36 protein-coding genes and 3 pseudogenes are annotated in these 41,041 nt (G+C 67.9%); 30 read left to right on the top strand and 9 right to left on the bottom strand.

Translation table 11 applies throughout. The features are described 5' to 3' along the window. Positions 1-233 (top strand): annotated as a pseudogene (locus BYZ73_RS18400) (IS5/IS1182 family transposase); the annotation flags it as partial. Positions 234-350: 117 nt separating this feature from the next. Continuing rightward, on the top strand, positions 351-845 hold the full coding sequence (locus BYZ73_RS18395; protein WP_220086859.1) for a hypothetical protein: 495 nt from the start codon (positions 351-353) through the stop codon (positions 843-845). Positions 846-1,123: 278 nt separating this feature from the next. On the opposite strand, the gene BYZ73_RS22450 is transcribed toward BYZ73_RS18395, so the two are convergent. Next, complete coding sequence (locus tag BYZ73_RS22450; RefSeq protein ID WP_146176321.1) at positions 1,124-1,372, bottom strand: hypothetical protein; 249 nt, start codon at positions 1,370-1,372, stop codon at positions 1,124-1,126. Between the two features lie 539 nt (positions 1,373-1,911). After that, entirely contained in the window at positions 1,912-2,223 is a 312-nt protein-coding gene (locus tag BYZ73_RS18390; RefSeq protein WP_108028792.1) for an ETC complex I subunit, read from the bottom strand. Between the two features lie 156 nt (positions 2,224-2,379). On the opposite strand from BYZ73_RS18390, the gene uvrB reads away from it, so the two are divergent. Beyond that, positions 2,380-4,569: an excinuclease ABC subunit UvrB gene (uvrB, locus tag BYZ73_RS18385; RefSeq protein ID WP_112317196.1), complete on the top strand. Its 2,190-nt coding sequence runs from the start codon at positions 2,380-2,382 to the stop codon at positions 4,567-4,569. On the opposite strand, the gene gghA is transcribed toward uvrB, so the two are convergent. Then, positions 4,566-7,007, bottom strand: coding sequence for a glucosylglycerol hydrolase (gene gghA / locus BYZ73_RS18380; RefSeq protein WP_112317195.1), 2,442 nt, complete (start codon positions 7,005-7,007; stop codon positions 4,566-4,568). The two genes, uvrB and gghA, sit on opposite strands and share 4 nt — an antisense overlap. Further along, a complete protein-coding gene (gene glgB / locus BYZ73_RS18375) occupies positions 7,004-9,214 on the bottom strand; it encodes a 1,4-alpha-glucan branching protein GlgB (protein WP_112317194.1) in 2,211 nt (736 codons plus the stop codon). The genes gghA and glgB overlap by 4 nt, the downstream gene beginning before the upstream one ends. Positions 9,215-9,494: 280 nt before the next feature. On the opposite strand from glgB, the gene BYZ73_RS18370 reads away from it, so the two are divergent. The 16 genes from BYZ73_RS18370 to BYZ73_RS18295 all read left to right on the top strand — a co-directional run bounded on the left by BYZ73_RS18370 (position 9,495) and on the right by BYZ73_RS18295 (position 26,271). Next, positions 9,495-11,048, top strand: a complete 1,554-nt coding sequence (locus tag BYZ73_RS18370) for an acyl-CoA carboxylase subunit beta (protein ID WP_112317193.1) — start codon at positions 9,495-9,497, stop codon at positions 11,046-11,048. Positions 11,049-11,056: 8 nt separating this feature from the next. After that, positions 11,057-11,443 (top strand): OadG family transporter subunit, encoded by a 387-nt coding sequence (locus tag BYZ73_RS18365; RefSeq protein ID WP_108028787.1) that lies wholly within the window; start codon positions 11,057-11,059, stop codon positions 11,441-11,443. After that, on the top strand, positions 11,440-11,829 hold the full coding sequence (locus BYZ73_RS18360) for a biotin/lipoyl-containing protein (protein ID WP_108028786.1): 390 nt from the start codon (positions 11,440-11,442) through the stop codon (positions 11,827-11,829). Before BYZ73_RS18365 ends, BYZ73_RS18360 begins: the two co-directional genes overlap by 4 nt. Positions 11,830-11,842: 13 nt before the next feature. Then, complete coding sequence (locus tag BYZ73_RS18355) at positions 11,843-12,991, top strand: sodium ion-translocating decarboxylase subunit beta (RefSeq protein ID WP_215731181.1); 1,149 nt, start codon at positions 11,843-11,845, stop codon at positions 12,989-12,991. 218 nt (positions 12,992-13,209) lie between these two features. After that, complete coding sequence (locus BYZ73_RS18350) at positions 13,210-14,805, top strand: ABC transporter substrate-binding protein (protein ID WP_108028785.1); 1,596 nt, start codon at positions 13,210-13,212, stop codon at positions 14,803-14,805. 102 nt (positions 14,806-14,907) lie between these two features. Beyond that, the gene (locus tag BYZ73_RS18345) at positions 14,908-15,915 is read left to right on the top strand and encodes an ABC transporter permease subunit (protein WP_108028784.1); all 1,008 of its coding nucleotides are present in this window, start codon (positions 14,908-14,910) and stop codon (positions 15,913-15,915) included. Between the two features lies 1 nt (position 15,916). Further along, the gene (locus BYZ73_RS18340) at positions 15,917-16,822 is read left to right on the top strand and encodes an ABC transporter permease subunit (RefSeq protein WP_112317192.1); all 906 of its coding nucleotides are present in this window, start codon (positions 15,917-15,919) and stop codon (positions 16,820-16,822) included. A 4-nt stretch (positions 16,823-16,826) separates the two neighbouring features. Then, positions 16,827-17,807, top strand: a complete 981-nt coding sequence (locus BYZ73_RS18335; protein ID WP_112317191.1) for an ABC transporter ATP-binding protein — start codon at positions 16,827-16,829, stop codon at positions 17,805-17,807. Next, positions 17,804-18,763 (top strand): ABC transporter ATP-binding protein, encoded by a 960-nt coding sequence (locus BYZ73_RS18330; RefSeq protein ID WP_108028781.1) that lies wholly within the window; start codon positions 17,804-17,806, stop codon positions 18,761-18,763. Before BYZ73_RS18335 ends, BYZ73_RS18330 begins: the two co-directional genes overlap by 4 nt. A 237-nt stretch (positions 18,764-19,000) precedes the next feature. Continuing rightward, positions 19,001-20,197 (top strand): Tm-1-like ATP-binding domain-containing protein, encoded by a 1,197-nt coding sequence (locus BYZ73_RS18325; RefSeq protein WP_245943224.1) that lies wholly within the window; start codon positions 19,001-19,003, stop codon positions 20,195-20,197. Next, complete coding sequence (locus tag BYZ73_RS18320) at positions 20,197-21,030, top strand: phosphoenolpyruvate hydrolase family protein (protein ID WP_112317189.1); 834 nt, start codon at positions 20,197-20,199, stop codon at positions 21,028-21,030. The genes BYZ73_RS18325 and BYZ73_RS18320 overlap by 1 nt, the downstream gene beginning before the upstream one ends. Positions 21,031-21,044: 14 nt before the next feature. Continuing rightward, positions 21,045-21,482, top strand: coding sequence for an SRPBCC family protein (locus BYZ73_RS18315; RefSeq protein ID WP_112317188.1), 438 nt, complete (start codon positions 21,045-21,047; stop codon positions 21,480-21,482). A 428-nt stretch (positions 21,483-21,910) separates the two neighbouring features. Then, positions 21,911-23,665, top strand: a complete 1,755-nt coding sequence (locus tag BYZ73_RS18310; protein WP_112317187.1) for an alkaline phosphatase — start codon at positions 21,911-21,913, stop codon at positions 23,663-23,665. Positions 23,666-23,740: 75 nt separating this feature from the next. After that, a complete protein-coding gene (locus tag BYZ73_RS18305) occupies positions 23,741-24,220 on the top strand; it encodes a hypothetical protein (protein ID WP_112317186.1) in 480 nt (159 codons plus the stop codon). A gap of 6 nt (positions 24,221-24,226) precedes the next feature. Next, positions 24,227-24,916, top strand: coding sequence for an ABC transporter ATP-binding protein (locus tag BYZ73_RS18300; RefSeq protein WP_108028775.1), 690 nt, complete (start codon positions 24,227-24,229; stop codon positions 24,914-24,916). Further along, positions 24,913-26,271, top strand: a complete 1,359-nt coding sequence (locus BYZ73_RS18295) for an ABC transporter permease (protein ID WP_112317185.1) — start codon at positions 24,913-24,915, stop codon at positions 26,269-26,271. Before BYZ73_RS18300 ends, BYZ73_RS18295 begins: the two co-directional genes overlap by 4 nt. 58 nt (positions 26,272-26,329) lie before the next feature. Here the strand turns inward: BYZ73_RS18295 and BYZ73_RS18290 are convergent, their stop codons facing one another. Next, positions 26,330-26,665: a hypothetical protein gene (locus tag BYZ73_RS18290; RefSeq protein ID WP_112317184.1), complete on the bottom strand. Its 336-nt coding sequence runs from the start codon at positions 26,663-26,665 to the stop codon at positions 26,330-26,332. A 291-nt stretch (positions 26,666-26,956) separates the two neighbouring features. On the opposite strand from BYZ73_RS18290, the gene BYZ73_RS18285 reads away from it, so the two are divergent. The 4 genes from BYZ73_RS18285 (at position 26,957) to BYZ73_RS18270 (ending at position 31,122) form a co-directional block, all read left to right on the top strand. Beyond that, positions 26,957-28,309 carry a Hint domain-containing protein gene (locus BYZ73_RS18285; protein WP_181498101.1) on the top strand — a complete coding sequence of 451 codons (1,353 nt, stop codon included), beginning with the start codon at positions 26,957-26,959 and terminating at the stop codon, positions 28,307-28,309. A 545-nt stretch (positions 28,310-28,854) separates the two neighbouring features. Then, positions 28,855-29,676, top strand: coding sequence for a cyclase family protein (locus tag BYZ73_RS18280; protein WP_112317182.1), 822 nt, complete (start codon positions 28,855-28,857; stop codon positions 29,674-29,676). A 66-nt stretch (positions 29,677-29,742) separates the two neighbouring features. Further along, positions 29,743-30,147 carry a carboxymuconolactone decarboxylase family protein gene (locus BYZ73_RS18275; RefSeq protein WP_112317181.1) on the top strand — a complete coding sequence of 135 codons (405 nt, stop codon included), beginning with the start codon at positions 29,743-29,745 and terminating at the stop codon, positions 30,145-30,147. Positions 30,148-30,150: 3 nt separating this feature from the next. Then, on the top strand, positions 30,151-31,122 hold the full coding sequence (locus tag BYZ73_RS18270) for a quinone oxidoreductase family protein (protein WP_112317180.1): 972 nt from the start codon (positions 30,151-30,153) through the stop codon (positions 31,120-31,122). Positions 31,123-31,144: 22 nt separating this feature from the next. Here BYZ73_RS18270 and BYZ73_RS18265 read toward each other — a convergent pair whose 3' ends face one another. The 3 genes from BYZ73_RS18265 to BYZ73_RS18255 form a co-directional block, all read right to left on the bottom strand. Then, positions 31,145-31,852: an RlmE family RNA methyltransferase gene (locus BYZ73_RS18265; RefSeq protein ID WP_112317179.1), complete on the bottom strand. Its 708-nt coding sequence runs from the start codon at positions 31,850-31,852 to the stop codon at positions 31,145-31,147. A gap of 79 nt (positions 31,853-31,931) precedes the next feature. Continuing rightward, positions 31,932-33,044, bottom strand: coding sequence for a Ppx/GppA phosphatase family protein (locus BYZ73_RS18260; RefSeq protein ID WP_108028767.1), 1,113 nt, complete (start codon positions 33,042-33,044; stop codon positions 31,932-31,934). A gap of 156 nt (positions 33,045-33,200) precedes the next feature. Next, a complete protein-coding gene (locus tag BYZ73_RS18255) occupies positions 33,201-33,875 on the bottom strand; it encodes a hypothetical protein (RefSeq protein WP_112317178.1) in 675 nt (224 codons plus the stop codon). A 502-nt stretch (positions 33,876-34,377) separates the two neighbouring features. On the opposite strand from BYZ73_RS18255, the gene BYZ73_RS18250 reads away from it, so the two are divergent. From BYZ73_RS18250 to BYZ73_RS18230, 5 genes are all read left to right on the top strand, one after another. Next, positions 34,378-34,680, top strand: coding sequence for a virulence factor (locus BYZ73_RS18250; RefSeq protein WP_112317177.1), 303 nt, complete (start codon positions 34,378-34,380; stop codon positions 34,678-34,680). 20 nt (positions 34,681-34,700) lie between these two features. Next, entirely contained in the window at positions 34,701-35,630 is a 930-nt protein-coding gene (locus tag BYZ73_RS18245) for a methylenetetrahydrofolate reductase (RefSeq protein ID WP_245943223.1), read from the top strand. Between the two features lie 8 nt (positions 35,631-35,638). Beyond that, on the top strand, positions 35,639-36,589 hold the full coding sequence (locus BYZ73_RS18240; RefSeq protein WP_112317175.1) for a methyltetrahydrofolate cobalamin methyltransferase: 951 nt from the start codon (positions 35,639-35,641) through the stop codon (positions 36,587-36,589). 63 nt (positions 36,590-36,652) lie between these two features. After that, positions 36,653-36,883, top strand: a complete 231-nt coding sequence (locus BYZ73_RS18235; protein ID WP_108028762.1) for an N-(5'-phosphoribosyl)anthranilate isomerase — start codon at positions 36,653-36,655, stop codon at positions 36,881-36,883. A 60-nt stretch (positions 36,884-36,943) separates the two neighbouring features. After that, entirely contained in the window at positions 36,944-38,986 is a 2,043-nt protein-coding gene (locus BYZ73_RS18230) for an ASKHA domain-containing protein (RefSeq protein WP_112317174.1), read from the top strand. A 63-nt stretch (positions 38,987-39,049) separates the two neighbouring features. On the opposite strand, the gene BYZ73_RS24030 is transcribed toward BYZ73_RS18230, so the two are convergent. Next, positions 39,050-39,181 carry a hypothetical protein gene (locus BYZ73_RS24030; RefSeq protein ID WP_281269498.1) on the bottom strand — a complete coding sequence of 44 codons (132 nt, stop codon included), beginning with the start codon at positions 39,179-39,181 and terminating at the stop codon, positions 39,050-39,052. 38 nt (positions 39,182-39,219) lie between these two features. On the opposite strand from BYZ73_RS24030, the pseudogene BYZ73_RS18225 reads away from it, so the two are divergent. Continuing rightward, positions 39,220-39,414, top strand: a pseudogene (locus tag BYZ73_RS18225) (transposase); the annotation flags it as partial. 170 nt (positions 39,415-39,584) lie between these two features. Continuing rightward, positions 39,585-40,347, top strand: a pseudogene (locus BYZ73_RS18220) (IS91 family transposase); the annotation flags it as partial. Positions 40,348-41,041 lie beyond the last annotated feature (694 nt).

The following is a 41,041-nucleotide window of genomic DNA, read 5'->3' as shown; positions in this document are numbered from 1 at the left end:
CACGAAACGAGATCCTGCGAGCATCGAAGCCCCTCGGCCGGGCACTCTGGCGGAACTGGAGCGGGTCCCACCGCCGGAGCAGGGTCGAAACGAAAACGAACTGCGTGAAACTGCTCGGCCAGAGGCTGATGTCACGGGACTTCGACCGCCAGGTTGCCGAAGTCCAGATCCGGGCGGCGGTCCTCAACCGCTTCACGGCGCTCGGCATCCCGCTCACCGTGGCCATGGGATAAGTGTGTCCGGGGAAAGGGGAACTGCGGTCGTCAGCTGATTTGCGCAACAGCGCCCCGGCAACCAACGCCCAACTCTTCTCTGTTGCCGTGCACCGGCTAATCGATATCCGCGCTTGGTTGGAGGATAGCGATGACAGCCCTTATCAGACATGGCGGCGCGCGGAAGCGGAAACGGAGGTGAGAAACCTCATCACCGGTCGCCTGAACGACTTGGCGAATGGGCGCTACACGTGTGCACAGGAGAACGAGATGCCAAACGCCCAGCGGCCCGATATTTGGGTCCAAGCGCCGGGCGTCACTCCCGTTCCGATTGAACTGAAGCTACTGGACAACGGTTGGGCGGGGCCGGATTTGTGTGAGCGGCTCCGAAATCAACTCGCTGGAGACTATCTCCGCGCTGAGGCAGGTGGCCGGGGTATCATGCTCCTCGTATGGCAGGGGCGGGTGGCCGATCGAAAGTGGCAAATTGGCGGCCACCGAGTTGATCTGAATGATCTGGAGTCCGCCTTGCAGGACTACTGGCATTCAATTGCTCGCGATCGGCCGGACATCGACGAGGTCACGGTCATCGCAATCGATCTCACTCGCCGCGGCCTGCGGTCGGATACCTGAGACGCTATGAAGCGCACTTAAGGAGCAACGCTCCGGCGGGGGCCGTCTGACGGGGCATTACGTGTTGAAGGTCCGCATTCGCGGAATAACCCAATTCGCGCTGCGACGCGGCGAATTCACACTTCCCGCCCTTCGAGCCAGGGCAGATCATCATGCAGCGCCGGGCGTGAGCGGTGACTATGGCCCTTGTAGCAAACCATTCGCTCCCAAGAGCGATGACGCTTCGTGTATTCGTAACTGGTGTTGAGCCCAGCACCCCAGGAAGCCCTCGGGAGGCGTCACTCAGGTCTGATCTCGCGCTGATGGCGAGCAAGTGGCGTGACCAGTCTTCGGCCGGAAATGACCTTCTGGCGCTTGAGGTGGATGAGGCCCCTTTCACCCGAGTCGAGGTCGACGTCGCCTCTACAGACGCGAGCAATGGCGTCGGCGTAGGCATCTGTTGCTGTGACGGGCACCTGACGATTTCTCCAACGCTGATATCGGTTCAGTATCGTAGCGACAGCTTGCGTTGACTTCTTGGTCTTCATCGGAGTTCCCACCGCATCCAAGCGACCTCTTGTCCAGGGGCTCACCATCGCAAGCCAGCCCCACTGCGCCATGCTCAGGCTCATACGGGGAGAGCACAACGGCACTCCGCTGGATCCGTGGCCCCACGCGACGAACCGCCGAATCCTCTCCATACGCGAAAGGCGCCGGAGCATAAGCGCCAGCGCCCCCATCACCGTCTTTCAGAGAGCAGCCCAGAGAAACCAGGCGGTACGTGTCGCCCCTGACACCCCTTGCGCAGACTTATGCTTCGGTTTGCGCATTCATCTGCTTTCTCTGACTACGCCTCGCCGAAGCGATCGGCCTCTCATTTCAGTGGCTTCAACAAGCGCAGCATGCGCACCTTCCACGCCAATCCATGCGAGAGCCGATGGTCGGTCGAAGCGTTTCACTGGACCAGATGCCGAAAGGAATAACCGCGAAGCCGAATGAAAGCGGGTACATCCACGCCCTTCAAAATAGACCTCGGCCGGATCATGTGGCCCATTCGGCCGCAACTTGATCCCGATTTACAGCGGTCTCAGTGGGTCCAGGCGCCGCGGCGGTTGACCGCGAAATTCTCGGAATAGCCCATCGGCCGGACGTTCGGCGCGCGCTTCTTCGGGCGCAGCACCACCGCGTCGATGCCATGGCGGCGGGCGTAATCCTCGGCCGCCTCGCGGGTTTCGAAGCGCAGGCGCACCTGCGACTGGGTGTCGTCCGAGCTGGTCCAGCCCATCAGCGGATCGAGTTCGCGCGGGCTTTGCGGGCCGAAATCCAGCACCCAGTGATGGGTCTTGGCCTGACCCGACTGCATCGCGGTCTTGGCGGGCTGATAGATGCGGGCACGCATGGGCATGTCTCCCTTCCGGGTTCTCTCTTCGTTGCTGTTATGGGGGCTCGGACGGCGCCTTGCAAGAGCCTGCATACCGCAGGATACCGCCCTACCCCCTTGAACCCCGCCCGGCCCGGGACAAATCTGGAGAGCCAGATCCCGGGAATCGCCACCATGCCTTCTTCGACCGAGCCCCATGCGCTTGACGCCCCCACCGTCGAGACCCGCCCCCGCGAAAAGCTGGAAGGCGGCAAGCGCTTCGTGATGCATTCGGACTTCGCGCCCGCTGGCGATCAGCCGACCGCCATCGCCGAACTGGTCGCGGGCATCACGCAAGGGGACCACGATCAGGTGCTGTTGGGCGCGACCGGCACCGGCAAGACCTTCACCATGGCCAAGGTGATCGAGGAAACCCAGCGCCCGGCGATCATCCTCGCCCCGAACAAGACCCTCGCGGCCCAGCTTTACGGCGAGTTCAAGGGCTTCTTCCCCGAGAATGCCGTCGAGTATTTCGTCAGCTATTACGACTACTACCAGCCCGAGGCCTATGTGCCGCGCTCGGATACCTATATCGAGAAGGAAAGCCAGATCAACGAGCAGATCGACCGGATGCGCCACTCGGCCACCCGGGCGCTGCTGGAGCGCGACGACGTCATCATCGTGGCCTCGGTCTCCTGCATCTACGGTCTCGGCTCGCCCGAGCTCTACATGGCCATGACCCTCGATCTGGAGGCGGGCAAGCTCTATGACCAGCGCGAGATCATTGCCGATCTGGTGCAGCAGCAATACCGCCGCAACGATGCCGCCTTCGACCGCGGGTCGTTCCGGGTGCGGGGCGACAGCCTTGAAATCTGGCCCGCCCACCTTGAGGATCGCGCCTGGAAGCTGTCGTTCTTCGGCGAGGAGCTGGAAAGCATCACCGAATTCGACCCGCTGACCGGCAAGAAGACCGACAGCTTCGACAAGGTCCGGGTCTACGCCAATTCCCACTATGTCACGCCCAAGCCGACGATCCGGCAGGCCATCACCGGGATCAGGAAAGAGCTGAAGCAGCGGCTGGCCCAGCTCACCGACGAGGGCAAGCTGCTCGAGGCCCAGCGGCTGGAACAGCGTACGCAGTTCGATCTCGAGATGCTCGAGGCCTCGGGCTTCTGCAACGGGATCGAGAACTATTCGCGGTACCTCACGGGGCGCGCCCCGGGCGAGCCGCCGCCGACGCTGTTTGAGTTCATTCCCGACAATGCCATCGTCTTCGCCGATGAATCCCACGTCTCGGTGCCGCAGATCGGCGGCATGTACCGGGGCGACTACCGGCGCAAGTTCACACTGGCCGAACATGGCTTCCGGCTGCCCTCCTGCATGGACAACCGCCCGCTGAAATTCGAGGAATGGGACGCGATGCGGCCGCAATCGGTCTTCGTCTCGGCCACGCCCAGCGCCTGGGAGCTGGACCAGACCGGCGGGGTCTTCACCGAACAGGTGATCCGGCCGACCGGGCTTCTGGACCCCGTGGTCGAGATCCGGCCCGTCGAGATGCAGGTGGACGACCTGCTGGACGAGGTCCGCAAGGTCGCGGCGAAAGGCTTCCGGACGCTCTGCACCACGCTGACCAAGCGGATGGCCGAGGATCTGACCGAATACCTGCACGAACAGGGCATCCGGGTGCGCTACATGCATTCCGACATCGACACCATCGAACGCATCGAGATCCTGCGCGACCTGCGCCTTGGCGCCTTCGACGTGCTGGTCGGCATCAACCTTCTGCGCGAGGGGCTGGACATTCCCGAATGCGGCCTCGTCGCGATCCTCGATGCCGACAAGGAAGGGTTCCTGCGCTCGGAAACCTCGCTGATCCAGACCATCGGCCGGGCGGCGCGGAATGCCGAAGGGCGGGTCATCATGTATGCCGACCGCATCACCGGGTCGATGGAACGCGCGCTGCGCGAGACCGAGCGGCGACGCGAGAAGCAGATCGCCTATAACGAGGAACACGGCATCACGCCCGAGACGGTGAAGAAGAATGTCGAAGACATTCTGGCCGGGCTTTATCAGGGCGATACCGACATGTCCCGCGTCACCGCGACGGTCGACAAGCCGATGCATGGCGGCAATCTCGAGGCCCATCTGGACGGGCTTCGGACCAGCATGCGCAAGGCCGCCGAGAACCTCGAATTCGAAGAGGCCGCCCGGCTGCGCGACGAGATCAAGCGGCTCGAGGCGGTCGATCTGGCCATCGCCGACGATCCGCTGGCGCGGCAATCGGCTGTCGAAGAGGCGGTCGAGGCCTCGACCCGGGCCAAAGGCCGCTCGACCGCCGGGCGCCCCGGGCAACGCGGCGGCGTCGCCCGACGGCGGGGCCGCTAGCCCGGCTCCCGCCGCGAGAAGACCAGCGCCATGGAATCCGTCAGAGTGATCGGCCCGCCCAGATAATCGGCCCCGATCGAGGGGGTGCGCAGCGCGATCTCCCAGCCGCCGCCCTCGATCCCCGGCACCGGCAGGCTCAGCGGGTCGATCTCGGCCGTGGGCTTGCCCTCCATATGCGTGACCGCGAAGATCTGTTCGCCCTCCGGCCCGTGCCGGAGCGCGGTGAAGAGCGTCCGCCCGGCAATCGGGCGCTGATAGTCGAACCGGTCGCGGGACCCGTAATTCGCGGCCAGCCAGGGCCGCTTGCGGCGGAACCCGCGCAGCGACAGACAGAACGCCGCCTGATCGGCATCGAGCGTCGGCAGCGAGTTCGACACGTTGCAATACTCGTGCATGTCGTCCATCCAGGCCCGCGCCATGTGCTTGAGCGCGGCCACCGTATAGACCTCGGGGCCGGCCAGCGGCGGTTCCGCCTTGTTCAGAAGCCGAGCGATTTCATCGAGATCGTATTCGGTCACCTCGACCAGCGCGGGCAGGAATTCGAAGAACCGCACCAGATCGGCCCGGGTCTCGAAGCCCATCTCTTTCAGACGGCGGAAATTGGCAGGCACCGAATAACTGTATTCGTCGACCTGCCATTTCAGGCTGATCGCCTCTTCGGCCACGACCTTCACGCCATAGCGGTCGTCCTGGTTGCGGATGAAGCCCCAGGAGGCCCGCGCCATGGCATTGAGGAAATCCATCGGCACGCCCGGCAAGGCGACATAGGTCAGCACATGGTTCGCCGGGTTGTCATAGGCCTTGTCGAGGATCTCCATCCGGGTGCGGCCCAGCCGGGTATTGACGTTCAGCTTGGGGCTGACCTGGGTGCCGCGCCTCAGCGTGTCGTGGTTCGAGGTGCCGGAAATCCAGTTGGCGCCGACCTCGAGGATCTCGCGGATGCGCCAGTACTTCGACATCCAGAAGGTGTAGAGGAAGGGCGTGTTATGGGCGAAGGTCAGGGGCCCCCACTGGAACACGTCGTCATCGGTCTGCGCCTCGATCACCGCGCGGTAATCCGAGGACAGTTCCCAGTCTTCCTCGGGCCAGGGGCGCCCGTCCTCGAAGATGAACCAGGGCCGGTAGCGGGTGCCCGCGGCCTCCTGCACCAGATCGGCCATGGATTGCAGATAGTCGTCGTCATGGCGCATGGTCTGGGTCGCGGTATCCCACCACTTGAAGTCCTGCGCCCCGTCGACCCGCACCCCGTCGGCGCCGAAATTCACCTTGCGCCGCTGCATTTCCAGCAAGATCGCCCGCACCGCCGGGTTCGGATAATCGAGGTTCTGGCCATACATGTTCGGCCCGGCGAAGAAATGGCTGTTCAGCGCCAGCAGCCCCTGATTGTCGGCATGGCCGAAGACGACATCGAGGATCAGCTTTTTCGGGGTGCCGGGGAAGTTGTGCAGCTCGGCCGCGAAATCGACCAGCTCGTCGGGGCGGCCGGTTTCCAGCAGCACCGGATTGACCGTGGCCATGCCGGAAATGACGATGTCATAGCCCCAGTTCGTCGTATCGGGGCGCAGCAGCGAAACCGTCACGCCGTCTTCGTCGCCATCGACCTCCTGCCAGAAATCGGGCCCCGCCTCATGCACGGTCGTCGGTTCCACCGGCAGAAGCTGCACGGCGTCATAGCCAAGGAAGAGCTTGTCGGCGGGTTCCAGCGGCAGCTCGCGCGCGACGCGTTCGGCCAAGCGGTGGTAATGGCGGGTGAGGCTCGCCAGCGTGCCCCCTGCCGTCGCGGTCGGCACATGGACCTGCAGGATGTTCGCGGGCGGGCCGAACTTGTGCGGCGCCTCGCCCGCGAAGGCCCGGAAATAGTCAGCATCGCCGCGTGCCGCCAGCATCGCCTCGACATCGTACAACTCGGCCGGGGCCATCGCGCCGAAGGGCAGCGACATCGCCAGCGGGTCGAGAATGCGGTGCCAGCCGCCCTCGGCATCGCGCCAGGCCAGCGCATAGAAATCGCCCAAAACCTCGCGCGTGCCCGCGCGCATGCCGGTGACGGCGGTGAAGCAATGCGCATCCTCGCGGATGACCGGCACCCAGGCCCGCTCGAAGCGCACATCCTGATGCGCGCGGGTCAGGTCCAGCGGCTCGACAGGGGTCAGCACCTCGAGGAAGATGTCGCCCGAGGGCACCCGCGCATCCTGCAATTCAGGCGTCCAGAAGCCGAAACAGGCGCGCCCTTCCTCGACCCGGCCGCCCAGCCTGCGGGCGATCCGGCATTGCGCCTCGAAGGCGGTCTCGGCGGTGGTCAGCGCATGGGTCGCGGCCTCGGCTTCCGCCCGGGCGGCGGCCTCGTCGAATTCGATCCGGTCCCTCAGGGCCACGTGGTCGTCCTTTCCATCGAAGGGGCTGTCGGGCGCACCGTCGCGGTCTGTCGCATCGTCCCTCATGCGCCGGGCTCATGCACGAGGATGACGGTCGAAAGCGGCGGCAGGAAAAGCCGGGCCGAGGCCGCCTGACCCTGGCACGGCCGGGCCTCGGCGGTGACGCCGCCCATGTTGCCGCGCCCCTGCCCGCCATAGATCCCGGCATCGGTGTTCAGCGCCTCGCGCCAGCGTCCGGGCGCAGGCAGGCCCAGCCGGTAGGCCGGTTGCTCGACCGGCGAGAAGTTGCAGACAACGACCGCGTTGGGGTCCTGAGGCCCACCGCGCCGGAGCCAGGCATAGACCGACCGGTCGGCATCGTCGGCCTCGATCCACTGGAACCCCTCGGGGCTGAAATCCAGCGCATGCAGCGCGGGCGTGCCCCGGTAAAGCGTGTTCAGATCGCGCACCAGCCGCTGCATCCCGGCATGTTCCGGCCTGTCCAGCGCCGCCCAGTCGAGGCTGCCCGCATAGGCCCATTCGGCCTCCTGCGCGAAGTCCTGCCCCATGAACAGAAGCTTCTTGCCCGGCTGGGCCCACATGAACCCGTAGAAGGCGCGCAAATTGGCGAATTGTTCCGCGCGCTCGCCGGGCATCTTGGTCAGCATCGAGCCCTTGCCGTAGACCACCTCGTCATGGCTGATCGGCAGGATGAAATTCTCGGAAAACGCGTAGGTCAGCCCGAAGGTCATCTTGTTGTGGTGATGGCGCCGATGCACCGGGTCTTCGGCCATGTAGCCCAGCGTGTCGTGCATCCAGCCCATGTTCCACTTGTAGCCAAAGCCCAGGCCCCCCTGATCGACAGGCCGGGTCACGCCGGGATAGGCCGTGCTTTCCTCGGCCGCGGTCAGCGTGCCGGGATGGGTGCCATAGGCCAGCGTGTTCATCTGCTGCAACAGCGCGATGGCCTCGTAATTCTCGCGCCCGCCATCCTTGTTCGGGACCCATTCGCCATCTTTCCGCGAATAGTCGCGATACAGCATCGAGGCGACCGCATCGGCCCGAAGCCCGTCGATATGGTATTCCTCCAGCCAGTACAGCGCGTTGGCCGTCAGGAAATTCGCGACCTCGGTCCGGCCGAAATTGTAGATCAGCGTGTTCCAGTCCTGATGGAAGCCCTCGCGCGGGTCGGCATATTCGTAAAGCGCGGTGCCGTCGAACTGGCCCAGCCCATGCGCATCGACCGGGAAATGCGCGGCGACCCAGTCGAGGATCACGCCCAGCCCCTTCCTGTGCGCCGCATCGACCAGATCGCGGAATTCATGCGGCGGCCCGTGGCGCACCGTGGGCGCATAAAGCCCGACCGGCTGATAGCCCCAGGACCCGTCGAACGGGTATTCGCTGACCGGCATCAGCTCGATATGGGTGAACCCCATCGCGGCGACGTAGTCGACCAGTTCCTCGGCCGCCTCGACATAGGAAATCGCCCGCCCGTCGGCGCGGCGCTTCCACGAGGCCAGATGCACCTCGTAGATCGAGATCGGGGCGCTCCGGGCATTGCGGCCAGCGCGGTCCTGCATCCAGGCGTCGTCCGACCAGCCATAGCCGCGCAGATCGTGCACGACCGAGGCATTGGCGGGCGGATGTTCGGACCCGAATCCCACGGGGTCGGCCTTCAGCGGCTGCAGCGCCCCGTCCGGCCCCAGAATTTCGTACTTGTAGCTGGCGTTCTCCCCGATGCCCGGCAGGAAGATTTCCCAGACACCGCTGACCCCGCGGCGCCGCATCACATGGCGCCGCCCGTCCCACTGGTTGAACGGCCCCACCACCGAGACGCGGCTGGCATTGGGCGCCCAGACCGCGAAATGGGTGCCCGCGACGCCCTCATGGGTCATCGCATGGGCGCCGAGCGCCTCCCACAACCGGTGATGGTCGCCCCGCCCGATCAGATGCTCGTCGAGCTCGCCCAGAACCGGGCCGAAACGGTAGGGATCGTCGGTCTCCCAGACCGTGCCCTTGGCAGCGGCGCGCAACCGGTAGGCGCCCTCGCCCGGCACCGGCCCCGAGAAAAGGCCTGCGCAGCCCGGCACCGGGGACAGCCGGTGGACGCCACCCGGGTCGGCCAGCGCGTCGACGGTTTCGGCCCCGGGCATCAGGGCGGTGACATGGCGGACGTCGGCAACGGCATGCGGACCCAGCACGGCGAACGGATCGCCATGGGTGCCCGACGCGATCCGGTGCAGGACGTCCTGCGGGGCGACGGGCCCCGTTCGGGATTGGATATCGGAAAGCATGTCCTAAACCCTAGGGACGCTCGGCCATTCTTCAACCGCCGGGGCGAAATCCCGCCGCCAAAGCGGGGGTCGGCGCCCAATGCGGGGGCATCTGCCCCGATTTTGGGCTTTTATCCGGGGGTTCGGGGGCGACTCTACGCCGCCCGCCCCGCGCCCGCCTTCCGTCCGGTCGCCTGTGGCGTGCCGGAAGACCTTCCGGTATACCCGGCAGGAGGGCCGGGCCGCGGTCCTGAAACAGGCCGCGCCGGTCCCCGGCACGGCCCCGAAGCGGAAGGGTGCCATGGCGATTTCCCGATCCCTTGCGGATGAACTGGACAAGCGGCGCGCGGCCGCTCTTGAGGGCGGCGGCCCGGCCAAGGCCGAGGATCGCCACGCCAAGGGACGGCTGACCGCGCGCGAACGGATCGATACGTTGTTCTCGGCCGGGACGTTCCAGGAAACCGGGCTGCACGCCCAGCACGCCACCCGCCATTTCGGGATGGAGAAGAAGTCGATCCCGGCCGATGGCGTCATCACCGGCACGGGATTTGTCGACGGTCGCCCGGTCGCGGCCTTCAGCCAGGATTTCGGCGTCGTGGGCGGGACGCTGGGCGAGATGCATTCGCGCAAGATCTGCCTCGTTCTGGACCATGCGCTGAAAGCGGGCGTGCCGGTCGTGGGCTTCAACGATTCCGGCGGGGCGCGGATCCAGGAAGGCGTCGGTGCGCTTTCGGCCTATGGCCAGGTCTTCTACCGCAACGTGCAGCTGTCGGGCGTGGTGCCGCAGATCTCGGTCATTGCCGGGCCCTGCGCGGGCGGCGCGGCCTACAGCCCCGCCCTGACCGATTTCGTCATCATGACGCGCGAACATGCCCAGATGTTCATCTGCGGCCCCGAGGTGATCCGCGCGGTCACCGGACAGGCCACGACGATGGACGAGATCGGCTCGGCCGAGGCCCATGCCTCGGTCGCGGGCAACATCCATTTCATCGCCGAGGACGACGCCCATGCGGTCGCGCTGGTCCACCGGCTCTTGTCCTTCCTGCCCTCCAACAACATGATGGACCCGCCGCACCGGATCGAGCCCGACCTGACGGTCGAGGACGACCCCGAGCTTGACGCGCTGATCCCCGAAGACCCGAAATCGGCCTATGACGTGCGCGAGGTGATCGCCCGGCTCGCCGACGAGGGCGATTTCCTCGAGGTGATGGCAGGCTTTGCCGCCAATATCGTGGTGGGCTTCGGCCGGCTCGGCGGCGTGGTGACGGGCTTCGTCGCCAACCAGCCGATGGTCAAGGCGGGCGCGCTTGACATCGACGCCTCGGACAAGGGCGCGCGCTTCGTGCGGCTTTGCAACGTCTTCAACATCCCGCTGGTGACGCTGGTCGACGTGCCGGGCTTTCTGCCGGGCGTGGCCGAGGAACGGCGCGGCATCATCCGGCATGGCGCCAAGATGCTGTTCGCCTATGCCTCGGCGACGGTGCCGAAGATCACCGTCATCATGCGCAAGGCCTATGGCGGCGCCTATCTGGCGATGTGCAGCCAGGACATGGGCGCCGACCGGGTGATCGCCTGGCCCACCGCCGAGATCGCGGTGATGGGGGCCGAGGGCGCGGTGAACATCCTCTACCGCAAGGATCTGGCCGAGGCCGAGGACCGCGCCGCGCGCGCCCGCGAGCTGGCCGCCGAATACCGCGCCGAATTCGCCTCGCCCTATCTGTCGGCCGGGCGGCTCTTCGTGTCGGACATCGTCCAGCCGCGCCAGACCCGCAGCGCCATCGCGCTGACCCTACGCGGGCTTCTGTCGAAACGCGAGACGCGCCCGCCGAAGAAACACGGCAACATCCCGCTTTAGGTCCGATCATGCTGGAAAACCTGTCCCTGATCGGAACCGGCTTTGCGGTGGTGCTGCTGGTCCTTGCGGCCCTCTGGGGCGCCTGCGCGCTGATCGGCCGGGCCTTCATCCGGGCCGCGCGCAAGGCCGAGAGGCCCGTCGTGGCGCCAGAGCCGCCAATCGCGCCGGGCGTGCCCCCCCATCACCTCGCGGCCATCGCGGCGGCGGTGGCCGAGACGCTCGGGCCCGGCCATCGCATCACCCGCGTCGCCGCCCCCGCCCATCGTGTCGACGGCTGGCCGCTTGAAGGCCGGATCGAGACCTTCGCCGCCCATCGCATCCGCACCGGATGGGGCCCGACCCGGCCCCGGCTGGGCGGCGAGACCCCGGACATCATGAGAGGACCGAAGCCATGAAGCGCCTGCGGATCACCGTGGACGGCACCGCCTATGACGTGACGGTGGAAGAGATCGAAACCGGCGCGCCCGAGACCCCGGCGGCCCCTGCCCGTCCGGCCACGGCCCCCGCAGCCGCCCCGCGCGCGACCGCCCCGGCCGTCGCCGCGGCCGCCCCGGCAGCCCCCGCCGAGCCCGGCGCGGTGCTGAGCCCGCTTGCGGGCACCACGGTCAGCGTCGCGGTCGCCGTCGGCCAAAACGTCGCCGCGGGCGATCCGCTGCTGGTGCTCGAGGCGATGAAGATGAACACCGATATCCGCGCGCCCCAGGCCGGGACCGTCAGCGCGCTTCACGTGGCCCCCGGCGCGACCGTGACCGAGGGGCAGGTCCTTCTGGTCCTGTCCTGAGGAGGCGCGTCCGATGCAGCCCGAACCGCTGAGCGCCCGGCTCGAACGCCTTTTCGACATGACCGCCCTGCCCGATGTCACCTGGCAGATGGCGGCGATGTGGCTGATCGTGGCGGGGCTGTTCTACCTCGCCATCTTCCGCAAGTTCGAACCGCTTCTGCTGGTGCCCATCGCCTTCGGCGCGCTGCTGGCCAACCTGCCGACCGAGGGGCTGGTGAACCCGCCCGCCGACGGCGTGGCGGGGGGGCTGTTCCATTACATCTCGCTCGGCGTCGATCTGGAACTGTTTCCGCCCCTGATCTTTCTGGGCGTGGGTGCGCTGACCGATTTCGGGCCGCTGATCGCCAATCCGCGCACCCTGCTTCTGGGCGGGGCGGCGCAATTCGGGGTCTTCGCGACCTTCCTTGGCGCCACGCTGATCGGCTTCACGCCGATGGAGGCCGGCGCCATCGGCATCATCGGCGGCGCCGACGGGCCGACCTCGATCTTTCTGGCCAACAAGATGGCGCCGCATCTGCTGGCGCCCATCGCCGTCGCGGCCTACAGCTACATGGCACTGGTGCCGCTGATCCAGCCGCCGATCATGCGCGCGCTGACGACCGAGGCCGAACGCAGGATCCGGATGCAGTCGCTGCGCCCGGTCTCGCGGCTGGAAAAGCTGATCTTCGCGGGGCTGGTGACGGTCGTGGTGATCCTCTTGGTGCCCGCGGCCTCGGCGCTGATCGGGATGCTGATGCTGGGCAATGTGCTGCGCGAAAGCCTCGTGACCGAGCGGCTGGCCAAGGCCGCACAGAACGAGGTGATCAACGTCGTGACGATCCTGCTGGGCACCTCGGTCGGGATAACCATGACGGGCGAGCGGTTCCTCAATGCCGACACGCTGAAGATCCTCGGGCTCGGGGTGATCGCCTTCGGGATCGCCACCGCCGCGGGTGTGCTGATGGCCAAGGCGATGAACCTGGTCAGTCGCACCAAGATCAACCCGCTGATCGGGTCGGCCGGGGTCTCGGCGGTGCCGATGGCCGCCCGCGTCAGCCAGATCGAGGGCCAGCGCGCCGATCCGGGGAACTACCTGCTGATGCATGCCATGGGCCCGAACGTGGCGGGCGTGATCGGGACGGCGGTGGTCGCGGGCTATTTCATCGCCCAGTACGCCGGTTGAAGCAGAGGCCTCTTGTCGCAGGCGGGGCGCTGTCGCCCCGCCGTTTTCACTGGACCTTTGCCAACCGGCGGGCAATGGGGCCTGCCTTCGCGTCCGGCCCGGCAAGTTGCCGTTGACCGCCCGGCCGCAACCGGATTTGCTGTCCGGGCCTTCGACAACGCACAGATCACCGGCATGACCGATGGGACAGGGTGCCGGGATCCCATGAAAGGTACAAAATGACCCTACACACGTTTCTGACAACTTCGGCGCTTGCGCTGACCATGGCCACGGCCGCCGCCGCGCAACAGACGCTGGTCTATTGCTCGGAGGGCTCGCCCGAAGGGTTCGACCCGGCGCTCTATACCTCGGGCACGACCTTCGACGCCGCCGGACAGGCCGTCTATGCCCGCCTCGTCGAGTTCAAGACCGGCACCACCGAAGTGGTCCCGGGGCTTGCCGAAAGCTACGACATCTCCGAGGACGGCAAGACCTACACCTTCCATCTGCGGCCCGGCATCAAGTTCCAGACCACCGATTTCTTCACGCCGACGCGCGACATGACCGCCGATGACGTGATCTTCAGCTTCATGCGCCAGCTCGACCCCGAGAACCCCTTCCACAACGCCTCGGGCGGCACCTTCGAATATTTCAACGCGATGTCGATGCCCGAGCTGATCGAGAGCATCGAGAAGGTCGACGACCTGACCGTCACCTTCCATCTGACACGGCCCGAGGCCCCCTTCATTGCCAACCTGGCGATGGATTTCGCCTCGATCATGTCCAAGGAATATGCCGATCAGCTGCTGGACGCGGGCAGGCCCGACATGCTGAACCAGCAGCCGCTGGGCGCGGGTCCCTTCGCTTTCGTCGCCTACCAGAAGGACGCGGTGATCCGGTACCGCAAGCATGAGGGCTTCTACCGCGAGGGGCTGCCGAAGCTCGACAACCTGATCTTCGCGATCACCCCCGACGCCTCGGTCCGCTACCAGAAGCTGAAGGCGGGCGAATGCCATGTGATGCCCTTCCCGAACCCGGCCGATATCGAGGAGATGAAGTCCGAGGACGGCATCACCGTGCAGGAGCAGGAAGGCCTGAACGTGGGCTACATGGCCTACAACACCCAGCAGCCGCCCTTCGACAATCCGAAGGTCCGCAAGGCGCTGAACATGGCGATGGACAAGCAGGCCATCATCGACGTGGTGTTCCAGGGCTCGGGCGAGATCGCCAAGAACCCGATCCCGCCGACCATGTGGAGCTATAACGACGCGGTCGAGGACGATCCCTACGATCCCGAAGCCGCCAAGGCGATGCTGGAAGCGGAAGGCGTCACCGATCTGTCGATGAAGATCTGGGCGATGCCGGTGCAGCGGCCCTACAACCCGAACGCCCGGCGCATGGCCGAATTGCTGCAGGCCGATTTCGAGAAGGTCGGGGTCAAGGCCGAGATCGTCTCGTATGAGTGGGGCGAATATCTCGACCGCTCGAAGGACGTGGACCGCGACGGTGCGGTGCTGCTGGGCTGGACCGGCGACAATGGCGACCCGGACAACTTCCTGGCCACCCTGCTCAGCTGTGACGGCGTCGGCGGGGCGAACCGGTCGCAATGGTGCTATCAGCCCTTCGAGGACCTGATCCAGAAGGCCAAGACCCTGCCGACCCAGGCCGACCGCGCCAAGCTTTACGAAGAGGCCCAGGTCATCTTCAAGGAGCAGGCCCCCTGGGCCACGATCGCCCATTCGAAGGTGTTCATGCCGATGCGCGACGAGGTGCAGGGCTACAAGGTCCACCCGCTCGGGCTGCACATTTTCACCGAGGTCAGCCTCGACAAGTGATCAAGAAATGGGCGGCGGGGCTTTACAAGCCCCGCCGTTAGGGGCATTGGGCGCGGCCATGACACCAGTACGCCCCCAGTCCACGGACACGGCCGCAAGAAAATGTTCAGATTTTTCCTAACAAGACTGCTGACCTTCGTGCCGACCTTCATCGGCGTGACGCTGATCTCGTTCGCCTTCATCCGGGTGCTGCCCGGCGATCCGATCATCGTCATGGCCGGCGAACGCGGCCTGTCCGAGGCCCGCTATCAGGAGCTGCGCGAACAGTTCGGCTTCGACCAGCCGCTGATCGTCCAGTTCTGGGACTACCTGACCGGTATCCTGCACGGCAATCTCGGCATGAGCTACGTCACCAAGAAGCCGGTCTGGGACGAGTTCTTCGCCCTCTTCCCCGCAACCGTCGAGCTGTCGCTCTGCGCCATCGTCATCGCCATCTGCCTCGGCATCCCCGCGGGCGTCATTGCCGCGGTGAACCGGGGCAAGTTCTTCGACCGGGCGCTGATGTCGACGGCGCTTGTGGGCTATTCGATGCCGATCTTCTGGTGGGCGCTGCTCTTGATCATCGTCTTCTCGGGCAACCTGGGCTGGACCCCGGTCTCGGGCCGGATCGACCTTCTGTACTACTTCCCCGACGCGACCGGCTTCATGCTGATCGACTCGCTTCTGTCGGGCCAGAAGGGCGCCTTCGCCTCGGCTGTCGAGCACCTCATTCTGCCCTCGATCGTGCTGGCCACGATCCCGCTCGCGGTGATCGCGCGGCAGACCCGGTCGGCCATGCTGGAAGTGCTGGGCGAGGACTATATCCGCACCGCCCGCGCCAAGGGCCTGGCCCCGATCCGGGTCAGCGGGCTCCATGCGCTGCGCAACGCGCTGATCCCGGTCGTGACGGTGATCGGGCTGTCGGTCGGCGTGCTGCTGGCGGGCGCGATCCTGACCGAGACGATCTTTTCCTGGCCCGGCATCGGCAAGTGGATGGTCGACAGCATCTACCGGCGCGACTACCCCGTCGTGCAGGGCGGCCTGCTGCTGATCGCGGGCATGGTGATGATCGTGAACCTGATCGTCGACCTGCTGTATGGCGTCATCAACCCCAAGATCCGGAAACGCTGACATGGCCGACGCGACCGCAGACGCGACCCGCCCCGCCCCCGAACGCCCCGGCCGCCTGCAGGAGTTCTGGCGCTATTTCCGCGAGAACCGCGGCGCCGTCATCGGGCTTTACGTCTTCGCCTTCTTCGTGCTGCTGGCCATCGGCGCCAATGTCATTGCGCCGCACGACCCGACCCAGCAGTTCCGCGACCACACGCTGCTGCCGCCGTTCTGGACCGCCGAGGGCAGCTGGCGCTTTCCGCTGGGCACCGACCCGCTGGGGCGCGACATCCTCTCGCGGCTGCTTTACGGGGCGCGCTATTCCTTCTTCGTGGGCCTCGTCGTCGTGGTGCTGGCCGCCTCGACCGGCATCCTGATCGGGCTTATCGCGGGCTTCGCGCCGAAATGGCTCGACACCGTCATCATGCGGCTGATGGACATCATCCTGTCCTTCCCCTCGCTGCTGCTGGCGCTGGTGCTGGTGGCGATCCTCGGACCCACGCTTCTGAACGCGATGATCGCCATCGCCGTCGTGCTGCAACCCCACTATGTGCGCCTGACCCGCGCCGCGGTGATGAGCGAGCGGACCCGCGACTATGTCACCTCGGCCAAGGTCGCGGGCGCGGGGCTGGGGCGGCTGATGTTCATCACCGTGCTGCCCAATTGCCTTGCACCGATCATCGTCCAGATGGCGCTGAGCTTCTCGAACGCGATCCTCGACGTGGCGGCCCTGGGCTTTCTGGGCATGGGTGCGCAGCCGCCGACGCCCGAATGGGGCACGATGCTGGCCGAGGCCCGCGAATTCATCCTGCGCGCCTGGTGGGTCGTGACCTTCCCCGGCCTCGCGATCCTGATCACGGTGCTGTCGATCAACCTGATGGGCGACGGGCTGCGCGACGCGCTCGACCCCAAACTGAAGCGGAGCTGATCCCATGGCGCTCCTGTCCATCCGCAACCTTTCCGTGGAGTTCTCGACCGCGGGCGGCCCCTTCCGAGCCGTCGACGGGGTCGATGTGACCGTCGACAAGGGCGACATCCTCGCCATCGTCGGCGAAAGCGGGTCCGGCAAGTCGGTCTCGATGATGGCGCTGATGGGGCTTCTGCCCTGGACCGCCCGGATCACCGCCGACGAGATGAGCTTCGACGGCACCGACCTGCGCAGCCTCACCGCCCGCCAGCGCCGCCAGGTCATCGGCCGCGACATCTCGATGATCTTCCAGGAGCCGATGACCTCGCTGAACCCGTGCTTCACCGCCGGGTTCCAGATCAAGGAGACGCTGCGCCAGCACCTCAAGCTTGACCGCCGCGCGCGCCATGCCCGCGCCATCGAGCTGATGGAGATGGTCGGCATCCCCGATCCCGCGCGGCGGCTGAACGCCTTTCCGCACCAGTTGTCGGGCGGCATGAGCCAGCGGGTGATGATCGCCATGGCGCTGGCCTGCCAGCCGCGCCTGCTGATCGCGGACGAACCCACCACCGCGCTGGACGTCACGATCCAGGCGCAGATCCTCGACCTGCTGCAGGATCTTCAGAAAAGCACCGGCATGGCGCTGATCCTGATCACCCATGACATGGGCGTCGTCGCCGAGACCGCCCAGCGGGTGCAGGTGCAATATGCCGGCCAGAAGGTCGAGGAACAGCCCGTCCGGGCGCTTTTCGAGACCCCGCACCACCCCTATACCGCGGCCCTTCTGGCCGCCCTGCCCGAACGCGCGACCGAGCGGCGTCTGCCGACCATCCCGGGCGTCGTGCCGGGGCAGTTCGACCGGCCCGAGGGCTGTCTCTTCTCGCCGCGCTGCCGCTTCGCCGACGACATCTGCCGCCACCGCGCGCCCCCGGTGCAGCCGCCCGCGCTGGGCATCGCCCGCTGTCACTATCCGCTCGACACCGCCGCCACGGAGGCTGCCCGATGACCGCTCCTGTCGTCGTCGCCGATCACCTCGCCCGCCATTACGAGGTCGGCGGCGGGCTGTTCTCGAAACCGGCCACCGTCAAGGCCCTGTCCGAGGCCACATTCTCGATCGCGGCCGGCAAGACGCTGGCGGTCGTGGGCGAATCCGGTTGCGGCAAGTCCACGTTGGCGCGTCTGGTGACGCTGATCGAGGAACCCACCGGCGGTGCGCTGACGCTCGACGGCTTGGCCGCCACGCCCGACAACTGGCGCCGTCTGCGCTCGACCGTGCAGATCGTGTTCCAGGACCCCTATGGCTCGCTGAACCTGCGCCACCGGATCGGCACGATCCTCGAGGAACCGCTGAAGATCAATCGCCCCGAAATGAGCGCGCAGGAGCGCTCGGACAAGGCCCGCGAGATGATGCGGCTGGTCGGGCTGCGCCCCGAGCATTACGACCGCTTCCCGCACATGTTCTCGGGCGGGCAGCGACAGCGGATCGCGGTCGCCCGCGCGCTGATGCTGGAACCCAAGCTGCTGGTGCTGGACGAACCCGTCTCGGCGCTGGATCTGTCGATCCAGAGCCAGGTGCTGAACCTGCTGCTCGATCTGCAGGAACGCATGGATCTGGCCTATCTCTTCATCTCGCACGACCTGTCGGTGGTCCGCCACGTGGCCGACGAGGTGATGGTGATGTATCTCGGCCGCCCGGTCGAGTTCGGCACCAAGGAAGATGTCTTCGCCGCTCCGCGCCACCCCTATACCAAGGCGCTGCTGTCGGCGACGCCCTCGACCGAGCCCGACCCGGCGCGGCAACGGATCAAGCTACAGGGCGAGCTGCCCTCGCCGCTGGCGATCCCGGCGGGCTGCCCGTTCGCGCCGCGCTGCTGGAAGGCGCAGGACCGGTGCCGCGAGGCCCGGCCCGAGCTGACCGGCGCGCCCCATGCCGCGGCCTGCTTCTTCCCCGAAGGCCTCTGACCCGACAAGACAGCGATGCGGTTCGAAGGTGGGCGCCCCCGGGCGCCCGCCCCCTCATGCCCTCTCGGCCCCCTCCCGAATTGCACCTCGCGCGACATTTTCGACCGGCGCCCGCTGCGCGGCCCCGGCGCGACCGGCTTTGCTTGGAACGTCCGGTGGGCTGTGTTAACCATTTGGCATTCCAAACGGATGAAGCCCGGAGGTGGGACGGCCTCCCGGCATGAAGGGGAGAACGAGGTGACGAAAAAAGTGTTCGTCGTCGGGACTTTCGATACCAAGGGCCGCGAGCTTGTGCATGTCGCCGGGCTGCTGGCCGATGAGGGTCTGGAGGTGGTCCAGGTCGACCTCTCGACCTCGCCCGGGCACCGCAGCGGCGCCGATGTGACCCCGGCCGAGGTGGCCGCCTGCCATCCCGAGGGGACGGGCGCGGTCATGACCGGGGATCGCGGCACCGCCGTCGCCGGAATGGCCCGGGCCTTCGAGGCCTTCGTCGCGACCCGCGCCGATATCGGCGCGATGATCTCGCTGGGCGGATCGGGCGGCACGGCGCTGGTGGCGCCCGGCATGCGCGCCCTGCCCGTGGGCGTGCCGAAGCTGATCGTCTCGACGCTGGCCTCGGGCAATGTGGCGCCCTATGTCGGCCCCTCGGACATCACCATGATGCACTCGGTGACCGACGTCGCCGGGCTGAACCGGATCTCTAGGGTGATCCTCGGCAATGCCGCCCGCGCCATCGCGGGCATGGCGAAGGCCGCGCCCGAGGCGACCGGCGACGACCGCCCCGCCGTCGGGCTGACGATGTTCGGCGTCACCACGCCCTGCGTCACCCGTCTGGCCGCCCGGCTCGAGGCCCATGCCGATCCGATCGTCTTCCACGCCACGGGAACCGGCGGGCAGGCGATGGAGAAGCTGGTCGATTCCGGCATGATCTCGTCGGTGATCGACACCACGACCACCGAGATCTGCGATCTGCTGTTCGGCGGCATCCTCGCCGCGACCGAGGACCGGCTGGGCGCCATCGCCCGCACCGGCATTCCCTATGTCGGGTCCTGCGGCGCGCTTGACATGGTCAATTTCGGCCCCCGATCCTCGGTCCCCGACCGCTATGCCCACCGGCAGTTCTATCAGCACAATCCGCAGATCACCCTGATGCGGACCACGCCCGACGAATGCCGCCAGATGGGCGAATGGATCGGCGCCCGTCTGAATGCCTGCACGGGGCCGGTGCGCTTCCTGCTGCCCGAGGGCGGGGTGTCGATGCTGGACGCGCCGGGCATGCCCTTCGAGCTGATCGACGCCCGCAGCGCGCTGTTCGCGGCCCTTGAGGCCACGGTCGAGCAGACGCCCGACCGCCGCCTGATCCGCCTGCCCCACAACATCAATGACGAGGCGTTCTCGGACGCGCTTTACACCCACTGGAAGGAGATCGCCTGATGGCCCGGTTCGAACGCAAGGATCTGCTGGAGAAATTCCGCGGCATGATCGCCGAGGGCCGCCCGATCATCGGCGGCGGCGCGGGCACCGGCCTGTCGGCCAAATGCGAGGAAGCGGGCGGCATCGACCTGATCGTGATCTACAATTCGGGCCGCTACCGGATGGCGGGCCGGGGCTCGCTGGCCGGACTTCTGGCCTATGGCAATGCCAACGAGATCGTCGTCGAGATGGCCCGCGAGGTGCTGCCGGTGACGAAAAACACGCCGGTTCTGGCGGGCGTGAACGGCACCGACCCGTTCTGCAACTTCGACCCGTTCCTCGACCAGCTGAAGGCCATCGGCTTTTCGGGCATCCAGAACTTCCCGACCGTGGGGCTGATCGACGGCACCTTCCGCCAGAACCTGGAAGAAACCGGCATGGGCTACGGGCTCGAGGTCGATCTGGTGGCGCTGGCGCGCGCGAAGGACATGCTGACCACGCCCTATGTCTTCGACACCGATCAGGCCAGGGCCATGGCCGAGGCGGGCGCCGATATCGTGGTGGCGCATATGGGCCTGACCACGGGCGGCGCCATCGGGGCCGATACCGCGATCTCGCTGGAAGACAGCGCGCTCAAGGTCCAGTCCATCGCCGAGGCCGCGCTGAGCGTGCGCAAGGACATCATCGTGCTGTGCCATGGCGGGCCGATCTCGATGCCCGAGGACGCGACCTATGTGCTGTCGAACGCGCCCGACTGTCACGGCTTCTACGGCGCCTCCAGCATGGAGCGGCTGCCGACCGAAACCGCGCTGATCGACCAGACGCGGAAGTTCAAGACCATCACCCGGGGCTGACAAGGGAGGATCTTATGGCCAGGGCCTATGCCAGCGCGGTGATCCCCGCGCCCATCGAGAAGGTCTGGGAAATCCTGCGCGACTTCAACGGGCTGCCCAGCTGGCACCCGGCGATCGAGCGCAGCGAGATCGAGGACGGCCGCAGCGCCGATGCGGTCGGCGCGGTGCGGTCCTTCCATCTGGCGGGCGGCGGCGGGCATGTGCGCGAAAAGCTGCTGTCGCTCGACGACAGCGCCTTCACGCTCAGCTACAGCTTCGTCAAGCCGGCCTTTCCGGTCGAGAATTACATCGCCCGGATCGCGCTTTTCCCGGTCTCCGAGACCGGCGAGACCTTCGCCCTTTGGGAAGCGGAGTTCGACGAGGCGCCGGAGGACCGGGGCAAATACGGCCCGGTGATTTCCGAAGGCGTCTTCGCCGCAGGCTGGGCCGCGCTGAAACGCCACCTCGCCTGATCGCCCTTGCGGTCGGCGGCCCGCGCCGCCGACCCGCCCCGCCGACCCGTCCCCTTGCCGGGCCGCTCCCGCCCCGGTCGGACCCGATCCCCCAATTCCGCCGGACCGCCCCCGGACCCGATCCCGCCCCCTCCGGCTGGACCGGGCGCAAAGGTGCGGCCGATGCCCCCGCCCGCCTGCGGTCCCGCGTCCCGTGGCCGTCCCGGCCCGGACCTGCGCTGACCGCGGCCCGGCCGCCCGACGAAAAGCGGCGGGACCTTCCCCTTGGGGAAGGTCATGGCTCGTAGCGTCATCGTGGCGGGATGCCGCCTCTGCCCAAACAGGCCGCGACAGCGCGCACCCGCCGGTTTGTCACATGACCGATACATGCAATCGTTAACCGGACCGCGAGGGACCACCCCCTTCTTCCTTCCACAGCAGAGGTACCCATGCGAACTCTTCTTACAGCGCTCGCCGCCAGCACGATTCTCGCCGGTGCGGCGCAGGCCACGGCGGTCTATCCGCTCGACCGGGCGACGATCCTCGTCTCCTCGCCCTTCGACTTCAAGGTCGAGCTGGACGCGGTGCATCCCGAGGCCGACATTTCCGTGACCGTGAACGGCAAGCCCTATGCCGAAACCTTCGGCGCCGCCGCCGAGTATGTCGCCGAAGAAAAGGGCGCCGATGACGCCGTGCTGGGCTCGGCGCTGATCCTGCGCGATCTGGCCCTGGCCGAGCCGGGCAGCTACACCGTCGAGGTCAAGGCCGGGGACGAGACCAGGACCGTGACCTGGGAGGTCTACGCCACCCCCGAGACGCCCAAGGCCAAGAACATCATTTTCTTCCTCGGCGACGGGCTGTCGGTCGCGCACCGGACCGCGGCGCGGATCATGTCGAAGGGCATGACCGAGGGCAAGGCGGACGGCCGTCTGGCGATGGACGATCTCGACCACATGGCCTTCATCGGCACCTCGTCGACCCATTCCATCGCGACCGACTCGGCCAACACGATGTCGGCCTACATGACCGGCCACAAGTCGCGGGTGAACGCGCTGGGCGTCTATGCCGACCGCACCGCGCCGACCCAGGACGACCCCAGGGTCGAAACCATCGCCGAGGCCCTGCGCCGCACCACCGGAAAATCCATCGGCGTCGTCACCACCTCGGAACTGGAAGACGCGACGCCTGCGGCCGTCGTCTCGCACACCCGCAAGCGCAGCGACAAGGCCGATATCGTGGGCATGTTCTACGACATCCAGCCCGAGGTGATGCTGGGCGGCGGCTCGGCCTATTTCCTCAAGTCCGACATCCCCGGCTCGAAGCGGAAGGACGACAAGGACTATGTCGCGATGTTCCGCGAGGCGGGCTATACGCTGGCGACCAGCGCGGCCGAGCTTGACGCGGCGCAGGGCTCGAACAGCGGCAAGCTGCTGGGCCTCTTCCATACCGGCAACATGGACACCAAGCTCGACCGCAGCTTCCTGCATCAGGGCACGGTCGGCAAGTTCCCCGACCAGCCGGGCCTGGTCGAGATGACCCGGACCGCGCTCGATCAGCTGTCGAAGAACGACGAGGGCTTCTTCCTGATGGTCGAGGGCGCCTCGATCGACAAGATGTCCCACCCGATGGACTGGGACCGCGCCGTCATCGACACCATCGAGTTCGATCAGGCCGTGGCCGCCGCGCGCGCCTTCGCCGAGACCCATCCCGACACGCTGATCGTCGTCACCGGCGACCATACCCATGGCGTTTCGGTGATCGGCACCATCGACGACGACAAGCCCGGCGACGAGATGCGCGAGAAGGTCGGCACCTATGACGATGCCGGCTTCCCGAACTACACCGACGCCGACGGCGACGGCTATCCCGACAAGATCGACGTGTCGCGGCGGCTGGCGATCTTCTCGAGCAACTTCCCCGACTATTACGAAACCTGGGCGCCGAAGATGGACGGCCCGTTCGAACCCTCGGTGAAGAACGAAAACGACGAATACGTCGCCAACGAGGCCTACAAGGACCTGCCCGGCGCCGTGCTGCGGATCGGCAACCTGCCGAAATCGGCCGATACCGCGGTCCATGCGGTCGATGACGTGGTGCTGCAGGCCACCGGCCCCGGCGCCGAAGAGTTCAAGGGCTACATGGAACAGTCGGACGTCTACAAGGTTCTGGCCGACGCCTTCGCGCTGGGCACCGTCCAGAAGTGACCTGAACCGGGGCCTGTCCGGGCGGTGCGCCGTCCGGGCAGGCCCCCTTCCTTTCCCCTGCCCCGGAAGACCGCCATGACCGACCCCGCCGCCCCCGCCCCGGCCCACCACCGTACCCGCAGGCTGTGCCTCGCCGCCCTGCCCGGCCTGCTGTTTCTGACCGCTCCCCGCCCGGCCGCCGCCGAAACCCCGCTGATCGGTTTCGACGAGCTTTACAGTGCCTTCAGCCCGCTGGGCCTGACCTTTTCCGACAAGGTGATCGCGCTGACCGGCCAGAGGGTGCGCATCCGGGGCTTCATGGCGCCGCCGCTGAAGGCGGAGTCGAATTTCTTCGTGCTGACCGCGATCCCGATGGCGCTGTGCCCGTTCTGTTCGACCGATACCGACTGGCCCGACAACATCGTCGTGGTCTATCTCGACCGCAGCCAGACCTTCGTGCAGCCGAACCAGACCATCGAGGTCACCGGGCAGCTCGACCGCGGGTCCTGGGTCGATCCCGAGACCGGTTTCGTCAGCCAGCTGCGCCTGCGCGACGCGCGCTATTCCGCGGTCTGAGCCGCCATGCTGGGTCTTCATCTGTCTGCGGTCGAGGTCGCCTATCCCGGCCTCTCCGCCCCGGTGCTGCGCATCCCCGAGCTCGACATTCCCGCAGGCAGCCGCGTCGCGGTGACCGGGCCGTCGGGGTCGGGCAAGTCGACGCTTGTGAACATCGTCACCGGGCTCGCCCCGCCCGGCACTGGCCGCGTGCTCTGGGACGGCACCGACATCGCAGAGCTGCCCGAGGGCAGGCGCGACCGCTGGCGCGGCGCCAATATCGGCCTCGTGATGCAGGATTTTCACCTCTTCCCGGGGCTTTCGGCGCTTGAGAACGTGCTGTTGCCCGCGCGGCTGTCCCGCGTCGCCGATGCGGCGATGGAAGCCCGCGCCCGGACGCTGCTGGCCGAGGTCGGCCTTGCCCGTCCCGGCCAGCCGGTCGAGACCATGTCGCGCGGCGAGATGCAGCGCGTGGCGGTGGCGCGGGCGCTGTTGCGCGCGCCGGGGGTGATCGTCGCCGACGAGCCCACCGCCAGCCTCGATCCGGAAAACGGCGCGGCCATCGGCGCGCTGCTGATCGAGCTTGCCGAACGGTCGGGCGCCACGCTGATCGTGGTTTCGCATGACAGCCGCCTGACCGCGCGGCTCGACCGGGTGCTGACGCTCGCCGGCGGCGAGATCCTGTCCGACTGCGGCCGCGAAGGAGCCCGGCAATGATCCATTTCGTTCTGGCCGACCTGAAACGGTTTCGTCTGGGCTCGGCGGTGATCGTCCTGCTGATCGCGCTGGCGGTGGCGCTGGGCACCACCGTCACCCTGCAGGAACGCGCCCTGCGCCTGGGCAGCGCGCGCGCGTCCGAGAAATTCGATCTGATCGTCGGCGCGCCCGGCAGCGCCACGCAGCTGGTGCTGTCTTCGGTCTTCCTGCAGCCCGCGGCGCTGCCGCTGATGCCGGGCGACACGCTGGTCGCGCTGACCGAAGATCCGCGCGTGGCCTGGGCCGCGCCGATCGGCTTTGGCGATTTCGTGGCGGGGTATCCGGTGATCGGCACCACCACCACGCTGATCGGGAACACGACGACCGGGTTTGCCGAAGGTCGCGCCTTCGCCGCCGAAGGCGAGGCGGTGATCGGCTCGGCGGTCGATCTGGCCCTGGGCGACACGCTGGTTCCGACCCATGGCAAGCAGGTCGAGGGCGGCCATGCCCATGCCGGTATCGCCTATCGCGTGACGGGGCGGCTCGACCCCACCGGCACCCCCTGGGACCGCGCCGTTCTGGTGCCGATCCAGGCGGTCTGGCACGTCCACGGGCTTGGGCACGATGCCCATGACGCGCACGACCACGACGCCGGGGGGCATGACGCGGAGGCGCATGACGAGGAAGACCCTGACCACGCCCATGCCGCCAGCGAAGACCACACCGAAGACCACGCCGAAAACCATGGCGAGGCCGATCACGACGATCACGACGGCCATGACGGCGCTGCCTTCGACCCCGATGCACCGCTCGACGAGACCTGGGCGGCTGGCGTGCCGCCCGGCCTGCCCGCGATCCTGGTCAAGCCGCGCAGCATTGCCGATGCCTACCGCCTGCGGCAGGACTACCGCGCGACCGGCGACACGCTGGCGGTCTTTCCGGCCGAGGTCCTGACCGGGCTTTACGCCATGCTGGGCGATGCCAAACGCGTGCTGGTCGCGGTCGCAGTCGGGGCGCAGACGCTGGTCGCCGCGGCACTGTTGCTGGTGACGGTGATCCAGGTCGGCCAGCGGCGGCGCCAGATCGGGGCGCTCCGGGCCTTCGGGGCCCCGCGCGGCGCGGTCTTCGGCATCGTCTGGCTGGAACTGGCGCTTCTGTTCGGGACCGGCATCCTGCTGGGATTCGGTCTGGGCTTTGGAGCGACCGAGGTCCTGTCGCGCGCCTTCACCGCAGACCGCGGCTTCCCGCTGCCGGTGGCCTTCGCGCCCGGCGATCTTATGGGCTTCGGGGGCCTGATCCTGGCGGCGGCGGTGCTGTCGGCTGTGCCAGCCTGGCTGGCCTATCGCCAACCTCCGGCCGCCGCCTTGCGCGACTGACCGGTCGAGACCACGGTCGCGCCTAGCGTCGGACCTGGCTCGGGACGCCGCAAGGCGATCAATGGGAATCGCAGCCTTCGCGTATCCGGTGCGGCGCGGCGTCCGGGTCCGCCTCGACCGGTTCGACCCTGCCAACGGTCATTGCGCGCTCCGGCCGGGTCCGGGCGGCGTTTTCGGCCCGGACATCATCGGGCGGGATCTCGACGAAGGGCTCGGCGTCGTCTTCCGGCTCGGCCCGCAGCGCCACAACGGTGACGGCGGTGCCGCCGCCGACCATGCCGCCCAGCCAGTAGGACAGCAGGACGGTCACCCATCCGCCGTCCAGCAGCAAGGCACCCGCCAAGGCGGAAATGGTTCCCCCGGTAATCGAGGCGAGTGTGAAAAGTACAAGCATTGCCGAATGCATCTCCTTCGCGCACCGAGCGAAGCGGACCCCGGAGCAGGTGCGGTAGCTATGAATCGTAGGACAAATGATTAACTCCCGCAAAAGGCGATTGGTTTCAATGTATTCGCGAAAGACGCTCAGGCGGATTCTTGCCGGGGACCGCGCGGCCGCGGCAAGGCTCCGCCGTCCGGAATGGTGACCGACGCGGGGAACGAAGGAAACATTCCGCGAACAAATCAAACCCGTCTTAACACGCCCGCCCCTATAGAGGACGCCGGGGGGCCAGCAGAGGACGGACGCGTGGCGACACTCGAAGGCGACTGGACCGACAACAGCCTGACAGGCAGCGACGAGCCCGATCAGATCGAGGGGCACGAGGGCCAGAACACGATCGATGGCGGCGGCGGCGGCGACAGCATCGACGGCGGGTCCGGCGATGACACGATCTCGGGCGGCGCGGGCAATGACTGCATTCTTGGCGGCGCGGGCGAGGACGTGGTCTATGCCGGACCGGGCGACGACTCCATCGACGGCGGCTCGCAGGACGACACGATCTTCGGCGGCGACGGCAACGACGTGCTGCTGGGCGGGTCCGGCGACGACCAGCTGTTCGGCGGGGCCGGCGACGACTCCATCGATTCAACCTACGACAACGCCACGATCTTCGGCGGCGTCGGCAACGACACCATTCGCACCCAGTACGGCACCGCCTATGTCGATGGCGGCGCGGGCGACGACCAGATCTGGCTGGACGGCTATTCGGGCGGGGCCAAATACGTGGCCTTCGGCAAGGGCGCGGGCAGCGACTATGTGCACGACTTCAACCCCGAGATCGATTTCGTCCATATCGGCGACCTCAGCCCGGACGCCATCGTCATCACCCCGACCGAGGACAGCCGGATCTGGACGCTGAGCCTCGCGGGCGGGGACCCCGACGACAAGATGGTGCTGGACTGGTCCTTTTCCTGGAACGATGCCGTCACCGAAGACCAGATCCGGGCGCGGCTGGTCGGGTCGGACACCTATGCGCCGCCCCCCGATCTCAGCCTGCCCTGCTTTGCCGCCGGATCGCGCATCGCCACGCCCGACGGCCCGCGCCGGATCGAGCGGCTGAGGCCCGGCGATCTGGTCGAGACGCGCGACAACGGCCCGCGTCCGGTCAAAAGCCTGCTGCGCAGCCGCGTCGCCCCGCGCGAGATGGTGGCCAATGCCGCGCTCTGCCCGGTGCGGATCGCGGCGGGCGCGCTGGGGCCGGGGCAACCGGATCGGGCCATGCTGCTGTCGCGTCAGCACGGGGTGCTGATGCAGGCGCCGGACGGGCACGAGGTGATGGTGCGCGCCCGCCATCTGGCCGAGGAACTGGGTCTGGCCCGCCTGCAGCCCGCCCGGCGCAGCAACCCGCTTTTGTACCTGCATCTCTTCCTCGGCACGCATGAGCTTGTCTGCGTCGACGGGGTCTGGAGCGAGACACTTTTCATCGGTCCCGAACTGCGGCGGAGCGCCGGGCCGCTTCGCCGTCTGTTCGGCGCCACGCCCCTGCCCGCGACGGCCCGCCGGGTGCGCCCGCTGCTGACCCGCGCCCAGATCCGCGCCCAGATCCGCGCTGCGGCCGGACCGCTGCGGCCGCCGGAAAACCGCGCGCCTCCTGTCTGACGGCGGGATCGTCGCTCGCAAGCCCCGCATCGACCGGAGGCACCATGGCCTCGCCCCGCGCCCTCTGCGGATGATCGGACAAGACCGGGCGGGCCTGTCTGACGGCAGGATCGTTGCTCGCAAGCCGAGCATTTACCGAGGGGGTCCGGGGCCTCGCCACGCGCCGTCCGCGGGTCGTCGGACAAGACCGGGCCGGTGCCCCCGGGGCTGAACGCGCGCCGGCCGGTCCGCCCGGCGCGCGGCCCAGAATGTGGCCCGACCCAAGGACCGACCCAAGGCCTGCGCCCTGGCCTGCCCCGACGCCTCACCCATCACCCGACCCGTCCCGTCGCGCCGGAAGGTGGCGGATCGCGCCCGGGCCGTTCGGCCCCGCCGCACGCCGGACAAAGGCGCCGTCTCCTCCGCCGCGAGCCGTCCCGCCAGCGGAACGAACCCGTCGAGACACCCCGGCAGAGCAGCGTGTTTGACAGATTTGCCAGCAGCTTACTAAGCTCTGCACGAGGGTCGGCGGGACGGCTGGCCCCGGGAACAGGGAGATTTCCAACATGTGCGATATCTGCGTGATGACGGCGGTCAAGGACCGCATGCTGTCGCGGCGCGGCTTCTTCGCCGGGGCGGCGGGGGCCGGTCTGGCGGCGGCCGCCGGACTGACCGCCTCGGCGCCCAGGGCGCTGGCGCAGGGCCATACGGCCGTGACCGACATGACCCATGAGCTGTCCTCCGACTTCCCCACCTTCTTCGGCGAACAGCAGTTCTTCTGGGACCAGAAGTTCAATTTCGCGGACCACGGCTTCAACCTCGCCGAATACCGGGTGAACGAACATACCGGCACCCATATCGACGCGCCGCTGCATTTCTCGGCCAACGGCGCGGCGGTGAACGAGATCGCGGTCGAAAACCTGGTGGCGCCGCTTTGCGTGATCGACATCGCCGCCCGCGCCGCCGAGGATGCCGACACCACCCTGACCCCCGACGATATCCGCGCCTGGATCGCCGCCCATGGCGAGATCCCGCAAAATGCCTGCGTCGCGCTATTCTCGGGCTGGGGCGAGAAGGCCAGCGGCCCGGGCTTTCGCAATGCCGATGCCGAGGGCGTCCAGCATTATCCGGGCTTCCACCCCGAAGCCGCGAAGATGCTGATCGAGGAAACTGGCGCGGCCTCGATCGGGTCCGACACGCTGTCGCTCGATCCGGGCAACTCGCCCGATTTCGCGACCCATTACGCCTGGCTGCCCTCGGGGCGGTTCGGCATCGAATGCCTGGCCAATCTTGACCGGATGCCCGCGGCGGGCGCGACGCTGGTGATCGGCGCGCCCAAGCACAAGGGCGGCACCGGCGGGCCCGCGCGGATCTTCGCGCTGGTCTAAGCCCTCTTTCCCACCGCTTCGGCCCCCTGGACCGGAGCGGCCCCTTCCCCAACCCAAGGAGACCCGATGGCCACGGTGAAGATCTGGAGCGACGCGGAGGCCGAGGCCGACCCGCGCGTCAAGGCGGTGTTCGACGACATCCGCGCCACCCGCAAGACCGATTTCGTGAACAATGTCTGGCGCGCGCTGGCCAGCCAGCCCGCAGTGCTGGAAACGACCTGGGCGCAGGTCAAGGCGGTGATGGCGACCGAAAGCGCGCTCGACCCGCTGACCAAGGAGCTGATCTACATGGCGGTCTCGGTCGCCAATGGCTGTTCCTATTGCGCCCATTCCCATACCGCCGGGGCGCGGGCCAAGGGCATGACCGAGGCCCAGTATCAGGATTTTCTGGCGGTCATCGGGCTGGCGTCGCAGACCAATGCCCTGGTCACCGCGCTGCAGGTGCCGGTCGATCCCGAATTCGAGGTCTGAGCCATGGACAAGGCCATCATCGCCCGCGCCCCGGGCGGCCCCGAGGCGCTCGACTGGGTCGACTGGACCCCGCCCGCCCCCGGCCCCGGCGAGGTGCTGGTCCGGCACGGCGCGGTCGGGCTGAATTTCATCGACACCTATTTCCGTTCCGGCCTTTATCCCTGGCCCGGCGAGATCCTGATCCCCGGCAGCGAGGCCGCGGGCCGCATCGAGGCGGTCGGTTCCGGGGTCGAGGGGCTCACGGTCGGCCAGCGCGTGGCCTATACGACGCGGACCGGCGCCTGCTGCACGGCGCGGGTGCTGCCCGCCGACCGGCTGGTGCCCCTGCCCGATGCGATCCCGGACGAGATAGCGGCCTCGATCATGCTGAAGGGGCTGACCGCGCAGTACCTGATGACCTCGAGCTTTCCAGTCCGCGAAGGCCAGACCGTGCTGGTCCATGCGGCGGCCGGGGGCGTCGGTCTTCTGCTGGGGCAATGGCTGGCGGCGAGGGGTGTCAGGGCGATCGGCACGGCGGGCGGGCCGGAAAAGACGGCGCTTGCGCGTGCCCATGGCTATGCCGAGGTGATCGACTACCGCGCGGGCGATTTCGTGGCGCCGGTGATGGCCGCGACCGACGGGCTTGGCGTCGATGCGGTCTATGACAGCGTCGGCCAGGACACCTGGCGCGGCTCGCTCGCCTGCCTGAAACCGCGCGGCATGTTCGTGAGCTTCGGCCAGTCCTCGGGCCTGCCCGATGGCTTCCGCCTGTCGGATCTGGCCAAGGGCAGCCTGTCGGCGACGCGGCCCGTGCTGTTCGATTTCATCGCCGATCCGGCCGAGCTTCGTAGCCGCGCGGCCGAGCTGTTCGCGGCGGTCGCCGAGGGCACGCTGACGCCCCGGGTCGGAAGAACCTGGCCGCTGGCCGAGACGGCCGAAGCCCATCGCGCGCTTGAATCCCGCGCCACCACCGGGGCGACGGTGCTCTTGCCGTAGCTTGTGCGCCGGGCTCCGGGGATCAGCCCCGGAACCCGGTCGCGACCACGAATTTCTCGGAACTGTCCGACCGGCTTGCGGGCGGCTTGACATTGGCGACCTTGTCGAAGCGCTGCTTCAGCAGGGTCTGCAACCCGCCCTCCGCGCCCCCGGCCAGAACCTTGGCAACGAAAGTGCCGCCCTCGTCCAGCACATCGAACGCGAGCGCCGCCGCCGCCTCGCAAAGCGCGATGATCCGCAAGTGGTCGGTCTGCTTGTGCCCCGAAGAGGCCGCGGCCATGTCGCTCATCACCACATCGGCGCGGCCCCCGAGCCAGCCCTTGACCAGCTCGTCGGCATCGTCGGCCAGAAAATCCAGCTGATGCAGCTCGGCCCCGGCAATGGGCTCGACCTCCTGCAGATCGACCCCCAGCACGGTGCCGACGGCCTTGCCCGATTTCTCGCCCAAGGCATTGACCCGCTTGACCGCCACCTGGCACCAGCCGCCCGGCGCACAGCCCAGATCGACCACCCGCGCCCCCGGCACCAGAAACCGGTACTTGTCATCCAGCTCGAGAATCTTGAACGCCGCGCGCCCGCGATAGCCCTCGGCCTTGGCGCGCTTGACATAGGGGTCGTTCAGCTGCCGTTCCAGCCAGCGCGTCGAGGACAGCCGCCGCCCGCGCGCGGTCTTGACCTTGACCTTCAGGTCGCGCTGTCCGCGCCCGCTCGATCCCTTCTTCTCCGTCATCCCGGCCTTCGTTCTTCTTCTTGGCAAAAATACCCAGACGCGACATCTGCCCCAGCCGGGCCGCGGCAGCAAGGGCGCATCAGAAGGGGCCTTCCTCCAGCACCCCGTCCGCGCTCATCTGCGCATAAAGCAGCCCCTCGCGCAGCCCGCGATCGGCAACCGACATCCGGTCGGTCGGCCAGACCCGCATCAAGGCCTGCAGGATCGCCGCCCCCGACATGATCAGCGCATGGCGGTCGCGCCCGATCCTCGGATCGGCCCGCCGCCCCTCGGGGCCAAGCTCCAGATACCGCCGGATCACCTCGTCGATCTGCCCCGACGTCATGCGCAGCCCGTCGACCTTGGTCCGGTCATAACGCCTGAGGCCCAGATGGCTCGCCGCCACGGTCGTCACCGTGCCCGAGGTGCCGATGATCTGGAAGCCGTCCTTGGTCTGCTCGGCGGCATAGGGCGAGAAATTGGCCAGGTTCTCCTCGAAGAACCAGCTCATCAGCGCGAACCGCGCGTGATCGTCCTCGACATCGTCGAACTGTTCCTTCAGCGTCGCGACCCCCAGCGGCACCGAGATCCAGTCGACGACGCGCGCGGCCGGAAACGGCCCGGTGTCGCTGTGAAAGCCCGCATGCAGCCGCATGATCGCCCGCGGCCGGTCGGCGCGCGGCACCATCGACAGGTCGATCCAGACCAGCTCGGTCGAGCCGCCGCCGATATCGACCACCAGCAACTGTTCGGTCTTGGTCGAGACCAGCGGCGCGCAGGACACGACCGCCAGCCGCGCCTCTTCCTCGGGCTGGATGATTTCCAGCCGCAGCCCGGTCTCGCGCCGCACCAGCTTGATGAACTCGCGCGCATTGACGGCGCGGCGGCAGGCCTCGGTCGCCACCAGCCGCATGCGTTCGACCTGGTGCTTTTCCAGCTTGCCCTTGCAGACCCTCAGCGCCTGGACCGTCCGCGCGATCGAGGCACGGCTGAGACGCCCCGACCCCTCGAGGCCGGTGCCCAGCTGGACAGACTTGGAAAAGCTGTCCACCACATGGAACTGACTGCCCTTCGGCTGGGCAATCAGCATACGACAACTGTTCGTTCCGAGATCCAGAGCGGCGTAAAGCGCTGCAGGATCAGGCGGAACTGGCGCGGGGGTCTCTACCGCCTTGGGAAACGCGCCCGCACCATTCGGACGCTTGGGCGCCATAGGATCGCCCTCCAATCGAGTTGGGTGCAGGGTAGCGGGCCGGGGGCGTTCGCGCAATGGCGCAGATCGCTCCCGGGCGCCGCCATGCACCCCTCCCGTCCCGATCCGGGGGGGACACCCGCCTCCGCGACGATGGCCGCGCGAAGACGGGAACGGTCAGGACCGGCGGCGCGACAGCGCTCCGAACCCGGCCATCGCGGCCAGCAGGAAGGCAGCACTCGGCATCAGCGGGACCGGCAGCGGATCGTCGGGGTGAACGCCGGGGCCGCCCCCGATATCGTCGCCGCCCGTTCCGTTTTCTCCGGCGCCGCCACTTTGGCCGGACCCGTCGGCCGCAGGCTCAGAACGATGCCGCCCGCCGGTACCGCCGCTGACGGCGCTGGGGGCCGCCCAGGGCAGCGCGGCATACCCGTCCGAGCCGCCGCCCCGCCGTCCCGAGCCCAGGGGATCGGGCCAGAACGCGGTGTCGGTCCCGGCATCGGCCCGGGCAAGGAGGGTGGGTCGCGGCGGGAAGTCCCGCGCCCCCGCATTCGCGGCCAGCACGGCGGGCATCATCAGCGCACAGGCAGGTGTCACCCCGGCCGCGGCATGGCGGCAAACGCTGACGCCAAGCGGAATGGCCACCTCGGCCGCGGCACGGCGGTCGGCCGGGCCGTCGCCCCGCCGGACGGGCGTGCGGTCGACAATCAGCAACGGATGCCCGGGCACCGCGCCCGCGACCATCATGCGCCCGCCGTCCGGCGCCAGGGTCGATGCCGGGGCCATGCCGCCCGCCAGCGCCAGAACCAGCCCCGCGACCGTTCCGATTGCCCCTGCCCGATCCGCTTTCATTGTTCTGTCCTTTTCCGCCGGCTGCCACTGCGCCGACCCTTTGCCAAGACCCGGGAGCGGCCGGTTTTTCCGGCCTCGGCCCGCGACACCGAAATTATGGCGCAGCCCCGATCTCCTTTGGACCAGAAAAAGGCGTATTCTTTTGAGAATTTCAAGCAATTCCGAGATATTAACCATATTTTCCGGTTGACCTTAGGACAATTCCAGCATCGTGCGCCGATTGTTTCCACATCAACCGGGACCAGTGCCGCGCCCAGAGGCGCCTGCGGCAGTGGATGTCCGTTTCGGGCCTCCGCCGCCCGCTCCTTAGGGTCATCGGCCCGGGACGGCCCCGCCTCTGCCACACGGACCGGCCGAAACCGCGCGCGAGGGGGACCACAAATGGGCCCGGACCGACGCGCGATCCGGGCCGAGGTCGCAACGCGCGTCCATCCTGTCGAAATCCGCCTCCGGCGCGGCCCGGGGCCGGATTAGAACCGACTCAGGCAAGAAAGGGAATCGGATGCCCGAGCTCGTCATCGTCTACTGGCGCGACATACCGGCGCAGGTGATCGTGGGCCGGGGCCGCCGGGCCGCGAAGCGGGTGTTGCCCGAGCGGTTCGAGCAGGCGATCGACCGCTGTGCGATGCGGGTGGGCGCCAAGGACAGCGACGCCTACCTGGCCGAATGGCGCCGGTCCGAACCCGTCGCGTGTGACGGCGACCCCGACGCCCTGGCCGATGCCGAGGCGGCGCGGATCGAGGCCGACTACGATGCGGGCCGCCTGAAGGATCTGATTGCCGCTGCCGGCTGGCAACGGGCATGAACAGGCTGCGGGAGAGGGTAATGGCACTGCTGAACTTCAGAAAAGGCGACAGGGTCGCGCAAGGGGCCGCGGGCACGCGCGCCGGACCGCTGGCCGAGTTCGTCCGCGGCTATTCGATCGAGGTCATGCCGAAGACGGCCGCCAGGATCGCCGATTTCCGCGCGCTTCTGCCCGCGGGCACCCGGGTCTATATCGCCCATCTGGACGGCACCCCGATCGAGGACATGGTCGCGACCGCCCGGCGCCTGACCGACGAGGGATTTGTGGCGATGCCGCATTTCGCGGCGCGCTCGATCCCCGACACCGCGACGCTGTCCGACTGGATCGCGCGCTATGCGGGCGAGGCCGGGGTCACCCAGGGGCTGATCCTGGCGGGCGGGATTTCCGAGCCGCGCGGCGCGCTGCATTCGTCGATGCAGCTTCTGGAAACCGGGCTGTTCGACAAGGCGGGCTTCACCGATCTGCATGTCGCGGGCCATCCCGAAGGCAGCCGCGACATCGACCCGGACGGGTCGGACCGCAACATGATGGCGGCGCTCGGCTGGAAGCAGGCCTTTGCCGCGCGCACCGATGCGCAGATGGCCATCGTCACCCAGTTCGCCTTCGACGCCGGACCGGTGATCGCCTGGGCCGAGCGGGTGCGGGCGCAGGGCGTCGATCTGCCGATCCATATCGGCGTGGCGGGACCGGCCAAGCTGCAGACCCTCGTGAAATACGCCATCGCCTGCGGCGTCGGCCCGTCGCTGGCGGTGCTGCAGCGGCGCGCGCGCGATGTCAGCAAGCTGGTGCTGCCCTTCACGCCCGATGCCTTCCTGTCGGATCTGGCGGCGGCTGCCGCGCAGGACCCCGATTTCCCGATCCAGAACGTGCATTTCTTCCCGCTTGGCGGGATCGCGACCAACACCCGGTGGCTGGCCGAGCATGGCCTTGCCCCCGCCCAGGACGCCTGAGGAGTTCCATGACCCGTACCGTGCTCGAGTCCAAGTCCAAGACCGTCGTGATCGGTTTCGACGAACCGTTCTGCGTGATCGGCGAACGCATCAACCCGACCGGCCGCAAGAAGCTAGCGGCCGAACTGGAGGCGGGCGATTTCTCGACCGTCGAGAAGGACGCGCTCGAACAGGTGGCCTGCGGGGCCATGGTGCTCGATGTCAATGCCGGGGTGGTCTACAACTCGAACCCCAACCCGAACGAGACCGAACCGCCGCTGATGCGCCGGATGATCGAGCTGGTCCAGGGGCTGGTCGACGCGCCGCTGTGCATCGATTCCTCGGTGCCTGCGGCGCTGGAGGCCGGTCTTGCCGCGGCCCAGGGGCGGCCGCTTCTGAACTCGATCACCGGCGAGGAGGAACGGATGGAACGCGTCCTGCCGCTGGTCAAGAAATACAATGTGCCGGTGGTGGCGATCTCGAACGACGACACCGGCATTTCCGAGGACCCGGACGTGCGCTTCGAGGTGGCCCGGAAGATCGTCCAGCGCGCGGCAGATTTCGGCATTCCGGCCCATGACATCGTGGTCGATCCGCTGGTGATGCCGGTCGGTGCGATGGCCAGCGCCGGCCAGCAGGTCTTTGCGCTGGTGCGGCGCCTGCGCGACGAGCTGGGGGTCAACACCACCTGCGGGGCCTCAAACATCTCCTTCGGGCTGCCCCATCGCCACGGCATCAACGCGGCCTTCCTGCCGATGGCGATCGGCGCCGGGATGACCTCGGCGATCATGAACCCGGTCCGGCCTGTCGAGATGGAGGCGGTGCGTGCCGCCAACCTGCTGATGAATCACGATGCCAACGGGGCGGAATGGATCCGCTTCTCGCGCGTGCTGGACGCGGTTGCCGAAGGGGCAAGCTTTGCCGACGCCTCGCAGGCGGCGGCCCCCGCGGGCGGCGGACGCCGGCGGCGGCGCGGCTGAGACCCGGGGCGGGGACAGAATAGGTAAGAGGTTTTTAACCATGAAGACCGCAGACTTGGGCGCATGGACGTCGCTGCCCGCCGCTCTGTTCCCGACAGCTGGATCGCCTCGGTCTTCTCGGCTCAGGCGGTGGCCAAGGGCGGCGTCGTGCGCCGCTGGCGGCGCTGGGTCGAACGCGAGATCGGGATGGACCGTTTCGTGGCCGAGGTCCGGCGGCGCGGCTTTCACATGGTCGAATGCGGCGGCCAGCTTATCGTCATCTGCAACCCCCATGGCCTGCGCGTCATCTGCTGACCGACGCGCTTGCCCGTCCCGCGCCCGATTTTTCGCAGAAAAATCGCGGCCCCTGCCCCGATGACCCGCGAGATGCCGCGCGTCGTCTTCACCCCCTCGGGCAAACGCGGCCAGGTGCCCGCCGGGACGACGGTCCTCGAGGCCGCCCGTCAGCTGGGCGTCGATCTCGACAGCGTCTGCGGCGGCCGCGGCATCTGCTCGAAATGCCAGATCTCGCCCGGCCGCGGCGCATTCCCCAAACATGGCCTGACCGTCGCCGAGGATGCCCTCTCGCCGGTCAACGACGTCGAGCGCCGCTATGACGAAAAGCGCGGCCTCGCGCCCGGGCGGCGGCTGGGCTGTCAGGCCCGGATCCTCGCCGATGTGGTGATCGACGTGCCGCCCGAAAGCCAGCTCCATCGCCAGGTCGTCCGCAAGGCCGCCGAGGTCCGCGCGGTCGCGACCGATCCGGCGACGCGGCTCTGCCTGGTCGAGGTGGCCGAGCCCGACCTGCACGCCCCCTCGGGCGATCTGCAAAGGCTCAACGCGGCCCTTGCCGACCAGTGGGACCTGCCGCCCGCCACCTGCCCGCTCTCGGTCCTGTCCCGGCTGCAGCCGGCGCTTCGCAAGGGCGGATGGACGGTCACCGTCGCCCTGCACCGGGGCGTCTCGGGCCCCGAGATCCTCGACATCTGGCCGTGCTTCTTCGAGGCCCCCCTCTGCGGTCTGGCGATCGACCTCGGCTCGACCACCATCGCGCTGCATCTGACCGATCTGGCGACCGGCGACGTGATCGCCTCGTCCGGCGCGATGAACCCGCAGATCCGCTTTGGCGAAGATCTGATGAGCCGGGTCTCTTACGCCATGATGAACCCCGGCGGCGCGGCCGAGATGACGGCGGCCGTCCGCGCCACGCTGGACGGCCTCGCCGCCGGCATCGCCGCCGAGGCCGGGGTCGACCCGCGCCGCATCGTCGAGGCGGCGCTGGTCGGCAATCCGGTCATGCATCACCTGCTGCTGGGCATCGACCCGGTCGAACTGGGCCAGGCGCCCTTCGCGCTGGCCACCTCCGAGGCCGCGACGCTTCCGGCGGCCGCGCTTGGCCTCGGGTCGATCAATCCCGAGGCGCGGGCCTATCTGCTGCCGCTGATCGCGGGCCATGTCGGCGCCGACGCCGCCGCCGTCGCGCTGAGCGAGGCGCCCGAGACCTCGGACGACCTGACGCTGATCGTCGATGTCGGCACCAATGCCGAGATCCTGCTGGGCGACCGGACCCGGGTGCTGGCCTGTTCCTCGCCCACCGGTCCCGCCTTCGAGGGCGCGCAGATCAGCGCGGGCCAGCGCGCCGCCCCCGGCGCGATCGAGAGGGTGCGGATCGACCCCGAAACCAAGGAGCCGCGGTTTCGCGTGATCGGCTGCGAGCTCTGGTCGGACGATCCGGGCTTTGCCGCGGCGGTCGGCCCGGCCGGGGTAACCGGCATCTGCGGCTCTGGCATCATCGAGGCGGTGGCCGAGATGCGCATGGCTGGCCTTGTCGATGGCTCGGGCCTGATCGGCTCGGCGGCGCAGACCGGATCGGACCGCTGTCGCCCCGAGGGCCGGACCCAGTCCTATCTGCTGCTGGACGGCGCCGCCTCTGGCGGGCGCGACATCGCCGTGACCCAGGGCGATATCCGGGCGATCCAGCTTGCGAAATCCGCGCTTTACGCGGGCGCGCGCCTGTTGATGGACCGCCGCGGCGTCGACCGGGTCGACCGGGTGGTGCTGGCTGGGGCCTTTGGCGCCCATATCAGCCCGCTGCATGCCATGGTGCTGGGCATGATCCCCGATGTGCCGCTCGACCGGGTCCGCTCGGCCGGAAACGCGGCCGGGACCGGCGCGCGGATTGCGCTGTGTTCGGTCGCCGCACGGCGTCTGATCGAAGAGAACGTGCGCCGCATCGAGAAGGTCGAAACCGCCATCGAGCCCCGGTTCCAGGACCATTTCGTGGCCGCGAACGCCCTGCCCCATGCCTCGGACCCGTTCCCCGAACTGGCCCGTATCGCGCCGCTGCCAAGGGTGGATTTCAACACCGGCGGCAGCCGGGGCGAGGGTGAGGGCCGACGGCGGCGGCGGCCGCGCTAGGCGCGGCGGCCGTCAGATCCCCCGCTCGTCCAGGAAGGAGCGGATGCGCGCCATGCAGGGCTGTCAGGCCGGTTCGTAATCGACCGGGACGTGGTTCCGGCGGGGCAGCGGCACGAAGGTCGTCCCGGGGATCTCGGCCGCGATCAGCCGCCCCTGCTCGACCGGAAGCCGCTGGTCGTTGGCGGCGTGCACCACGATCGTCGGGGCCTTGAGACCTCCTCGGGCCCCGCCAATACGGGATCTCGATGAAGCTCAGAAAGAAGATCGAGAGGCTCTTCGCGCATCTCAAGCGTATCCTCGGCCTCCGAAGCCACCGATTGCGCGGTCCATGCGGTGCAAATGACGAATTCCTGCTCGCCGCCACCGCCCAAGACCTCCGGAAGCTGGCGAAGCTCTTTCCCGCGCCGCGGAAACTGTCAACCGCCTGATATCAAGCAAGTTCGCGCCTCGATCAGGTCCCGATTTCCGCACCAGCAGCACGGTGTTTTCCCACAGGATCGGCGGAGGGACCAAGCCGCTCCGCGGCAAGGGCGCCTTTGGCTGGCGCAGTCCTTCATTTCAGTGCTTTTCCATGTGGCCGGCCTTTCCGGGCTGACGATTGAGCAGCGTGCTCCATACCTGGGGTTCAGCGCTCACCCACCATCCCCACGTCCACATGATCGTCCCCGGCGGCGGCCTGTCGCCCGACGGCACGAGGTGGATCGCCTGCCACCCCGGGTGCTTCCTCCATGTGCGGGTGCCGTCGCGGCTGTTTCGACGCCTGTTTCTGGAACGGCTGAGGGAACTGCACCGCGCCGGTCAGTTGGCTTTCTTCTGCGCATTGGCCGAGTTGCCAACGCGAACACCTTCACCGCGTGGCTCGCCCCGTTCCGAAAATCCGAATGGGGGGTCTGTGCCAAACCACCCTTCGGCGGCCCCGAGGCCGTGCTGGCGTATCTCAGCGACACGCACCGCGTCGCCATCTCCAACGCGCACATGGTCAGCGCGGATGCCGACACCCTGGCCTTCTGCTGGACGGATTACCGCATCAAATCCGGCGACCGGCAGAAGCTCATGCGGCTGGCCACGCCGGAGTTCATCCGCAGGTTCCTGATCCACGTCCTGCCGGACGGCTTCCACCGTATCCGGCACCACGGGCTGCTCGCCAGCGCCGCCCGCAAGGCCAACAACTCCAGGATCCGCGCCTTGCTCGGCGTGCAGCGGCCTGAAGACCCCGCCGTGCCGGAAACTCGCACCGAGATCGCGCCGCCCCCCTGCGCGAGCCATGCCCTTGCGGCGGCGGCCCCATGCACATCATCGAGATATTCCGGCGCGGACAAAAACCGATGTCACGCGCACCACCGGGGGACCAAGCCGCATGACATATCGCCTGTCATCCATTTCGGAACGCCACCGGTCGCAATCCGCAGACCCGAACCGGACAACGTGCGCCCGTTCGTTTCCAGCGCGGCACAGGGCGGCACGGGGCGGCAGCAACTCCGAAACGCGCCGCCTTGTCGAGACTGACCTGCCGGGTCTACGACCATGTCGGGCGCCTGGCTCGCCATCAGCCGCACCCCGGCTGCTGCCGTCGCCCCGTCCGTCCGCGCACGTTCCCATAGCCCGATCCAGGACCCTCGCGGCTTCCTCCCTCCGAGGTTTGTCACCGCGGGCATCCCACCGTCACGCAGCGGCCAGCGTCGAAAAACCTTCAGGAGACCGGACTTTCGCTGCAGTCCACACCGATGACCGCTGTGCGGACTGGATCCTTTGCGAGACGCGCTGCGCCGACCGGGGGGCCGGGACTGCAGGCCGTGTTTCCGGCGATGGTGTTATGGGCGCGGATGGGGGGCTTCACACGTTGACCGGGTCGGGCGCGCGGCGTTGGCAAGGACTGCGGGGGCCGAAGAATGCCTGCCGCCAGCGCCGAAGACGCAAAAGGGCTTCCGGGGGAGGAGCGCCGTCGCTGAGAACAGAGCCAGCTTGAAATGCCACGGCATCAAGCGACTGCAGTCCGTCGCGGCGCTGTTGCGCAAATCAGCTGACGACCGCAGTTCCCCTTTCCCCGGACACACT

Origin of the sequence: Rhodovulum viride, from assembly GCF_003265965.1 — a bacterium.
Lineage (GTDB): Bacteria > Pseudomonadota > Alphaproteobacteria > Rhodobacterales > Rhodobacteraceae > Rhodovulum > Rhodovulum kholense.
Note: the sequence above shows the minus strand (reverse complement) of the source record. Positions and strands in the feature narration are given on the sequence as shown.

Bases quoted from the DNA above. Each gene is read 5' to 3' on its own strand.
- BYZ73_RS22450 (WP_146176321.1), bottom strand. From the start codon at position 1,372: ATGAAGACCAAGAAGTCAACGCAAGCTGTCGCTACGATACTGAACCGA.
- BYZ73_RS18390 (WP_108028792.1), bottom strand. From the start codon at position 2,223: ATGCGTGCCCGCATCTATCAGCCCGCCAAGACCGCGATGCAGTCGGGT.
- uvrB (WP_112317196.1), top strand. From the start codon at position 2,380: ATGCCTTCTTCGACCGAGCCCCATGCGCTTGACGCCCCCACCGTCGAG.
- gghA (WP_112317195.1), bottom strand. From the start codon at position 7,007: ATGAGGGACGATGCGACAGACCGCGACGGTGCGCCCGACAGCCCCTTC.
- glgB (WP_112317194.1), bottom strand. From the start codon at position 9,214: ATGCTTTCCGATATCCAATCCCGAACGGGGCCCGTCGCCCCGCAGGAC.
- BYZ73_RS18370 (WP_112317193.1), top strand. From the start codon at position 9,495: ATGGCGATTTCCCGATCCCTTGCGGATGAACTGGACAAGCGGCGCGCG.
- BYZ73_RS18365 (WP_108028787.1), top strand. From the start codon at position 11,057: ATGCTGGAAAACCTGTCCCTGATCGGAACCGGCTTTGCGGTGGTGCTG.
- BYZ73_RS18360 (WP_108028786.1), top strand. From the start codon at position 11,440: ATGAAGCGCCTGCGGATCACCGTGGACGGCACCGCCTATGACGTGACG.
- BYZ73_RS18355 (WP_215731181.1), top strand. From the start codon at position 11,843: ATGCAGCCCGAACCGCTGAGCGCCCGGCTCGAACGCCTTTTCGACATG.
- BYZ73_RS18350 (WP_108028785.1), top strand. From the start codon at position 13,210: ATGACCCTACACACGTTTCTGACAACTTCGGCGCTTGCGCTGACCATG.
- BYZ73_RS18345 (WP_108028784.1), top strand. From the start codon at position 14,908: ATGTTCAGATTTTTCCTAACAAGACTGCTGACCTTCGTGCCGACCTTC.
- BYZ73_RS18340 (WP_112317192.1), top strand. From the start codon at position 15,917: ATGGCCGACGCGACCGCAGACGCGACCCGCCCCGCCCCCGAACGCCCC.
- BYZ73_RS18335 (WP_112317191.1), top strand. From the start codon at position 16,827: ATGGCGCTCCTGTCCATCCGCAACCTTTCCGTGGAGTTCTCGACCGCG.
- BYZ73_RS18330 (WP_108028781.1), top strand. From the start codon at position 17,804: ATGACCGCTCCTGTCGTCGTCGCCGATCACCTCGCCCGCCATTACGAG.
- BYZ73_RS18320 (WP_112317189.1), top strand. From the start codon at position 20,197: ATGGCCCGGTTCGAACGCAAGGATCTGCTGGAGAAATTCCGCGGCATG.
- BYZ73_RS18315 (WP_112317188.1), top strand. From the start codon at position 21,045: ATGGCCAGGGCCTATGCCAGCGCGGTGATCCCCGCGCCCATCGAGAAG.
- BYZ73_RS18310 (WP_112317187.1), top strand. From the start codon at position 21,911: ATGCGAACTCTTCTTACAGCGCTCGCCGCCAGCACGATTCTCGCCGGT.
- BYZ73_RS18305 (WP_112317186.1), top strand. From the start codon at position 23,741: ATGACCGACCCCGCCGCCCCCGCCCCGGCCCACCACCGTACCCGCAGG.
- BYZ73_RS18300 (WP_108028775.1), top strand. From the start codon at position 24,227: ATGCTGGGTCTTCATCTGTCTGCGGTCGAGGTCGCCTATCCCGGCCTC.
- BYZ73_RS18295 (WP_112317185.1), top strand. From the start codon at position 24,913: ATGATCCATTTCGTTCTGGCCGACCTGAAACGGTTTCGTCTGGGCTCG.
- BYZ73_RS18290 (WP_112317184.1), bottom strand. From the start codon at position 26,665: ATGCTTGTACTTTTCACACTCGCCTCGATTACCGGGGGAACCATTTCC.
- BYZ73_RS18280 (WP_112317182.1), top strand. From the start codon at position 28,855: ATGTGCGATATCTGCGTGATGACGGCGGTCAAGGACCGCATGCTGTCG.
- BYZ73_RS18275 (WP_112317181.1), top strand. From the start codon at position 29,743: ATGGCCACGGTGAAGATCTGGAGCGACGCGGAGGCCGAGGCCGACCCG.
- BYZ73_RS18270 (WP_112317180.1), top strand. From the start codon at position 30,151: ATGGACAAGGCCATCATCGCCCGCGCCCCGGGCGGCCCCGAGGCGCTC.
- BYZ73_RS18265 (WP_112317179.1), bottom strand. From the start codon at position 31,852: ATGACGGAGAAGAAGGGATCGAGCGGGCGCGGACAGCGCGACCTGAAG.
- BYZ73_RS18260 (WP_108028767.1), bottom strand. From the start codon at position 33,044: ATGGCGCCCAAGCGTCCGAATGGTGCGGGCGCGTTTCCCAAGGCGGTA.
- BYZ73_RS18255 (WP_112317178.1), bottom strand. From the start codon at position 33,875: ATGAAAGCGGATCGGGCAGGGGCAATCGGAACGGTCGCGGGGCTGGTT.
- BYZ73_RS18250 (WP_112317177.1), top strand. From the start codon at position 34,378: ATGCCCGAGCTCGTCATCGTCTACTGGCGCGACATACCGGCGCAGGTG.
- BYZ73_RS18245 (WP_245943223.1), top strand. From the start codon at position 34,701: ATGGCACTGCTGAACTTCAGAAAAGGCGACAGGGTCGCGCAAGGGGCC.
- BYZ73_RS18240 (WP_112317175.1), top strand. From the start codon at position 35,639: ATGACCCGTACCGTGCTCGAGTCCAAGTCCAAGACCGTCGTGATCGGT.
- BYZ73_RS18235 (WP_108028762.1), top strand. From the start codon at position 36,653: ATGGACGTCGCTGCCCGCCGCTCTGTTCCCGACAGCTGGATCGCCTCG.
- BYZ73_RS18230 (WP_112317174.1), top strand. From the start codon at position 36,944: ATGACCCGCGAGATGCCGCGCGTCGTCTTCACCCCCTCGGGCAAACGC.